The sequence below is a fragment of the Chitinophaga costaii genome (assembly GCF_900094705.1).
Classification (GTDB): domain Bacteria; phylum Bacteroidota; class Bacteroidia; order Chitinophagales; family Chitinophagaceae; genus Chitinophaga; species Chitinophaga costaii.
The window spans coordinates 403,391-461,061 of record NZ_FMAR01000002.1 but is presented as its reverse complement, the minus strand read 5'-3'; the positions used below and the strand labels follow the sequence as shown (position 1 = coordinate 461,061).

The following is a 57,671-nucleotide window of genomic DNA, read 5'->3' as shown; positions in this document are numbered from 1 at the left end:
TAATTTCTACTGGAACCTTCAAACCTGGGATAATGAAACCGCCAAAATAGGCGGCACTGGCAAAATTAACACCGACAAACTAGAAGATATACAACTGGAAGACGGCTACACCGCCTCCGCAGCCATCACCGGAAACCTGCAAAGCGACTATCTGATCACCCTTAGCAGCGGCCTGCCCGCCATAGCCGTCCAAAATACAGAACTAAATGGCAACTACACCTACAGAGCCAACAAATCAAAAGGCCTGAAAAAAGATCTCCAGGTGCCCGTAAAAATCATCACCAACGCCTCCTACAAAATAAAACAAATGAAGTAGCGCAGCCCCTCCCCACACCATTATCTAAAAAACATCATAATTCATAATTCATAATTCATAATTCATAATTCATAATTCATAATTCATAATTCATAATTCATAATTAATTTTTCTGGTACGCATTCTGCTTATTCCCTATCAACCAACTCCCAAAAACAATGAGTGCTTTATCGCCCGTATACCTTGGTGCTACGGCCACCTGGTTGAAGCAAAGCTTTGAACTGCCTCCGCCACTGGAGCTTTCCTGGGAAAACCTGGAGGCCTTGTTGGCCCGTAAACTGGAAACATTGATCAGCGAAGATTTTCACCAGTTTATATTCTTACTATATCGTATAGATGTGCCGGAGCAGGCAGTGCGAGATATTCTATCAGATGGGAGCAATAACCTAAATGTGTATACGCAGATAGCCCAGCTTATCATTCAGCGCCAGGTACAAAAGATCATTACCCGTGAGCGCTTTGCCCAGCCGCCCGCCAGCGCAGACGATGAAGAACGGTGGTAAACAAAAATGCGGGTAAATTACATAACAGGTACAAGTCATAAAAAAAAGCGAAGACCAAATGATCATCGCTTTTTTGCATAAAATATTGTAGCAGCTTACTTATCGAACATTAATTCACGCACCTTCTCTTTATCTTCTTTTTCTTTCCCCAGGTCGAAGGAAGTACCAAAGACATAATCCCATACGGAAGAGCTTACCCCAAATCCTTTATCCTCGCTTTTATAATGGTGTAGGTGGTGATTGCGCCATACTGGTTTCATGAACTTAAATGGAGGGTTCCATGCATGAATAGCATAGTGCATGCTACCGTAAATCAGGTAACCGAGAATAAAACCCGGGAAAAACATAAAAGCATAATTACGCAGAAAAAGATATTGTGCAGAAAAAATTACGGAAGCTAAAATAAGGCTGGGTACAGGCGGCATAAACAGCCGTTGCTTGTCGCGCGGATACTCATGATGATTGCCGTGCATTACGTAAATAAAACGCTGCATACGCGGGCTTTCTGCCACATAATGAAAGGCAAACCGATGCATGATATATTCAAACAAAGTCCAGCATAACATGGCACCAAAAAAGATAAGGGCCACCGTACTGGCTTCAAATCCTAAAGTATTGTGACTATAGTACAGCATGTAAGCAATGATGGGTATATATAGCCCCCAAATAACCAGCGGATGTGTTTTGGTAAGCACCTCTAGATACCGGCTTTCAAATAAGCGCGCCTGTCCTTTGTTCTTTATTTTTTCGAATTTCATATAAAGCCTATTTAATCTAAGATAAGACAAAATTAACGCAAAACTACCGCCCAATAGTCAAAAACGCATCATTTAGTATTGTGAATTAAACTAATATGTGCATATTTCTTAACAAGGAATTTAGGATTGGCACATACATTCGCACTATATTTGGCCTTGAACGCAATATTATACATAGTTCCATGAAATTAGTGACCTACCTGCGGGAAGAAACCGACCAATTGGCCTTGCTTGTAAATGACCAATTATACAATACCCAGGAGCTGCATGAGGAGTTGCCTAACAACATGCAGTTATTCCTCCTCATGTGGGACGATGTAATAGACATTGCCCGCCAGGTAGAGGCAGATCTGAAAAAGGGCCATAGGGTGGGCCGTGCACTACCCATCCCGCTGAACGGGGTGACGCTTATGGCACCCGTACCCTTCCCCACTTCCTGCCGCGACGGCTACGCCTTTCGCCAGCATGTGGCCAGCGCCCGCCGCAACCGTGGTCTGGATATGATCCCGGAATTTGATCAATACCCCATTTTTTACTTTACCAATCATAATGCCATTCAGGGTCCCGGTCCCATCAGTTGTATGCCCGACCATTTCGAAAAATTGGATTTTGAGCTGGAAGTAGCCGTGGTACTGAACCGTTTTGGCCGTAACATTCCTGCAGAAGAGGCAGACAACTACATTGCCGGCTTCATGATCATGAACGACATGAGCGCCCGTGTATTGCAAATGGAAGAAATGAAACTGAACCTGGGGCCGGCCAAGGGCAAGGACTTCAGCACCGTAATTGGACCAATGCTGGTTACACCGGACGAATTGGAAGCCTTTAAAGTGCCTGCCAAGCCCGGCCACACCGGCAATAATTACAACCTTGTCATGACCTGCCAGGTAAACGGTGTGGAAGTAAGCGCCGGCAATATGGCCGATATGGACTGGACCTTTGCCGAGATCATAGAGCGCTGCTCCTATGGGGTAAATATTATGCCAGGCGACGTAATAGGCAGCGGTACCGTTGGCACAGGCTGTTTCCTGGAACTGAATGGTACCGGCAAGCTGCACGATCCCCATTACACCGAACAATGGCTACAGCCCGGCGACGAGGTGACCATGGAAATCACTGGCCTGGGCATCCTCACCAACACCATCGAGGAAGAAGCGGCAGACATTTCACTGCTGGCCTTAAAGAAACAATTTCTTCACCGCTAAGCGCATTGCCATGCAGGTATTGGCCCTGTGCAAACCATCCGCATGATCATTGATCCTTCCGCAATAGAAACCAGTGCGCTGCATGCTTACCTGCAAGGGGCTGTGGCGCCGCGTCCCATCTGTTTTGCCAGCACGTTGAATGCAGTGGGGCGGCCTAATTTATCGCCTTTCAGCTTCTTTAATTTATTCGGCACCAACCCGCCCACGCTCATCTTTTCCCCCTCCCGCCGCGTGCGCGATAATACCGTAAAACATACGCTGGAAAACATATTGGCCACCAAAGAAGTGGTGATTAATGTAGTGACCTACGGCATGGTACAGCAAGCCTCGCTGAGCAGTTGCGATTATCCGCAGGAAGTGAATGAATTTGAGAAAGCCGGTTTTACGCCGCTGGCTTCCGAACGTGTGCAGCCCTTCCGGGTAAAGGAAAGCCCCGTACAGATGGAGTGTGTGGTGAAGGAAGTTATTGCCACCGGCACTGGCCCCGGCGCTGGCAATCTCGTGATCTGTGAACCAGTACTTATTCACCTGGACGACACCATTTTGAATCAACAGGGCCAGATAGATCCGCACAAGATAGACCTGGTGGCCCGCATGGGTGGCGACTTTTATGTACGCGCCTCCGGCGATGCGGTGTTTGAGGTGGCCAAGCCCAATATGCAATTGGGCATCGGTATAGATGCACTGCCGGCCCATATCCGCCACAGCCGCATCCTTACGGGCAATCACCTGGGGCAGTTAGGCAACGTACACACATTACCTTACATAGACGCCACCTTCGACGATCCTCACCTGAAACAAATATTCCAGTATTATAGTCTTACCCCCGATGAATTGGAAATAGAACTGCACCGCTACGCCGCTATCTTACTGGACAAAGCACAGTTGCAGGCTGCCTGGCAGGTATTGCTCTCCCAATAACACTTTCTGCTGTCTTTTCATGCTGTTACACAACATAGGGGCTGAACAAAAAGTAAAATGAAAGCTTTGTGAACCACTTAAACGATAACAGGTCTCCATCAGGTACCCGAATAAAAAGGGTCTGACCAATTCTTTTTGGTCAACCCCCATGTATTAAAAGAAATGTTTTATTCTTATTTACCCAATCCGCCAAACACTTTCTTCAGCAGGTCTGTAGTCTGGGATACGGGATTAGTGCGGATGGAGGATTCTTCCTTGGCAATTTGGTCGAACAGGGCGCCAATGGCCTTGTCTGTTACATAACCCTGAAGATCGGGATTGGCTTTATTAATAGTGGTAGGCAGTTTGTTATAGGTAGCTACGATATCACTGTAATATTTGGTGGCCAGGGTGCTATCCAGTTTGCCCTTGATTACGGGCGAGAAAGCAGACTTCAGCTTGTCGGTGGTTTTACCTTTGAAATAAGTTGTGGCAGCCGTATTGTCTCCGCTTACGATGTTCAGCGCGTCGGTAATAGTCATTTGTTTGATAGCGTCTACAAAAATAGGCGCTGCCTGGCCTACGGCCTGTTCGGCAGAGCGGTTTATTTGCAAGATAGCCTTGTCTACCTGGCTGCCCAGGCCTATTTGGCGGAGGGTACTTTCTACCTTCTGGGCATCTGGAGGTAGTAATACTTTATAAATATCACTCCCAAAAAAACCATTTTGCTTGTTCAGTAAGGCAATACCGGAAGATACGCCCTTGCTCAATGCCTGCTTGATAGCCTCGGCAGCCTGGTTTTGAGTAACGTTTCCCGTGCTGGTAGTGCTGGAGGTGCTGCTGGAAGTGGTAGCGGGCGTGCTAGTAGTGGTAGTGGTAGTTTTTGCATTCTTCGCATTCTCTACAGAATCGAGATTGTGCTTCAATTTCTTCAGGAATTGCGCCTGGGAGCCATGCAATATAATCAGGCTAATGCCTAATAACAATAAAGTGCGTTTCATCATGATATTGTTGCGGTTTCTGTAACAGATTTTAAAATGTGTGTAATATGCATCAAATATCGCATTTATTCCCTAATGACCAGGAGGGGAATATGGGAATGAAAAGCAAGCTGCCGGGTATGGCTCCGACGAAACAAGCCAGCCAGAAATCCGTGCTGGCGGGGCAAGGTAACGATGATGCCCGCTTTTTCTGCCTCGGCAAAACTGATAATGCCATCCACTACGTTTTCATTTTCCAAAAAGCGGTATTCCGGGTTAAAATCGGCCAGCAGCGTGTCCATAACCAGGGTCTCGAAAGGCGTCTGTGCTGTGAAGTGGCGTTTTTCATGATCTACATTCACGACGAAAAGACGGGCGCGGAACACCTGGAGCAATTGTTTCAAGAACCGCACCGGCATGTTTTCCGTGACTTTACGGAAATCACAGGCAAATACAACCGTGTCTATCGAGGTAAATGTAGCGCCATTGGGAACAATGATGAGTGGTGTATGAGTTTCCTTCATCACATCCAGCGCGTTGGAACCCAGCAATAGCTCTTCCAAACCACTGCCACCGGTAATGCCCATTACGATCAGGTTTGCCTGTTCCTCCCGGGCTACCTGGTCAATAAAAGCCGACAGCAATTGGTTTTCCGAGCGGCATACCAGCGTTACACCTGCTGGCAATATAGGTTGTAACTTGCTATGCATCAAGGCCAGTCCCTTATCGCTGGCTTCTTTCAGCTCTTCCGGCATTATCACCGGGATATGGTCTGGCACTTCCGGATCGGGAATTATTAACTCATAGGCATGGTACAGCACCACCCGGGTGGTTCCCGCCTGGCGGGCCAGGTCCAGGGCATAACGGGCGGCGTTATACGCTGTGTCGGAAAAATCAGTTGGTATAAGAATCGTTTTCATTTTTGTTTGATTAGATGGTTACATGGCCTCAAGTTTTCCAGTGCGATGGTTATATGGTCATAAACAACCACGGCAGTAGCCCCGGCAGGATAAATTCTTCTAATTTGATGCCAGTATTCCCATTAATCCTGCCATTCCGCTCAAAACAATTATTTTTGCATCCCATCAATTATTTATAGGCAACCTTTTACGATGACACAGTTATCTGAGCAAGAAATTATACGCAGGGAAAAATTACAGGAACTGCAAAAAGCAGGTATAGATCCTTACCCGGCACCCGCATACCCCGTGAATAACACTGCGGCCAACATTCTCACCCATTACAGCGAAGATACCAAAGAGCAATTCCAGGATCTTTGCCTGGCTGGCCGTATCATGGAGAGCCGCGACATGGGAAAGGCCGCTTTTGTGAAGATTCAGGACAACACGGGCCGCATCCAGCTCTACATCCGCCGCGATGATATCTGCCCCGGCGAGGATAAATCCGGCTACGACACCGTATTCAAAAAACTGCTCGATATCGGTGATATTATTGGCGTACGTGGTTATGGCTTCATCACCAAAACCGGTGAAACCTCCGTGCATGTAAAAGAGCTTACCCTGCTGGCCAAGGCCCTGCGCCCGCTGCCAGTTGTAAAGGAAAAAGATGGTGAAACCTTCGACGCCGTAACCGATCCGGAGTTTAAATACCGGCAGCGCTATGTAGACTTGATCATCAACCCACAGGTGAGGGAGGTATTTGCCAAACGTACCAAGATCATACAAACCATGCGGGAATTTTATAACGAACTGGGCTACCTGGAAGTGGAAACCCCTATCCTGCAAGCCATTCCCGGTGGTGCCACGGCCCGGCCCTTTGTTACCCATCACAATGCACTGGACATCCCACTGTACCTGCGCATTGCCAATGAGCTATACCTCAAAAGGCTGATCGTGGGCGGTTTTGAAGGCGTGTATGAATTTGCGAAAGACTTTCGCAATGAAGGGATGGATCGTACCCACAACCCGGAATTTACCGTGATGGAAATGTACGCAGCCTACAAAGACTACGAGTGGATGATGGATACTACCGAAACCCTGCTGGAAAAAATAGCCCTTAATCTTCACGGCACTACCCAGGTAGTAGTGGGCGATAAAACCATCGACTTCAAAGCCCCCTTCCGCCGCGTTACCATGTTTGACGCTATCCTGGAACACACTGGCATAGACATCACCGGCATGGACGAACCAGCACTGCGCGAGGTGTGCAAACAATTAGGCATCTCCGTAGCGCCAAACATTGGCAAGGGCAAGCTGATAGACGAGATCTTTGGCGAAAAGTGCGAAGGCAATTACATACAACCTACTTTTATTATCGATTACCCGGTAGAAATGAGTCCACTCACCAAGAAACACCGTAGCAAACCTGGTGTGGTGGAGCGTTTTGAACTAATGGTAAATGGTAAGGAAATTGCCAACGCCTACTCCGAGCTGAACGACCCGGTAGACCAGCGCGAACGTTTTGAAGAACAGGTAAAACTGATGGAAAGGGGCGATGATGAGGCGATGTACATCGACTACGATTTTCTGCGTGCCCTGGAATACGGCATGCCGCCAACCTCCGGCATAGGGATAGGTATAGACCGGCTTACCATGTTGATGACCAACCAGCCATCTATCCAGGATGTGCTGTTGTTTCCGCAGATGAAACCAGAAAAACAAGGGTAAGTATCCCGTAATCAATATTAAAAGGCATTTGAGTGGATACTCAAATGCCTTTTTTTGTCCTTACACAAATGAGAAAGGGCTGTGAAAACAGCCCTGACTTACTTTGACCATATCCTATGAAAACCGTAATGAATTTAAACCATAACACTGCGATTTTATAGACATAGTGCTTACGCGCAGGGAATGATTTCCTGGACGGTAGAAAATGTCTTGTTTCTGGCATTGGCCATCAGTAAGATGATAAAAAGATAATAAGTGTGTTGCGGGAAAGCGAAAGAAGAATGGAGGAGGAGGACTTACGGTAAATAAAACAGGGCTGCAAGAATACAGCCCCGAAAAATTTTAACCATATCTTTATTGAAAAACCTATAACAAATATCCCCTTAATTATAACAGCAGGTAAAGCATTTAGGTGAACGCTATGTTTTTGTTGGGGAACGTATAGAATTATTCAGTAACCGTGTGATAAAAAATAATGCTTTATACCTTTTGAATATATGTATAATCATAGTAAACTCATCCCTTATTTTTTATAACTATCTGATCTATAGCAGAATTCTACAATAAATGAATTTTATTGCCAAAATTATAGCAGATCTCTATTATAGGCATCTTCCCTGTTTAAACGCTTTTTAATTTCTATTGCTCTAGTAAAACTGGTCTATACCTGGAGAAATGTTTTTTATTATGAGGTAGCGGAAATATTAGCGGTAGGAAACTTGCGGGCATAAAAAAGGCAGTAAGAATACTGCCCTCTAATAATTTTAACCATATCCTATGAAAAACCTATTACAAAGTTAATCGCAGGCTCCGCTTTGTAAAGATACAACTCGTGAACGCAGCATTTTTGTTCGTAAAGCGGTAAATAAACCCTTTATGCAAACACATAATAGATATGATTATATAATGTATATTTTAAAGTAATTATTTATTGCATGTGTTTATGCTATTCTTTGGCCGTTTGGCACCATACGTTCCGGCTGTAATAGAACTATTTCCTTGTTCACTCCCACTGCACCCAGTACCAAGCATTCGGAAAAGAAATTGGCGATCTGTTTTACTGGAAAATTCACCACCGCAACTACCTGTTTTCCCATGAGCGTTTCCGGCTCGTATAACTGGGTAATTTGAGCGGAAGAACGTTTTATACCAGTTTCCGGGCCAAAATCTATAAGGAGCTGGTAGGCCGGATTACGGGCCTTTTCAAAGGGACGGGCTTCAATGATAGTGCCTATGCGCATTTCTATGCTTTCAAAATCGGTCCAGGAGATAGGTTCCATAGTTAAAATGATTAGCAGCATCTAAAATAAAAAAAGGCGGTGAGAACACCGCCTTCAAAATTTTAACCATATCCTATGAAAAACCTATTGCAAATATAGTTTAGTATTCCAGCCCGCCACGCTGCATTTAGCCAACACCTATTTTAAACTCGGGAACGCGCATATTCCTGGGGTGTTAACGAGCCGGTAACAAATACAAATACTAACCGCTGTAAGTAAACGTAATGTGCTTACCCCAAAGCGGAAAGTGTACCCTTAAAATGAAAGCGTTAATAATTAGTTATAGACAAGGGGCGTAAAGATGGCTAAAGGCGGCTACAACAAGACAAAAAAAAGCGGTGAGAACACCGCCTTATAAAAATTTTAACCATATCCTATGAAAAACCTTCACAAATATACATGCAGTGTTTTCCTGCATCAAGCTGCATTTGGTAAACGCATGTTTTAATCTAGGGAACGCGTTAAATGACTATCTGTTAACGAGCGCTTAACAACTATAAACCAGCAGTGACGGAGAAAGTGGCAGACTCAGCCTCATTGGCATGGTTATTGATTTTATCCCATTGAAGTTTAGGATAAAAATAATAGGTTAAAGCAATATCGGCCCTGCTGTATCTACAGTTGGGCCGCTTTATTTTATCAACCCTTTTGAAAAGAGGAAGGGAAGGATTATTGAATGAGGGCGCTGTCTTTTACAGTGAAAGGCCCTTCAGGGTTTAATATTTTATAGATGCTAAAATCCTGGTTGGCTTCCAGCCCCGTGCCCCGGATAGTGTCTGTAGGTGTACTGATGCGCACCTTGGCATTGGATATAAATTTCTGTTTTTTGGCATCCCAGTTTAGCTGCTTCGTATCCAGGCGTTCGCCTTTTTTATTTTTCACAACTACATTATCCCAAAGAAATATATCAGCGGTACCATCCATGTATTTACCATGTTTGGCGTCTACCGTACTTTCTACCGTACCGAGTGAATCGTCGTAAATATCTACGTGCAAACCATGGGTAAATTCCAGGAAGGTGGGAGCTTCGAGGTGGCGCTCCATGCTATCGGCAATTAGTTTGGCGGTAACCTTGGCTTTCTGGCTGTAAATAATGGTAATGCCTGACGCCTTTTCGACGCCAGCATTTTTTTTGTCCAGCTCCATGATGGTTTTAAGGTCGTTCTCACAACCGGTAGTCATCACGGCCAATAAAAGTAGAAGGCAGTAGAGCGTACGTTTCACGGGCGCAAATATCGTATTTATCGGTAAAGGTAAAAGGTTAAACTTAGGGGTAGCCTACCCGGCGCCGAGATTGCGGAATTGGCCGTTCAGTTGCACTCGCTCCTTGAGTTTTTCCATTTCGCTCATCATCGGCAATACTTTATACAGGTGGCGTTTCAGGTATTCCAGCCGTTGTAGTTCATGGAACAGGTGCAGCAGTTCATATTCTTCTTCCAACGAAAGGCCGGAATGGTGAGCCAGGTCGTAGGCAGAAAGCTCATTATCTGTCTTGACAAATTTCTTATTTACCTGCAACATTTCATGCAAGGCCCGTACATGTCCGATAACCTCCTGCCGGAGGCGCTCACTGGTTTTCATATCATTGACCGGGTAATTCACAATGGCTCCGCCGTACAGCTTGCCCGGCACTTGTTTAATCGTTTCCAGAATACGAAATACCTGGAGTCCACGGGTTACTACGTCCATTTCCCCGTTCTCGTATGTTTTTTCAATACGCACTACTTCTACCAGTGTTCCATATTCCAGCACATTTTTCTGCAACACGGAAGGAATGCCAAAGGGTTTTTTCTCCTGGTCGGCTTCGAGGATGAGCTGTTTGTAACGCGGCTCAAATACGTGCAGGTTTAACTGCTCCTCGGGGTATACGACAACACCAAGTGGAAATATGGGAACGAAATTGGTCATATCAAAATCCTTAAAAAATTGTCTGTAATAAATGCTTCCCTCCTGCACCAGCGGTGCAAGGCTAAGGCCGGAAGGCACTATTGGTATGTTATCATCACCGGCACCTTTGTAGTGCTATAGGAAGACAGGGTAAAAAATACAAAAAATATTCCATCTGGCAGCGCCCTGCCGCTACAGGCCATAGACAACCCGCTGAGAACCAATATTAGTAGAGGGTAAAGTGCCTGTCCACCCTGCTTGCACCCATTGCCATCGGACATTTCCTGCTGGTGTGGCCATAAAAAATGCAGCGGTCGGCTGCATTTCAAAATCAGATGATCTTATAATTTCGATAATCAAAAAGCCGTTTGCCGGTCTTCTTTTCTACCCAATAGAGTACCCATTTCTTCAGTTTTTTAAAGTTCTTTTTAGAAGTATCGAACTGGAAGTCCCAATTTTTTTTCCCAATACGTTCCTGCATTACCTGCGGGTGAGTGCCGGTAAAAGGTGCCAGTGATTCAATACGGTTGTAATCGTATAATTCTTTGGAAGCACGTGCGGCCATTACCTTTTTTTTATCGCCGTTATACAATGCAAAGGAGTTATCTAGCTTGCGGGCCTGGTGATAAGGATCTTTTACCCAGCCATAGTGATATATGCGGGCGTTAATATGTTTTACTTTCAGTTTCTGGTCGTTTTTGCGGAAGCCTTGTGCATCGCGGTAAGAGCGGATATGCTTGTCGTTACGGATCACACGGATTTCATGCTGGTACCAGGTTCGGGAGTCGCCGATGTAATCATAGCTTCCATAAAAATGCACGTAATCGAAGAGCAGGCCTTCTACGCGGGCATCATCCTTATACTGAAGCATGGCGGCTTTGATATGTTCGTGATCGGCTTCATGTAACACTTCGTCGGCCTGAATATAAATTACCCAATCGGCATCGGCGGGTACATGGGCAAAGGCTTTATCGGTTTCCACGGCCAGCACCCGGCCGCCTTCGCGCAGGGTATCGTCCCAGATCGAATATACGATGCGGATCTTGGGCGAACCGATAGAGCGGATCAGCAATTCGGTATCGTCTAAGGAGTTACCAACGCTCACCACCACCTCGTCGCAGAGCGGGAGGATGGAGCGGATGGCTTCCTTCACAGGATAATCGTATTTCACGGCGTTACGGACAAAGGTGAACCCAACTACTTTCATGTATCAACTGGTTATTTCAGGTTTGCAAAATAACATAATCCCGGCACTGCCGCAATTACTTATCTTTATGCGCATGGCATTAGCGTTCTTATCCGGATTATTGCAGGGCAATATTAAAGCCCTGGCCCGCTGCATTTCGCTGGTAGAAAATGAAGCCGGTGATTACGCCCAGTTGCTGCAGGCGTTGCCCCATGGTTCCACCACAAAAGTTGTAGGCATTACAGGCCCTCCCGGCGCCGGCAAAAGCACACTGGTAAATGCACTCATAAACCAATTATTGAAGCAACAACAAAAAGTGGCCATTATAGCGGTAGACCCTTCCTCTCCTTTTAACTATGGAGCCTTGCTGGGCGACCGTATCCGCATGAGCCGGCACTTTAATAATCCGGATGTATATATACGCTCCCTGGCCAGCCGGGGGGCTTTGGGCGGGCTCAATTACAAGATCATAGAGATCAGTGAAGTAATCAAAGCGGCAGGTTTTGATTACCTCTTCATTGAAACTGTGGGCGTGGGCCAAAGCGAAGTAGAGATAGCCGGCATTGCCGATACCACGGTGGTCGTGGTGGTGCCCGAAGCGGGCGATGAAATACAAACCATGAAGGCAGGCCTGATGGAGATTGCCGATATTTTCGTGGTAAACAAGGCCGACCGTGAGCAGGCAGACGCCTTTGCCAGAAATTTGCGCACCCTGGCACACTTACGTAGCCAGGCCTGGTCTATACCCGTGATTAAAACTATTGCTACGCAGGAAGATGGCGTGTTGGATCTGATAAAGCAAATAAAGCTTCACCAGCAAAACACCTATAACAACACAAAACGCCATGCCCAACTGCTGACAGAAAAGGTATTCCAATTGGTACAACAACAACGCATGCGCGATGTAAATAAGGGGCGTTTACAGCAGGAAATTGAACAACGCCTGCAAGCGGGAACATTTAATCTTTATCAGATGGCCAGTGAGTTTTATAACTAACGTCAACTACTACACGAAACTATACATTAAATGGATTTTACAATCTACGTATATTGCTAAACGTTAGCTATTTAAATTTCATTTTTCATTTGAAAAAATACGGTGGGATTGTTATATTTGGAAACCTTTAATTACGCGGAAAAACTTATATCTTATGAAGTCGAGGACCAGGACTATTAATCCTGTTTCACCAGTTAGTAACCCGTCTGATCCACTGCGCAACATACTTCCTCTTAAGCGTATATTTTCTTTCACGCTTGATACCGGTCGCTTCTTCCCTTTGGCGGGCTACATCGTGGCCTATCACACTAAAAGATTACTAAACCAACGGCTTGTATGGTTGCGCAAACAAGCTGATGCGACGTGGGAAGATGGCAAAACCACTTCCTTCCAGTCATCCCTATATTATTTCTCCAACAAATGGCTTCAATTGTCGCGTTTCCTGGTGAGCAGGCAGGGCTTGCTACAACTATTGCAGAACCGCCCAGCACGCTTTGCATACCAGGACTTTAGGTTTCCGTTAACGGTCGCCAATTTGCGTTTTTGGGTATTATCCAACTACCCTGATAGGCGGTGAAACGGCGTTTTATTGGCTATGGCCCATGGTTCCCTGAAATGTCCGCTCATTATAAGCTTTGGCTTGCTGAAACGCTTGCTAATAAACGGTTTGCTGTGTTCTATTACGTAAAATACCATTTATGAAGGTTGCTATCTTTGATACGTATATTCCACGTAAGAATGGTGGATTTATGCATTTCGACATTATCACACCTGCCGATACGAGTTATGAACAGGCGTTGATCTTTGCGCAGGAATATTTAAGGAGCAAATCTCAACCCATACTGGCCCTTACTTGTAAAGAATGCAAATTTTGTCACTTGGAACAGGTGGTACCATCCTGGAAAACACATATATTGCGACAAGGCTATTATGTTCATGAACTGAAAGGATGCAACTAATGTAGCATTTACTTCAAGGTTAAGATTAATTACCTTAGCCCACACATTGAAACGGAAGTATACCTATGAGAAAATTGTCCGCATTTAATCCCGAATGCCAGGCAGAAAGTGTATCCAGCAAGGCCTTAGTAGCGCTGGAAAGAGTATCGCAGGCATTTCGTGTGATGTTATGGAATGAAGGTAAGCTGTATGGGTTAAGTCCGATCCAGATTCAGTTGTTGACTTTTTTGCTCCACTTCCCGGAGGAAAAAAGAACGGTTACCTTTTTGGCTGGTTTTTTCAACATGACCAAAGCCACTATTAGCGATGCTGTTAAAGCATTGGAGAGCAAAAGCTACCTAACCCGTAAAGTGGTTGCTACAGACTCCCGTAGTTCCAGCCTTCACCTTACCCGTGAAGGTAAAGCCATTGCCCGCAAGGTAGAAAAGTTTGCAGATCCTTTGCACAACATCATTGACCAATTGCCGGGCAAAGAGCAAGGCCTTTTATTGGAGCAATTGCAGCAAGTAATCCAACAGCTAAGCAGTGAACAGATTTTGTCAGTGCAAAGCATGTGCTTAAACTGTGTCCATTACTTTAAAAAGAAAGGACACTACTGCAACGCTTTTAAGACATCGCTCACTAATGCGGAATTGCGCTTCGAATGTGAATTGTTTGAATCGGGTTTTTAGTAACTGCTTCCTACACCGGTTACCTTAATGGCAAAAGGTGAATGTTCTTGCGAACGTTCACCTTTTGCCGTTTTATGTATTGTAATTAAGTTATGCTTCTTCCCGCTGGCTTCTGTAAAAGCGGTAGCTCAGTAAACCTATGATAGCCAGGGGAGTAATGGCCAGCATAAGTATACCATTGTTCAATCCCTTGGCAGGGCCCTCACCTAATTGCTGTGCCGTTTTTGTACACAGGGAACACTGTGCCAGCGCTGGCATTACAGCCGCTACGACCATTACGCATACTAAGATTAGTTTTTTCATACCCAGTGATTTTGCAGCATAAATTTACGGTAAAATGTGGATTTTAAGCGCTGGTTTTCTTCCTCTTTTCAATCAATAAAACGGGGAGATCATGATGTATACGATTACACCGGTAATAGATACATAAAACCAGAGTGGCCAGGTTACGCGAGCCAGTCGCTTATGCTTCACAAAATTGTTTTGAAACGCATACAGCGCCGCAAAAAGCACCAATGGCACAATTACAGCCGCCAGCAGGATATGGGAAAGTAATAGCAGGTAATAAATGTAGCGTACGCTACCAGCCAGGTTTTTTTCGGTGATATCCAGCACACCATCATGGTTCAAATCGCCATACAAGGTAGAGGGGGCAATGCTATGGTAAGTGACGTATGATATAAGAAACACGGCAGACAGTACTATGGATATTATATTCGTCACTTTGTGGGCCTTTACAAATCCATTCCGGATAAAATACAGGCTGGCTAACAGCAGCACGGCAGTTGCCCCATTTAGCACCGCGTGAAAAAGGGGGAGAATATGAATATCAAAACCCAGGTGCAGGTTGGGCCTGGGTAGAAAGAACAAGGACGCTACCAATACCGGAATTGCAACAGACACGATGGTTATTGCAAGACTCAGGCTTTTACTCTTCAGTTCCATACGGCGCTTTTTAAATTGATGATGGGCGCAAAGTTACGGCAAATGCCAATCCGCGTATTCTTCCCGGGCCATTTTGTTTCGGCTGCTGCTTACTCTTTACCGGGCTGGTTGCCAGCGGAGAACAGGCGTTTTAATAAACCTGGCTGGTTACGGTCTTTCACCAGATGCAATACTGAAATATCGTTCGCCAGCCTGCGCAGATCGTTGGTATCCAGCCCATTGTAATACCCCCGGATGTGATGGTACTTATCCAATAGCACAAATTTCTCCGTATGGATGAAATCGTCGGGTCCGCCATCACCTTTTTGTACGGGTACTAAAAACTCATTACGGGCCAGGTTGTAAATGGTAGGTTTGTCTCCGGTAAGCAAGCTCCAGTTATCTGGATTAATCTGGTATTTGGCGGCATATTGCAGCAAGCGGGGAACACTATCGCGCTCAGGATCTATGCTGAAAGAAAGAATCTGAAGCAGGGTATCATTCTTTACGTATGCCTCCTGAATACGCTTAAGATGTGTTGTAAGGGTAGGGCAAATACCGGGACAGGAGGTGAAAAAGAAATCTGCCAATATTACTTTGCCTGGAAAGTCGCTAAGTCGCGTAGGATGCCCTAGCTGGTTAGTGAGGGTAAAGTCTTTCACCACATGAAAAATGGTATCGGAAACAGTTTTTCCATCTTTTTCTATTGTCTGGACAGAATCCGGTATATAATAATGCGGAATGGGTACTGCCCCCCTACCATAATGGTCTACAATTAGGTAACCTGCAAGAGGTACCAGTGTAGCCAAGGCGAATCCTAAAATACCGCGTTTGGACATGAAAAATGTATTAAGTAAGCTGTATTAAATAAGATGTACGCAAAGGTAGTACTTTTCAATACGGAGGCGATCGGAATCGATAGATATTGTTTTATGCGACAGTAATTACTGGCATTTCTCCAAACGAAAAATGGTTAAATACTAACCGGGTAATCCCGATAATATTTAACCATTCGTTATGTGTAAGTAAAGCCTATTCGTGCTGGGCAGGGGTAGCTACCTGTTCGGTTTGTGGATGCCCGGGTGCAAGGTCTTTCCGCAAGTTCTTCCAGGAAACGCCATCTGCCAGGAAAGCAATGATGAACCAAACGAAGAACAACAGTGGAACCAGTATGGACAAAATAAGGTTTTTCACTTCGTGCTTTAAGTGCATAAATTCCGCCACGATGAAAAACGCTTTCAACAGGGTAAGACCCAGGTAAACAGAGTTACGGATAATTACGGAAGGGAAATTGAAACGCAGGTGAATAAATGCGATAACCAATTCCAGGCAGGTGATGCCTAATAATATCCAGAACGTTTTCCAGATGGTCTTGGTAGAGCTATCTGAGTGGCCGTGTTGTTCTGATAGTGTTTCTTCTGTATGTGCTGACATTATCTAAAATAATTTAAGACTACTTAAAAATGCGTTATACTCGATCTGGTAAGGCTTAGAGCAGGTAGAAGCAGGTGAATACGAATACCCACACCAAGTCTACGAAGTGCCAATACAACCCTACCTTTTCCACCATTTCATAATGTCCGCGATCATCGTAAGTACCTTTCAATACGTTGAGCAGGATAATAATATTAAGGATTACACCGGAAGTAACGTGTAAGCCATGGAAACCAGTAATTGTAAAGAAAAAGTTAGTGAAATTGCTGGAGCCAGGCGAGCCATCCTGATTCATGAATGGATTGCGACCCCACCAGGCACCTTCGTGCCAGAGGTGTGTCCATTCCCAAGCTTGACAGGAAAGGAATAAAATACCGCCAACGATGGTCCAGGCCAGCCATTTGGCTACGCCAGCACGGTTACGGTTGTGCCCCTCATGCACGGCCAATACCATGGTCACAGAGCTCATGATCAGGATAAAGGTCATCAAACTCACAAATACCAATGGCAGGTTGGCCTCACCGGCACCTGGGAAGGAACGGAAAACTTCGTTCGGGTCGGGCCATGATATACTTGAGAAACGAATTGTTCCGTAGGAAATCAGTAGCGCACCGAATGTAAAGGCATCCGACAAGAGGAAAAACCACATCATCAGCTTGCCATAGCTTACATTAAATGGAGAATATCCTCCATCCCACCATTTTTTCTTCGCTGTAATCGCTGTATCCATTTTTCTAGAGATGAAATTTTATACGTTTATCGAGCAACGCTCAAAAAAATTAACAGATAAATCCAAAGTGCATCTACAAAATGCCAATAGGTAGCGGCTACTTCTATGCCCACCGGGCTGTAGACCTTCACATTTTTGCGGAATGCCCGGAAAAACATTACTAGCAGCGCTACTACTCCACCTAACACGTGCAGGATGTGCATAGCCACTATCACGTAAATGAAGGAAACAGAAACAGCTCCGTCCAATTTAAGCCCGTGAGCGGCCATATCAGAAAAACCGTATAACTGTAAGGCCGCAAAAACCACACCCAGGAAAGCGGTGAGGGTAATAAGCTGCCTGTACCGGATCATCTGGCGTTGTTTGAACTGATGTACGGCCAGTTGTATGGTTACACTACTCAGCAGGATTACTACTGTAGATAACCAAAATATTTTCGGCAATTCAAAGACTCTCCAATTTGCCTGTGCACGCTTTACGATGTAAGCACTGGTAAAACCGATGAACATCATAGTGATACTGCCCATTGCAATCCACAGGGAATACTTATGTGGGTGTATCTTATTACGTTGTGCGCTCATGGCATACATTTCCTTGCAATTTATATTTTTTACACTTTATCTGCCAGCATCGCCAATTGTGTCACGGTCAGGTACACGTAAGACCCAAACATGAGCTTTCTGGCAGTCGGCACATCACATTTTCTTAATAGTTGAATGGCGCGATACAGGAAATACAATGCCGCCGCCACGGAAATACCCGCATAATATGGACCACATAATTTCAGCAGGTAAGGTGCCAGACCAGCCGGGAAAAGCAGCAGTACCCACATGGTAGCCTGCAAAGCAGTAAGCCGGGTAGGCCCGCCGCTGGATGGCAGCAACCTGAAACCTGCTTTTTCATAATCCTTGTAGCCTAACCAAGCAATGGCCCAGAAGTGGGGAAATTGCCAGATGAACTGAATCACGAAAAGTGAGATCCCTCCTTCGGAAATAGCGTTGGCGCCTGCCGTCCACCCGATAAGGGGGGGGAGTGCTCCAGGAAAAGCTCCTACCAATACGGCGAGGGAATTCCATTTCTTCCACGGCGTGTATATAAAGCCATACATGATCAAGGAAACGGAACTTATACCAGCACTTAACCAGTTAAAGCAACAACCCATGATCAATAACCCACCAATACTCGCTACTGTAGCCAATACTGTAGCCTCCTGAACAGAAACACGACCCGTTGGCAGCGGACGAACCGACGTGCGTGCCATGAGTTTGTCCGTATCTCTTTCCAGCAGCTGGTTAATCGTGTTGGCCGCTCCTGTAACCAGGATACCTGCAGCAAATAATAAAAGAACTTTAATTACGCTGAACTCACCTTTCGGTGCCGCCAACCAATAACCCACCACGCTGGAAAATGCCACCATGAAGGTCAGGTTGAACTTCATAAGTTGAGAATAATCCTTAACGCGACTAGCAACTGCTAATGATGACGACAACTTAATGGAGTTTTCTTGCAACATGTCGATTCGGTCACTGCATGCAAACCGGGGGTTTGCCTGCGCATTCAATGATATACCATAGGAAACGCGGCAGTGTAACTACTACAGGTCGCGTTTCCGGCTTTTGCAAAACTAGTGTTCAGATTCATTCGGTCCAATAGGCACCGTTTGCGGAATGAAGTCTACCCCGTCTTTGCTGTAATCATACGGCCAACGGTGTACTTCAGGAACTTCACCAGGCCAGTTGCCGTGACCGGCATGGATAGGCGTAGTCCATTCCAGGGTAGTAGCTTTCCACGGATTGGCGATAGTAAGCTTACGACCTTTAAAGATGCTATAGAAGAAGTTGAAGACAAACAGCAACTGTGTAGCAAATACCATGATCACAACAATAGAAATGAAGTGATTGAGGCCGGCAAACTGTTTGAAAGACTCCCAGGTAGAATAATCGTAGTAACGACGGGGCATACCGGCCAAACCTTCATAGTGCATAGGCCAGAATATCAGATAAGCCCCGCAGAGGGTAATCCAGAAGTGAATATATCCAAGGGTATTGTTCAGGAAACGACCGTACATTTTGGGAAACCAGTGGTAAATGCCGGCGAACATCCCAAAGAAGGCAGATACACCCATTACAATATGGAAGTGGGCAATTACAAAGTAAGTATCATGCAGGTGAATATCAATAGAAGAGTTACCCAACCAGATACCGGTAAGACCACCAGAGATGAAAGTACTTACAAAACCGATGGAGAACAAAGCACCTGGCGTGAAGTTGATATTACCTCTCCAGATAGTGGTGAGCCAGTTAAACACCTTGATCGCAGAAGGTACGGCGATGAGCAGCGTGAGCAACACGAAGAAGGCACCCAGGAAAGGATTCAGTCCCGTAACGAACATATGGTGTGCCCAAACCAGGAAGGCCAGGATACAGATCGCAAATAGGGAACCAATCATTGCCAAATAACCAAAGATGGGTTTACGGGAATTGATAGCCAATACCTCAGACACGATACCCATGGCTGGCAATACGATAATGTATACTTCAGGGTGACCCAGGAACCAGAATAAGTGTTGATAGAGGATGGCGCTACCACCTTCATTAGATAAAGCTTTACCAGCTACAAAGATATCAGAAAGGTAGAAGCTGGTACCGGCGTGACGGTCGAATAACAGCAGGATGAACCCAGACAACAATACCGGGAAAGATAGTACACCCAATACTGCGGTGAAGAAGAACGCCCAGATAGTCAACGGCATCTTCGTCATGCTCATACCTTTGGTACGCATATTCAGGATGGTAGAAATATAGTTAAGACCACCTAATAACTGACTTACTACAAACAGGGCCATGGAAGTAATCCAGAGGTCCATACCAATCTTGGAGCCGATAGAAGCATCTCCGAGGGCACTTAGCGGGGGATATGCCGTCCAGCCACCGGATGCAGGCCCTGTCTGTACAAACAGGGAAGCCATCATTACCAGGCTCGCAATAAAGAAGAACCAGTAACTAAGCATATTCATGAAAGGGGAAGCCATATCACGGGCGCCCACCTGCAACGGTATCAGGAAGTTAGAAAAGGTACCGGAAAGACCGGCGGTTAATACAAAGAATACCAGGATAGTACCGTGCATTGTTACCAATGCATAGTAAGCCTCCGGCTTGATGTGACCGTTTTCAGCCCAGTGACCCAGGATGCTGCTTAACCAAGGGAAAGAAGTGTCCGGGAAGCCCAGTTGTAAACGGAAGAGTACGGAAAAGAATGCACCAATGATAGCCCACACAATACCCGTGATCAGGAATTGCTTCGCGATCATTTTGTGGTCCATGCTGAAGACATACTTTGATATAAAAGTGCCGTGATGCTCATGACCATCATGACCATTGCCATGCTGATCATGTTCCAACGAGCCGTGTACCTCTTGATGACTGTGCAATGTTGCTTCGTTACTCATATCAAATGCTATTTATGCAAACTGGTGACCGTGTTACCGGTATCCAGCTTTTTTAATGTTTTTATACCGACGTCTAAAGTTAAATCTCTTCACCCAATTATTTAGCAATGGCTACTGCTTTGCTGGCAGTACTGTCTGCTCCGGCGGCAGGTGCAGGTGTAGCACTTGCATTAGCCAGTTCATACTGTGACTTTTGTTTAGCAGCCCATGCATCGAACTCCTGCTGAGTTTCTACCACAATTACCGCTCTCATCGAGAAGTGACCGGCACCACACATCTGGTCGCAAGAAAGTTCAAAAACAAAATCTGGATTTTCGGTTTTCGCTCTCATGTCTGTTGTCGTATACTTAGGTGTTATCCACAGGGTGGTGGGTATACCAGGTACCGCATCCATCTTCATGCGGAACTGAGGCAAGCCTACGTCATGGATAACATCGCGGCTACCGATAATAAATTTTACCGGCTTGCCTACTACCAGATGAATTTCATTAGACATGAAATCGTCTTTATTGAGGCCGTCTTCCCAATCCTGTCCTACAGGGTTGGAATTAACATCGCTGATCAATTTAAATTTCTTACTGCCTAACTGCCCGTCTTTACCAGGGTAGCGCACCAGCCAATTAAATTGTTTGCCCGTAACTTCTACAACCATGGCGTCTTTCGGAGCATCGGAAGTGATAGCGAACCAATGTTTCAGGCCAAATGCTACCAGGATGGTCAGTGCAATAGCTGGGATAACGGTCCAGATAACTTCCAACTTACTGTTATGTGGGAAATAAAATGCGTTCCGCCCCTCTTTCTCCTGGAATTTAAATGCAAACCAGAACAGCAGTACCTGTGTCACTACACAGACAAAGCCGGTAATAGCCAGGGTTACCGCGATCAGGGTATCGATACCCTCACCTTGTACGGAGGCAGCCCCAGGACCGAGTTTGTCCTTCAGTACGTCATTACAATAGTATGCACCGAAAAGTCCCAGTACCAGGAATACGATCATCAGAAAACCGTTAATACGATTGGACTGCTGACGCGCCTTCTTTTCTCCTTTCAATATTGACACATACTCGCTTGCTTTAGCGATCTGGAAGATCACTACGAATATGAGCACAATTACTAAGACTGTTAAAAACCCTGACATTGCTATTTTCTAAATTAAGTTATCTAAATACTTTTCGCTTTGCTATCCAAGCTGCAGACGCACCTCTTATCAGGTGTGATGCAATATACTCTCTTTCAGGTAAGGATGATTTTTTACGGTCAGTGGTGCCTTGGTCAGATTAGTTGAAACCAGGTAAATGATCAGGCCAATAAATCCAGCACCTATGCCCAATTCGAAGATCGGGAAGTGCAGATGATGCACAGAACCCGGCATTACCATTTGCCAGAAATCTATCCAGTGGCCGGTGATGATAACGATACACATGAAAACTACGGTCGTGTAGTTACGTTTGCTGTCGCGTTTCATCAGGATCAGGAACGGCGTTACAAAATTGATCAGCAGGTTCAGGAAGAAAATAGGTCTCCATTCTCCGCGTACGCGGGGAACAAAATAAACCGTCTCATCCGGAATGTTAGCATACCAGATCAGCATGTATTGGGAAAACCACAGGTAAGTCCAGAAGATGCTGAATGCAAATAGGAATTTACCCAGGTCATGCAAATGTTCTTGCGTTACGAAAGGCAGATAACCTTGCTTCTTCAGATACACCACGAATAAGGTGATCAGGGCTATACCAGAAACAAAGGAACTTACAAAAGTGTACCAGGAGTACATGGTAGAGAACCAGTGAGGATCTATATTCATGAGCCATATCCAGGGAGTAGTAGAGCCTACACTCAGTACATACACCACCATGAAGCCACCGCACCAAACAGTACCTCTCCAGAGAATGCGTTTACCCGTTTCAGGTTTAAGGTCCCAACCATCTTCCTGAATAGACATTTTACGCAAGCGGATAGTGAAAAAAGACCAGAGACCCAGTATAATCACCGTAGCGGTCATTACAAAACCAGTACTCAGAAAAGCGGATTTTGATTTTAGTACCTCATCGTGTGCTACCATGTTGGCATCAGTCCAGGCATAAACACCGGTCTTGTGACCAATCACCAGAAATCCTATCACAATCACCATAATGATTGCCAGGACGGGCACTGCCATAGAGATAGCTTCCATAACACGGCGGAAGCTCATTTGCCAGCCGCCCTGCGCTAAGGTGGTAGCGGCAATAAAGAAAGTACTGGCTAATACTACCAGCGTAAAAAATGCGCTGTTTTGCAACAAGCCTGCCCAGAACAGTGTGGTGTCCGCAGCAAATAAGCCGATCACGAACGTCAGCAAGCCAATAGCCATCAACACGAAGCTAGTCGTTCTCAATCTTGCCGGTACTACAAATTGGTCTTTCATTACTGTATATTAAAATACTTTTTGAAATGCGTTTTATTAAAATTATTTGCCTGCGGCGGTACTATCCTTTTTAGCACCAGCATCAGCTGCTCCAGCTTCGGGCGCTGCTGCCTGCGCACCAGGCTGCATGCTGTGGATATAAGCAGCTACTTTCCAGCGTTGCTCACGATCCAGTTGGCTGGCGTAACTACCCATGGCGTTTTTGCCATAAGTGGCTACGTGAAACAGGCGGCCTTCTGTATAAGTGGCAATAACGCCACTCACCAGGTTAGCTGGCTTTGCAGGGTAAGGACCATCACCACCTTTGTACAGCGGGCCGTTACCGTCCAGGCCTGTACCATGGCAAATAGCGCAGTAAATATTAAACAAGCGTTTACCTTCTTTCAGATCGTCCGCAGTAATGGTCAGCGGATTTTTGTTCAGGTTTGCCTGCGCAGTATCAAATTCTCCCAGATGATAGGGCAACAATTCTCCTCTCTTCACCGTACCTTCTACTGGCTTCATCGTCGCTAACCGGGCATTGTAAAATTCATATGCGCGGGACTCATACATATCTGGCACATAGATCTTGCCTGGCTTTCTATGATCCTTGCATGCTGACAAGAATGCTCCGCTTGCCAGGGCAGCTACAATCAATATGTTGGAAATCCTTTTCATCAGAAATTTTTTGTCTTCTCTTTGGTCTGCTGTCCACCATCGTCCAGCAGGTATTTGTCATTAACTGAGTGTCTGTTATTATGCCTTTACCGGTGCGGCAGGATCAAGTTCGAGCAAGTTTTCTTCCTGATCGAAACGGCCATACCACCAACCAGCTTCCGCTACCTGGGTATTGATGTCTTCAGCCCCAACGCCGGAAAGATAACTTTTAAGTTCTTCCTCCTTAGTGCGGTTCGTTACTTCTATTACCATTACAAACTTGTCGTCGGTCTGGCGCGGATTAAAGATGTGTTTCTTTACGCCCGGCATAAGCTGGCACAGGTAGCAGAAAGTCATCACCATACCTACGGCAGCAAACAGTACCGTTAATTCGAATGTGATCGGAATAAAAGCTGGCAATGGAAAATGTGGCTTACCGCCAATGTTCAGCGGCCAGTCTACATTAAACACCCAGCTCATAAAGCTCAGTGCTGTAGTGGTACCGGTGATGCCGTATACGAAACCCGCCGTGTGCAGGCTCGTTTCCCGCAAGCCCATAGCATGGTCCAAACCATGTACCGGGAATGGTGTGTAAATGTCGTGAATCTTGTATCCGGCCGTACGTACCTTCTTTACAGCCGGGAATAATACCGCCTCATCACCAAAACTGCCTACAACAAATTTTTTAACAGCCATATGTTGATAAATTCAAAATCTTTAAATAATTGTCCCTTATTCTATGAATGCCATTAGTGGTGTGCCACGTCGTGTGCAAACTGTTCTGCAGGTTCTTCTTCGTATTTCTCCATGTCTTCCTTAAAGCTCTTACCAGTGGTTTTCAGTACGTGTTTGATTTCAGCTACCGCGATTACCGGGAAGTATTTAGCGAACAGGAAGAAGCAGGTAAAGAACAGTCCGAAAGTGCCCAGGTAGAAACCAATTTCTGGCCAGGACGGACGATAGTAGGACCAACTGGATGGCAGGTAATCACGGTACAGTGAAGTACAGATGATCACGAAACGTTCGAACCACATACCAATGTTCACAATGATAGACATGATAAAGGTTACCAGAACATTCCGTCTCAGTTTGCGGAACCAGAAAATTTGCGGGGAAATCACGTTGCAGCTCATCATGATGTAGTAAGACCATCCGAGCGGACCGGCAGCGCGGTATTTGTAGAATTCGGCGAATTCGTAAGGGTTATGCGAGTACCAGGCCATAAAGAGCTCGGTGAGGTATGCGCAACCTACTACAGAACCAGTGAGTACAATTACCTTGTTCATGGCTTCCATGTGACCAACGGTAATGTAATCTTCCAGGCCTAAAATTTTACGGGTAATGATCAATAGTGTTTGTACCATCGCGAAACCAGAGAAGATCGCACCTGCCACGAAGTAAGGTGGGAAGATCGTGGTATGCCAGCCCGGAATAACTGAGGTGGCAAAGTCGAAAGATACAATGGTGTGTACGGAAAGTACCAGGGGAGTAGATAAACCCGCCAGTACCAGCGAAAGGCTTTCATGCCGTTGCCAGTGTTTGGTAGAACCCGTCCAGCCGAAAGAGGCAATTCCGTACAATAGTTTGCGCAGTTTAGTTTTTGCGCGGTCGCGTACGGTGGCGAAATCGGGCAGCAGGCCAGAGTACCAGAACAGTAAGGAAACGGTGAAGTAAGTAGAGATCGCAAACACGTCCCAGAGGAGGGGTGAGTTAAAGTTAGGCCATAAAGGACCACGTGTGTTGGGATAAGGCAATACAAAGAAGGCCATCCATACACGTCCCATGTGGAAGATCGGGAACTGGCCAGCGCACATTACTGCGAAGATGGTCATCGCTTCCGCCGCACGGTTTACACCTGTACGCCAACCCTGGCGGAACAAGAGCAGGATGGCAGAGATCAGCGTACCAGCGTGACCGATACCTACCCACCAAACGAAGTTGGTAATGTCCCAACCCCAACCCACTGTTTTGTTCAGGTTCCACACCCCGGTACCGTAGTACACTTCCCAGGTTACAGAAAATACACCGAAGCACAGCAGGCAAATGGAGACTACCAGGCCTACGTACCAAAGTTTGCCTGGCTTGGCCTCAATTGGGCTGATGATATCTTCGGTTACCTGGTGATAATCCTTAACCCCATCAACCAGAGGCTCTCTCAGTGTGGATTCGTACTTTAAATGCATAGTTCTTTAAGCTTTTAGCCAAGGCGTTACCCCCGACTTTTTACTTTATGATTTCTTCAATTCTCGCTATTCGTTGTTAATCCAATTACGCTTCGTGCGTTGCTTTCGGTTCAGCCACCTTGTTGCGAATCTTCGCCAGGTAGTTGATGGAAGGCAGGGTATGTACTTCTTCCAACACGTAGTAGAGGCGTTCTTTCTGCTCTACATTGCGTAGTTTAAATATTTCGCTTTGCTGATCATTCACATTACCGAATACAATCGCATCTGAAGAACAGGCAGTTTGGCAAGCGGTTTTAGCTTCACCATCCAGCAGCGGGCGACCGGCTTTCTTGGCGGAAAGTTTAGCGTCTTGCAGGCGCTGTACGCAGAAAGAGCATTTTTCCATTACACCATGGCTACGCATTACCACATCAGGGTTCAGCACCATACGGGTAATATTATCGTTCATGTCTGCCACGTCGTAAAGGTTGTCTGCAAAGCTATCTGCACCATTCCAGTCGCGCCAGTTAAAGCGACGAACTTTATAAGGGCAGTTATTAGCGCAATAACGGGTACCGATGCAACGGTTGTATGCCATCTGGTTAATACCTTCTGAACTATGGTTTGTTGCGGCCACCGGACAAACGTTTTCGCAAGGAGCGTTATCGCAGTGCTGGCAAAGCATTGGTTGGAACACTACTTCCGGATTGTTCTCATCACCGCTGAAGTAGCGGTCAATGCGGATCCAGTGCATTTCGTGACCCAGTACTACCTGGTCTTTACCAACTACAGATACGTTATTTTCAGACTGGCAGGCGATGGTGCAGGCACCACAACCGAAACAGGTATTCAGGTCAATGGACATGCCCCATTTGATACCCGGATAGGTAAATTCACCCTTAGGATAAATGGTAGCATCATCGCGGAAGCTTGCACCGTAATGGGCAAATTCTTCACGATCTTCATTCACCTCTTTCGGATTCTTGATGAACTCTTCCAGGGTAGTTTCCTTGATGATAGGACGACCTTCGTAGCTATTGTGCGTCTGGGTCATACCGATCGGAAATTCTCTGCCGGTGTTTTCAACAGTAGCTTCGGTAGCGAAGTAATCGAAACTCTTACCGTTAAAAGTTACGAAAGGATAAGCGTTTGCACCGCGTTCGCCGGCTGCCTTTCCTACGTCTTCTTGTTTGCCTCGACCATAACCCACTGCAATTGCGATCACATCGGGGTGGATACCTGGCACAATCACCAACGGAAGTTCTACAGATTTACCATTGGCAGTTATTTTTAATACTTTTTTCTCGGAATGTACTTCGTAGTCGTCACCCAGTTCAGTAGAGAATTTCTTGGCCAGGGTATTGGATACGCAGGCGTAGTTGTCCCAAGTGGCGCGGGTAATGGGGTCGGGCATTTCCTGCAACCAGGGGTTATTGGCAAAGCGACCGTTACCGATGGCTACTTTTTCATACAGCACCAATTCATACTGGCCACCTTTTTTAGCAGCGGTCAGTTTACCAGCTGCATCGGCTACGTTACCGGCAAAGGTAGCGCCTCCCAAGGGAGTGGCTGCGGGTTCAATAATACCATCCTGTAAGGTCTTATCCCATGCTTCCTGGCCACCCAGGCGGGTCAGCCATTCTTGCTTCAGATAGTCGGACCAGATAGTAGTGCTACCGCTCCAGGTAAGCAATGCGTCCTGGAAAGCGCGGGTTTTGAACAGCGGGGAAATAGTAGGTTGTGTGAAACTGTAATGACCCGTCTTACCTTCTGTATCGCTCCAACTTTCCAGGAAATGATGGTCGGGAGCAGCATATTTGCAGAGGATAGTAGTTTCGTCTCTACGATCGTTGAAGGAAACGGTGGTTTTTACTTTTTTCAGCGCGTCTGTAAAGGCAGCGGCGTTGTAATAGTCATAGGCGGGGTTAGCGTTGTACACCAACAGGGTACCCACATTACCGGCAGCCATATCGCTTACCAGCGCAGCCATTTCTGCATCGTTGCCTTCGCGGTAGTTGCTGGTAATGTTCCAATCTATTGTACTGCCATTGGCTCCAATCTTATCATTGATAGCGGCTACAATGGTTTGCACATTTACGTCGTTGCTACCGCTTACTACCAGGGCTTTACCACCGGCAGCCAAGAGGGCTTTCGCCGCTTCTTTTATACCATTTGCCAGGCGGGTATCGGTAATGGCTGGAGCGCTTACCGAACCGCCTACTGCGCTATACAAAGCCAGCACCACGGCATTGGTTTCAGAAGGTTTATGCGTAAATCGCTCATCGGCATTTGCACCGGTGAGGCTCATCATGCTTTCGAACTGATAGTGTTTGCTCATTTCCGGTCTTTCCGGATTGATCTTGCGGGTCTTGGCATATTGACGGCCATATTCGGCCGGGTTTAGCCAGGTACCGATAAAGTCGGCCCCCAAGCTTACGATCACTTTGGCATTTTCAAAGTGGTAAGAAGGAATAACACGTTTACCATAAGCGACCAGGCTGGCATCCAGCAGGCCGGAATATGAAACGGCGTCATAGCTCACGTGACGAGATCCTGGATATTTAGCCAGGAATTCGCCGATCAGTTTTTTAGTGGTGGGGCTGGAGATGGTATTGCTCAGCAGTACCACCGGACCGCCTGCCAGGGCAGCGCCTACTTGTTTGTCCAGATCTGTCCAACTGGCTTCCACACCGCCAATGGTCGGAAAACGCAGGCGGGCTACATCGTAGAGGCCCAGCACAGCACCCTGCACACGTGCAGTGGTAGCGCCTTCGGTGATCTTGGAAAGTGTGTTGCCTTCGATCTTAATAGGACGACCTTCACGCGTTTTCACTACAATTGGCACATATTCTCCGTCAATGGCAAAAGTAGAAGCGTAGTAGTTGGGTACGCCCGGGGTAATCTCTTCCGGTTTGTTTACGTAAGGGATCGCTTTATTTACGGGGATTTCACAGCTGGCCGCAATGGTAGCAGCCGCAGTAGTGAAACCGAGGTATTTCAAAAAATCACGCCGGGGAGTCATTGCACTCAATAGGCCCTCACTCTCTTCAAAAGGCAGGTCGCCGGAAAATTCGTTCTCAACTGCAGCTTTATGCGAATTGGTATTGTGCAACTCTTCCAAGCCTTTCCAATACTTTTTTTGCTCCATGGTTTTATTACGAGTTACGTTATATAAAAATCGTTTCTATAACGAGGCGCCGAAGCGCCCCTTCCTTATCAGAATGATGCGATTAGTAATGGCATTTCTGGCACTCGGTACCACCTACTTGTTCAACCGTTACACTGTCTATCTTACCATTCTTCACGTCGTCATGTAATTTGGTAAAGATGGAGTAGTATTTGTTTTCGGTGAACTGCACTTTGGTAGTACGGTGACAGTTAATGCACCAGCCCATGGACAGTTCTGCGAACTGTTTTACTTCGTCCATTTCCTGAATGTTGCCGTGGCAGGTCTGGCATTGTTGCTTGCCGGCTACTACGTGCTGGGAGTGGTTAAAGTAAACATGGTCAGGCAATTTGTGGATGCGTACCCATTCGATTGGGGTACCTGGTTTCGTGTATTTGCCTTTGTCCTTATCCCAGCCTACGTGATCGTACAATTTCTGGATTTCGGCAGTACCGTTGATCTTTTTGCCTTCTACTGTAGTGAGCTCAGGGCCATGGTATTCGTTGATGGCTTTATGGCAGTTCATACAGATGTTCTCGGAAGGAATCATAGCGTGCTTACTCTTTTCCGCACCGGCGTGGCAGTACAGACAGTTAATCTGGTTAATGCCTGCATGCACTTTATGCGAATAAAAGATTGGCTGAACGGGCTGATAGTCTTTCTGACGGCCCAGGCCGATAGCACCATTGATGGTATAATAACCACCGAGGATAAAGAGCAGGAAGATAACGATGGCGATGTAAGCCTTGTTTTTGTAGAAAGGAACAGGTTCCGGAACGGCTACACCTTCTTTGTCGGCGGCCAGTTTGTTCAGGTTAGAGTTGATCTGGAGAAGGATAAGAGCTACCACCGCAAGTACCAGGGTAATGATGCCGAACAGCAGGCTGTTGCCACTTCCTTCTTCTTCACCACCGGTTGCTGGCTGGCCTGTAGCAGCAGCAGCGCCACCTACAGGTTTGCTTTGTTCGTCCTTGATATAGGCCAGGATATTGTCGATATCCTCATCCGAGATCGAAGGAAAAGCAGGCATCTGCTGACCATTAAAATCCTTGAACAGATTGTTGGCGTAAGCATCGCCACTGGCAAGTACAGAAGCAGAATTATGAACCCACTGATGCAATAATTTCTTATTGGTCCAGCGATCTTCTACTCCGGCCAGCGCAGGGCCCGTTACTTTTTTGTGAACATTGTGACAGGTAGCACAGTTTGCTTGGAATATGGCCTTACCCTTGCCAGCGTCTGCGGCATTCACATTGGAAAACGAGAACAGCAGACCCGCGCATAGGATAAGCACACTCACAAATTGCTTGCGCAAATGATTGGAAACACGACGATACACAGCCTATATAATTTAGATTTGACCTAAGTTTCTTAAAAGTGCCCACAAAAATAAGACAGAATGTTGACAATCCACAAAGAATTAAAAAAATTAATTGCTTGTAATAGTCAATTCTTTTATTACACTACATGCCCCGAAAGTTACCGCAGTAAAGGGTTGTAGCTTATTTACCTTACTAGCTTCCGTTACTTATTAGCGAAAATTCCATATAAACTCTTTCTATATGTTACCTTAGCCTTGTGGATAAGTTAACCGCTTAAAAAGTACTGTGGTTTAGGATCTTACCATATAACCCCGGATCAACCTAAAATGTTTGGGCAAGCAGTATGCCAGCAAATATGATTTTTGTCAGGTTTTCCCGCTTTCATGGATAAACTCTTTTTGTAGTTGAAAATACCTTACTATCTATATCCGTAATTGCGGCGGAAATTTTTAAATGATGGTTTTTAGTCCTTCTGGACACCGTATGCCTGCAAAAATGCGATAAAATCCGATTATATGCATTAAAAATAACCCGGAGTTACAGATTATACAATATACGTCATCCAATTTGTCTTTAGCGTGCTTATTTTTGCATCTTCTTAAAATTGTCGCGTTGAAACAAATTGCCATTTTCGCATCAGGGGCCGGCAGTAATGCCCAGCAGTTAATTGACCATTTCCGGGGTTCGTCCCTTGCCACTATAAGCCTCATCGTATGCAATAAGCCTGGGGCGGGTGTGCTGGACATTGCCGCCCGTGAAGGTATCCCCACTCTGTTGCTGAACCGGCAAACGTTTTTCGAGACCGACACTTATGTGCAAGCGCTGCAGGACCACCATATAGATCTGATCGTACTGGCAGGCTTCTTATGGAAGGTGCCGCCCAATTTGGTGCAAGCCTTTCCCCAACGCATCGTTAATATACACCCTGCATTGCTTCCCAAATACGGTGGCAAAGGCATGTATGGGCATTTTGTACATGAAGCGGTGATTGCCGCCGGGGAAACAGAAAGCGGCATTACCATCCACTTTGTGAACGAACGGTACGATGAAGGTACCCCCATCTTACAAGAGCGTTGTAACATCACTCCCACCGATACGCCGGCGTCCCTGGCCAGGAAAATACAGTCATTGGAACACCGCTGGTACCCTACGATTGTGGAACGATTATTGTCACATTCCGCGTACTGACGGCCCCATTTATTGCCGCTATAGCTCCTTTTTTAAAGCCGGTATTTACTTATGAAAAGCTTACTTGCCGCCATTTCCTTATTACTTTTCGTCTTGGAAGTTACCGCCCAGGATTCCATTCCTCCTATTCCAAAAAGTACTTTTATAAAAATAAATCCTACCACACTTATTAATGAATTAGATATTTCTTTTGAACAGGTCATCTCCAAAAAGGTAAGCCTGGAAGCCGGTATAATCGGCGTATACACCGACTACCCTGATTATGTACTTTTGGATAGGATAGACATTGGCCAGAATAAACCCGATATCAGTACCCACCAGTATGTAGACGCCGTGGGGCTGGGGGTACGTGCTGGCATTCGCTGGTATATTGTTCCGCGAAACAATACCTCTTCCGTACTGCCCTCCGCCGGCGGCACCTATTTTGAACCGATGCTGTTTTACAAACGCATTTTTTATCCCAATGAAAATACCCGCATTAACAACATTGATTACAAAAACGCTGGCGACAAGGACGTATACGGTCTGCAACTGCTGATAGGCCGCCAGGTAACCCACAACCGATTTGTGGTAGACCCTTACATTGGCCTGGGCATCCGCACCAAAATATATCATTATAATACCTATCACGATAATAACGGCGCTCCCGACCTGGATCATGGTCGACTAGTAAGTATATTGCCCAGCATACAATTTGGGATAAAGCTGGGCCTTAAACTATAAACTTGCTATTGCTACCGGCAGGTTCCTGTTAATTTTCCAATAGCTGGTTGGAAAATTGTTATAAAATTGCCGCCCGGCAAATTGTTCTTTGGAAATTGCCCCGCAGACAGGAACTTTGTAGCCTAAACTGTTATCATGCGCGTTTCCAAAAAAGCCATCTTTTATATTGCTTTCTTTGCGCTTTTGTCTATCGCATTCCTAACCTATGCAGGTTACGCGATTTACCAGGCCAATGGCACCATTAAGCACGTAGAGCACTTACCCATTTTGGGTCCCGGCCATACCGTACAGGGCTTTTCTTTCGTAAACCAGGAAGGCCGTACCATCACAAATAATGATGTGAAAGGTAAAACCTATGTAGCGGAATACTTCTTTACCACCTGTAAAGGCATTTGCCCAAAAATGAATGCAAATTTGGAAAAGGTGTACGCCCGTTACCGGAATACACCGAACTTTCTCATCCTATCCCACACGGTAGATCCCGAGACTGATAGTGTACCCGTACTCAAGGCCTATGCCCTTAAGCATGGGGCCGACAGTAAAAATTGGTGGTTTCTGACCGGCAATAAAAGACAATTATATAAACTAGCCCGAGAAAGTTACCTGGTAGATGACGGCACCGACACCGGTCCAGACGACTTTGTACACACGCAATGGTTTGCCCTGGTTGATAAGGAAGCCCGCATTCGCGGACTGTACGAAGGCACAAAAATGAGCGACATCGACAAACTGAATACTGACATTGGTCTCTTAATGGCAGAAAAATAGCCAATGAAAAATACGCTGCGCCTTCTTTTCTATGTATTAGCCCTGTATTGCGTAGAAACGCTGATCTGTACGGTTTTCCTTGAAACGGAATATTATGTGAAGGCCTTGCAGGGGCATTACGACTGGGGATATCGACAGGCGCTGCGCGATGCTCTGGAAATGAACCTGGTGCGCTTCCTGGGATATTACCTGTTCACCTTTGGCACCCTGTATTTTTTGTTGCCGAGGATAGGGAATGACCGGCGCTGGCCAGTGGCCATGATCAATTGCGGCGTGTATGTTATATTGGCCGCCCTTTGCTGGCTGCTGGCACCTGCTACGATGGTGCTGTGGTTTAAAACGTTTGCCATATATATGACGATAGCCACTTTTATAAGCCCATTTGTTTTACGTAAATTCAGACCATGAATATCCGGTACAGTGAGAAAATAAAGGAATTGCTGCGCGAGAGCAAACTGAGTGTTACCGATACGCGCACCAAAATATTAGAGTTGTTTTTCAAAACCAAGGGGGCCCTGGAGCATCACAATTTTGAAAAATTGGACGGTGCCACCTTCGACCGCGTGACAGTGTACCGCACGCTGCAAACTTTTCTCGACAAAGGCATTATCCATAAAATACCTAGCACCGATACCAGCATTCATTATGCCTTGTGTAAAGATTGCTCGGAGGACCACCACGACGACCACCACATTCATTTTAAATGCCAGCACTGCGACAATACTCTTTGCCTGGAAGGCATTGCCATCCCGGCTATACAACTTCCACAGGGATATACTGCTGACAATGTTGAAGTAATCGTAAGCGGGCTATGTCCAAATTGTAAATAATTACAGACCCGTCAGGAGAAAAAAACAAGGCCAGGATACATGATCCAGGCCTTGTTTTTTTAAAGGCAAGTCACTATTATACAATCTTATCGATCTCGGCCTGTACGAAATCTGCCAACTCTTTGACATAAGCTGGGGAGAAATCGAAGCGGATGCCGGCCGCTTTATATAATTCTGGCAAAGACCTCGTATTGCCGAGGCTTAGCGCACGCTGGTAATTTTCTAACGCTTGCGCCTTGTTTTCGCGGTACTGCTTCCACATGGCAATAGCACCTAATTGGGCAATGCCATACTCGATGTAGTAAAATGGTACTTCAAACAAATGCAACTGACGTTGCCAACTGGCAGCACGAGCTTCTTCCAGGCCGCTGAAGTCTACTTCGTGTGGCGAAAATTCTTCCAGTATCCGGAGCCAGGCGGCAGTACGCTCCGTTTCAGTATGCTGGGGGTGCTCGTATACCCAGTGTTGAAACTTATCAATGGTGGCTATCCAGGGGAAGATGGTGATAGAGCGCTCTAGTTGCTGAAGCTTGGCACGTTGCAGCTCCGCTTTATCGCTAAAGAAAATATCCCAATGGTCCATGGTGAACAGCTCCATGCTCATGCTAGCTACTTCGGCTATTTCCATCGGATATTCCTTAAATGCACTTAATGCGAGGGGATGACTCAGGAAAGAATGCACTGCGTGGCCACCTTCGTGTACCATGGTAGTGAGGTCTTTCATCTGGCCGGCGGCGTTCATAAATATAAAAGGTACACCGGTTTCCGCCAAGGGACAGTTATATCCTCCGGGCGCTTTGCCAATACGGCTTTCCAAGTCCAGGCGTCCCATGCTTTTCATCACGCGCAGGCATTCGCCAAAGAAAGGGTCCAGCGCGTCGAAGGTGGTAATGGCTTTGTTTACCAGTTCTTCGCCGGTATGGAAAGGTTCCAGCGGCTTAGTGCCAGCCGGTTCGGCTTCCGTATCCCAGGGCCGTAGTAGGTCAAGACCTAATTTGGTTTTTTGTCTTTGCAAGCTGGTTTTTACCAGTGGTACAATATGCTCGCGCACGGCAGCGTGAAACTGATAGCAGTCTTCTTTAGTATAATCAAAGCGGCCCAGTTCGCGAAATTTATAGTCGCGGTAATTCTCAAAACCAGCATTAATGGCTACCTGTTGGCGCTTTTGTACCAAATCGGTATATAATATATCCAGGGCGGCGCGGTCTTGCAAGCGCCGGTCCATGGTTTTGCGATATACTTCTTCCCGAAGCCCACGGTCGCTACTTTCCAGGAATTTGGCGGCCTGCTGTAAAGTATATTCTTTGTCCTTTATATTGACCGTCATTTTACCGGAGATCACGCCATACTGTTGGGCCATTACACTCAGATCGGCGAACAGCGGCACGTTCTCGGCCTTATACAACGACACCTGGTTACGGGTATTGCGCAGGTAAATGTCGAAACCTGGTGTTTGCAACTGGGTACTGAAAGGGCTATCCAGCAGGCGCTGGTTAAGAATGTTTACGATCGGCTGCATTTTCGGCTGTATTTCCATGCAGAAATAGGTAAAGGCAGCTTCCAGTTCAGGATCGTTGGTATCGCAGGTCATTTTAATCTGGCGCCAGCAGGCGTCTTCGCTTACCACCGCTTCCAGTTCGCTGATGTCGCGAAGCCACTGTTCCAGGGCCTCCGGTGTGTTCAGGGGACGGTCTTGCAAGTCCTGAAAATAAGGTTCCAAGGCCTCCCAGGTAGTAAGGGTAAAATTTTCCGGCAGAAAATGCCGAGGTGCTTTTTGGATATGTGCGGAGATTGTATTCATGCTACTAAAATAGAAAAATCCAAACTGCCAGCCATAGTATAGGAGACCAGGAAGTTTGGAAATTGGCTAAATAAAACGTTAAAAATACCGGGAAATGGCATGCTTTACCAAAAGCAGCGAGTAAACCTCACCCTTGGCAGGGGTTTATGTTGCACCCTTCGGCAACGTTTGCAAGAGATACCTGCAAACGTTGTGAAGGTGTGTACCGGTACAGGCAGCCATTGGCTGCGTAACCGGTTATAAAGACTATTCTTCTTCTTTCTTTTTCTTAACTGCTGCTTTCTTTGGTTTAGGAGCGGTCGCTTCCTCCCCTTCTACCGGCGCTGCGGCTGCTTTGGGCTTAGTAACTTTCTTAGGCTTTTCTACCGAGGCCTCCACTGTGCCTTCGGAAACTTCGGCTTTCTTGGCCTTTGGCTGCTTGGCTGCTTTTTCATCGGCAGAAGAGGCTTCCACGGCTGTTACAGGCGCATCTTCCTCCGTTGCTGTTTCCGGGGCCATTATTTCGTCGAACTTTAACAGGTCGTTGGCCTTCAGAATACTATACCATTTCACCATTTTCTTCATATCGCTCACGTATACTCTTTCTTCGTCGAAAGTAGGGAATACGGTTTTGAAGTATGCTTTTACGGCATTGTTGTCTGCCTTGGCGTTAGGTTGTTCGGTGGTGGCCTGTTCGTCCATGGCTTTAAACACGGATACCAGGTTCACATTATCACCAGTGGTAAATACTTCGATGCTTTCAAGCGGGGTAAAATTGTGAACGCGGGAAGATACAAAGCGGGAGCTTTTGTCTTCCAGTGATTTCACGATAGCGCCATCTTGCTTGCTAGCTATCAATTGGTACAAACCGCCGAGGCCGGTTATTGCAACAATCTCTCTATACTGCATATTCAATTTTTTTGGAAGGGCAAATATAAAAAAATTAATTATTGGCCAATGCGCTGGAACGGAAGACCTTATTTTCCGCTAAGTTGAAATGCCCCTCTAAGGAGCGTTAAGCGCTTAGGGTGCAGCGGATTAGCGGCAAACAGGCCCGCTAAAAAATGCCGCAGGGAAAGTGATTAGGGCATCCGTCCACTCCGCTTTTGTAGCATTATCCAGGCTTGCATACCCCTAGTGATCTAGGCTAACTCGATGCGAAAATGCAGCGGCAGGCCCAGTTTTTTTCCCAAAATGCACCGATTATTTCAGCCGCCGGGCTAGTACCAAAGGCTGTTTCCAATATTTCACCGACCCTTCCTGGTTAAAGATAGCCGCATAAATTATGTAAACTCCTGCCGGCAATTGTTCTCCCCGATCGTTCAATCCATCCCATACAAACCGGCCCTGTGTACCCAGCAGGCTGTTACGCACCAGCTCCCGCACTACCCGGCCATTGGCATCAAACAAAGTGATGTTTGCCATAAAGCCAGGCAGAGGCTGCAAGTAATCTATGAAAGCCTGATCGTCCATCCCATCATGGTCTGGTGAAAAAGTGGATGGGGCCACTGACCACCCAGTTACCTCCTGTCCCAATCCTGCTGCCTGCGAATTTTTACGGCCAGGTGTGCTGTAACCAGCACTTGCTGCAGCAGAATGCCAATTATTAGCCGCCAGGGTAGCCACCTCCGGATCTATACGTTCCAGTGAAATACCTTTGGCATTAGATAGTAACCCAAACTGCATATCTGGCGAATACGCAAATGCATCCAGTCCATGCCCATCATACCGCAGCAGCATGGCCGCTCCATCGTTCGACAGTTGCGGTAGGTGTACCGTTAGCAGGGGACTTTCCAATCCACACACCGCTTGCTGACAAAGCACTCCCGGATCGTTACTGATCACCGCATACGCCCCGCTTAGCAGTAAAGCCGGCTTGCCGGAAAGGGGGAGTACATTTTTATCCGCTCCGTATTTATCCTGCATCACCCAATACAAGTGGGAAAGGTCTACAGCCTGTTTACTGCGGTTATAAATTTCAATAAATTGTGGCACCCCTGGTAACGGATCATACATCACTTCATTAAATATAATATCCAGGCTATCCGGTATGCCAGTGCATGCAAAGGAAGCTTCGTTTTTAAGACCGCTTTCAAGCCCGTTGCAATCAACAATTCCACGTGTGGAGAGCGTGTATAATATACCTTGTTGTAGCGGATTTTTTAAAACCAGGTGTACCTCATCCCACAAAGGCCCTACCACATCTGCCTGTAACGCCTGCAAAGCGTTATTTTTAAACTGATAATGCTGCAAATCCATTGCCATAGCGCTATCCAGCGTAGCTGAAAATGTTAGTTGCAGGTGCAGACTATCTAAAGGAAATACTTGCAATAGGTCAGGCAACATGGGTTGTATCTCCCCATCGACTGTATTTCTTTTTCCTGGAGAGCCTCCGCTTGGGGCTGTAGATGCCGACCAGTTTTCTCCCCCACTGCAGGGCGTTGCGTCCGATATTATTTCCAGGCTATGCCCTCCTTTTGAAAAGTCTTCGTTTTTATAAGTGTTTTTATTGTAGGCTACCACGTGTAGCAGCACGCCGGTTGCATTTCGCAACAAAATGGTATCCGCTGTTTTAAATGCAGGGAAAGACCTTACGCCCACGGTAGCACCAAACTTTAAATAACTGCTCACCGCGGCTACATCGCACACAATGAGCAAACTATCCGGCGCCAAAGCGTATTGCGGCAACACGCTTTGGCGTATGCGATTGCCGATGGTACAACCCTGAAGCTGCAATGTATCCTGGCTCCGGTTGCGCAACTCCACAAACCGGTATCCAGGCAGCTGTACGACGGGCGTTGGGTCTGGGAGGATTTCGTTAATAATTAAATTGTATAAAACAGGTGCTCTTCCTACAATGTGCGTTGGCAGGGGAGTTACCGTCGTATCAGGTGGTGTTATTGGTGGTGTTACAACCGTATCCGGCGGTGTTATCACCGTCGTATCAGGTGGCGTTACCGGTGGGGTTACAACCGTATCCGGCGGTGTTATCACCGTCGTATCAGGCGGTGTTACCGGTGGGGTTACAACCGTATCCGGCGGTGTTATCACCGTCGTATCAGGTGGCGTTACCGGTGGGGCTACAACCGTATCCGGCGGTGTTATCACCGTCGTATCAGGTGGCGTTATTGGTGGTGTTACAACTGTATCCGGCGGTGTTATCACCGTCGTATCAGGTGGCGTTACCGGTGGGGTTACAACTGTATCCTGCGGTGTTATCACCGTCGTATCAGGTGGCGTTATTGGTGGTGTTACAACCGTATCTGGCGGTGTTATCACCGTCGTATCAGGTGGCGTTACCGGTGGTGTATCAACCGTATCTGGTGGCGTTATTGGTGGTGTTACAACTGTATCCGGCGGTGTTATCACCGTCGTATCAGGTGGCGTTACCGGTGGGGTTACAACTGTATCCGGCGGTGTTATCACCGTCGTATCAGGTGGCGTTACCGGTGGGGTTACAACTGTATCCGGCGGTGTTATCACCGTCGTATCAGGTGGTGTTACCGGTGGGGTTATAACCGTATCCGGCGGTGTTATCACCGTCGTATCAGGCGGTGTTACCGGTGGTGTATCAACCGTATCCGGCGGTGTTATCACCGTCGTATCAGGTGGCGTTACCGGTGGGGTTATAACCGTATCCGGCGGTGTTATCACGGTCGTATCAGGTGGTGTTATTGGTGGTATTACCACCGTATCCGGCGGTGTTATCACCGTCGTATCAGGCGGTGTTACAGGTGGTGTATCAACCGTATCCGGCGGTGTTATCACCGTCGTATCAGGTGGCGTTACCGGTGGGGTTACAACTGTATCCGGCGGTGTATTCACCGTCGTATCAGGTGGTGTTATTGGTGGTGTTACAACCGTATCCGGCGGTGTTATCACCGTATCGGGCGGTAAGGCCGTAGTGTCCTTCCACTCACCTACTACGAAATCATCAAAATAATGCTTCTCAAAAAAAGAGGCGGTGGATTGTTTTATCGCAAGTCCAAAATATCCACCAGCCCCTGCACTGCTATCCACCGCTGTATGCACAGTGTCATAATTTGCTGTATTGCCCAACGCTATCTGCATTTCCCAATGCCCGCCATGCCGCATTACCCGTACTTTTAGCGTATTAGATGCATGGTTTAGCACACCATCTGTCCCATCTATGAGCTTCACGGCAGGCTGACCAGCGGACAGGTGATAGAGGCTAACTTCATCCGCCGTATTGCCTACACGTACAAAGTAACCACTCACTGCAGACGATAATAAATTCAACGTGTCTGCCAGCAAAAAAATATCAACATAATTTTGAGAAGAGGGATTAAATCCCAACTTCATCCACCATTCCCAGCTATCCGCTTGTAAAGGATGCTGCGTGGAGAGATAAAAAGAACTTTTCACTTGCTGCCAATGACTTTGCAGCCTGCCTTCACTTATGATCCAGGCAGTGTCAGTTCCCTGCCATACCGATGACGGTACCACTGTACCCGTATCAAAATTTTGCCGAAGGCCCTGGGCATTGGCCCAGGAACAAAATAAACACAAATAAATGGTGCATAATAAACAGGACGTCGCTACCATGCGCTTCCAAACAATGGTGTTCCACATAACGGTTAGGGTTTGACAAAACAATTTGTTCCAAATATTTCACTGCAATGGTCCAAATTTATCATCACTCAAATCCTTCAAAATTGTTAACGGAAAATATCAATGGATTGCAAACGCATTTACTCCCCGTAAACTGTTAACTTCCTGAAAAAATTGCCATGAAAACAGGTAGCGGCAAATTCTCCAATCCGGCAAAGGTCAACGGTTGTTACGGTGAGGTAGTGTTGGAAAGTAACGTACATACCAATACCTCCGCTACTACTTTGCGCATCCATGATGTGTATGATGGGTGGCGAGCCGGTATTTTATTCGGCTGCCAATATTTTCTGGATCATTGCCCCAAGTGCAACGGTCTCACGGTGCATATACTTAACATTAAGTCCGATGCCGCCACAGACAATACCATGATGGCCTACCTCACGATTCAGGCCCTGGTACAGTCTACCGGCCTTCCCGTGCAAAAGGAGGTTTATTTCGATGCAGTTGTAGGTGCTTTCGTATTTCCCCGCTAGATCCTAGCCTCAGCTATACCTGCTATTCTTCCCATCCGTTGGAATTTCTCTAATACTGCCGCTGAAATGACCGTTATTCCTGCATTTCTCCTAAAATTCCCTGTTCGCAGCGAAAAAACGCTTCCCAAGTCTTAATTTTACGGTCCTAAAATAAATTTCATAAAAATGAAAGTTGCCGTTGTAGGAGCTACCGGACTGGTAGGCTCAAAAATGTTACAAGTGCTTGCGGAACGAAATTTCCCAGTTACCGAATTGATTCCAGTAGCCTCCGAAAAATCGGTGGGTAAGGAAGTAACATTTAAGGGCAAATCCTATAAGATTGTGAGCGCGACAACAGCCATTGCGCTCCAGCCTAACGTAGCGATCTTTTCCGCCGGTGGGACTACTTCTCTGGAGTGGGCGCCCAAATTTGCAGAAGCCGGTATTACGGTTATTGATAACTCTTCCGCCTGGCGTATGGATCCTACCAAAAAACTGGTAGTCCCAGAGATCAATGGAGATACCATCACTACTGCCGACAAGATCATTGCCAATCCCAACTGCTCTACCATACAAATGGTACTCGTGCTAAATCCACTGCATAAAAAATATGGTATAAAACGAGTAGTAGTATCCACCTACCAATCGGTAACCGGCACCGGCGTAAAAGCGGTGACTCAGCTTATGAACGAGCGCGCGGGCATAACAGGAGAAAAAGCTTATGCTCACCAGATAGATCTAAATGTGATCCCGCAGATCGATGTTTTTACTGACAATGGTTACACCAAGGAAGAAATGAAAATGGTGAAAGAAACTATAAAAATCATCGGCGATGATAACATTAAAGTAACGGCCACCACAGTACGCATACCCGTAATTGGAGGACACAGCGAATCGGTGAATGTGGAATTTAATAGGGAATATGACCTGGCAGATGTGCGTTCCATCCTGGAAAACACCTCCGGCGTGGTGGTGGTAGATGACCCTGCCCAAGGCAAATACCCTATGCCCATAGACGCCCACGACCGCGATGAGGTATTTGTAGGCCGCATCCGCCGCGACGAAACCCAGGATAAAACCATCAATCTCTGGATTGTATCGGACAATCTGCGCAAAGGCGCTGCTACCAATGCGGTACAGATTGCGGAATACCTGGCCGCAAAAAATTGGTTGTAATTTTTCTTCTATTATAATGAAGGCTTGGTTGAAAAAACCAGGCCTTTATTTTATCCATCGTTATAGAGGCTGCATATGTATCAACCTTAGCCATATCAATAGCAGTTACGAAAGTTTTGCTGTGAAAATCAACTGCATATTCCCGTTCTCATTCCACAACAAGTCTTGATTTGAGACTCTCTTCAACTGACATGCATGCCAAAAATGCTCTTGTAACACAAGTATCACGGTACTGTGATGCTTTTTTATTCAATAATTCTACAATTCCTTAAAATAAACGCAGAAAAGTAGTGAACTCAACCGTTGTATCTTTAATATATTCAATATTTTATTAAAGTAATACAACGAAAAACTACACAGAAGTAGTATTGAATTGTGCTGGAATTCTTACATCTTTGGAAACATAATCCTATGCACCCGGGCACTAAACCGCTTGGATCGTTTCGAAGTCGTATTGAAAACTATTAAAATCCTAAAATCCTAAGTTTAAAAATCCTAACCTATGAAAACGAACACCAATCGCGAACTCCTGTTAATGCAAAAATTTACCGAAGAATGGAGTAACAATTTTTCTTCCCAGGTTTCGAGGATTATGACGATTGTCGATCAGAAAGACACCCTGGACGGCATTATTCCCATTATCGAAGTGGCCAATGTGTACACTCAGAAATTTGCACACAACAAAACGGAAAAAGAATGCTTGCTCAAGAATCGCAAAGCACGTCCTTTTGAGTTTGTTATTCACAAAAACTAAATTGTAAGTTCTGCTAGTATCTTTCATTAAGTAGTATTAGTATATGGGTAAGCGGGCATAGCACTCGTTTCTGCACCATTCATCCTACTTACTACTTAATACATTCCATTGTCTATTCCAATGCACGGTTCAGGAATATCAGTAAGGATTGCATAGCTGCAAAACTTTTAAGTATTTCTTTGGCAATGCCTGGTTTAGTACAAGATTCATCCGTAAGATGATGATTTACTGTAAAACTTTTATACCTCAAAACCGCTATGGCCGGATTATCGGCAGTATACCCCTGGGGAACTGTTTTCAATACCTCCCCGCCTAACTTTCCGAAGTATTTTTTAAAATTCTTTTCTTCAATGATTTCCTGGAATTCGTTGAAGTTGTAATCAATTTCCTGCCTAACCTTTTTCAACTCCGGTGCTGCGGGCATCCATAGGCCACCTCCAGCGAAGCTATGCCCTCCTGGCTCATAATGAAAGTAGTATCCAGCCTTCACCGACTTCTTTCCGCCTGCCTGAAAACTGGCGCCCATGTTGGTTTTGTAAGGTGTTTTGTCCTTGGAAAAACGTACATCCTTGTAGATGCGGAATACACAGTCTTTCACCTGCAATGCTGCCATCGTGGGGTCTTGCTGTGCAAGGCCATCCAGCAGTTGTTGTACCAGTTGCTCAAAATCCAATTTGGCAGCCAAGTAATCCTTTTTGTGCGCATCAAACCATTCCTTGTTGTTATGTTTACGGAGTTGAAGCAAAAATTTTTCCGTTGCAGTAGCAGGCATTATTTATGAATTAAAGTGATAAAGTTACTTATTTAGACGCCTTCTTGTTTTTAAGAAAATGTGGGCATTCAAGGCCTTTTTATTACCTTTACATTCATCAGATGATATGATGAATAAGCATGCAACCATCATAAAGAAACGTTCCCTGGCGGATGAAGTGGCCGGTCGCCTCCAAGAGCAGATAAGCCAGGGGGTATACCCGGTGAACGGTAAATTACCGATAGAACCGGAGCTGATGAAGACTTTCGGCGTAGGGCGTTCCACCATAAGAGAAGCCATTAGATCGCTGGTAAACGCCGGCTTTTTGCGTGTGCAGCAAGGGTTAGGTACTTTCGTGGAGCCGGTATTCAGCAGTCCAACTCCAATAGACCAGCGCTTAAAGCGGGCTAACTTAAATGACTTGAACGAAGTACGCCAGCTCCTTGAAATGAAGATTGCCGAAAAAGCTGCCCAATTTCGCACCCAGGAAGATATTCAACACATGCAGGACTGCCTGAATCTGCGCCAGCATACTGCGGCCACCGGCAACGTAGCTGCTACCATTGAAGCCGACATTGCCTTTCACACAGCCGTAGCCAATGCCGCACAAAATGAAATACTTTCTGATTTATATAAAGTCGTGTCTGTATACCTGAAAAAAGGTTTTGAGAAAATATATAACGATACCTCCGTTTTTCTGGATACTCATCAATTGCATGAACAGTTACTGGCCGCCATTGTGGCTGGCAACCGGAAGCAGGCTTGGGATATGGTAACAAAGATTATTGATAATGTTGACAAATAGAGCTGGTAGTGATGCAGCATCCTATTCTTCTTTTTTATTTCCTTGCTTAAGTCATGGAAGGGGTCAATCAACAACAAATTAACTAAATAATTTATATCAATTTGAATATTATTAGTTTATATATTTTAATGAAGTTGTAATATTTTTCGTAGTAGTCATCAGATGATCTGATCTTAAATATGCTTATGGAAAAATTAATTCCGGCCCAACGCCCGGCCCCCGCATTACAACAGGCTGCACAGCAAACAATTTTCGCCATCCTATTCACGATCAGCTTATCACACCTGATCAACGACATGTTGCAATCCATTATCCCATCCACCTATCCTATTCTTAAAAGTGAGTTTCATCTTACCTTCACCCAGGTAGGGCTAATTACCTTGGTGTACCAGCTAACTGCTTCTATCTTACAACCCTTCGTGGGTTGGTTTACGGATAAGCACCCCACGCCGTATTCCCTGGCGGGAGGGATGGGCTTTACCCTTACCGGCCTGGTGCTACTGGCGTATGCAGATAGCTTTGAACATATCTTGCGGGCTGTAAGCCTCATCGGTGTGGGTTCTTCCGTATTTCACCCGGAAGCATCGCGGGTGGCACACCTGGCATCCGGTGGCAGGAAGGGACTGGCACAATCTATTTTCCAACTAGGCGGCAATACAGGCAGCGCACTAGGCCCCTTGCTGGCCGGACTAATCATCGTACACCATGGACAGCGCAGCATCACCTGGTTTTCTTTAGCGGCGGTAGCAGGTATTGGCATTTTACTCATCGTGGCCCAATGGTACCGTAAGAAACTGACGGAGCAAGCGGCGAATAAACACAAACGCACGATTGAGCATTTCCATAACTTCTCCACCAAAAGGGTCATTGCTTATCTCGGCATACTGCTAATACTTATATTCTCCAAGTATTTTTACATGGCCAGCATGACCAGTTACTATACCTTTTTCCTCATCAATAAATTTCATCTTACGGGCGATCAGCCTCAAATGTACCTCTTTGCTTTCATGGGTGCAGTAGCTACCGGCACCCTGCTTGGAGGGCCACTGGGCGACCGGTTTGGCAGGAAATACATTATATGGTTTTCTATCCTGGGCGTGGCACCATTTACCCTGTTACTTCCCTATGCATCATTGTTCTGGACCTGTGTATTGTCTGTGTGCATAGGACTTATTCTGGCTTCAGCCTTCTCCGCCATCCTGGTGTATGCTACAGAATTGGTGCCTGGTAAAGTAGGACTCATCGCAGGTCTTTTCTTTGGACTGGCCTTTGGCATGGGCGGCCTGGGTTCCGCCGTTTTGGGCAAGCTGGCAGACAAGACCAGCATTGACTTTGTATTTCGTGTCTGTGCCTTCCTGCCGCTGATAGGCATTATCACCGCTTGCCTGCCTAACCTGGATAGACGGGCAGCGCGTTAGTTAACTAGTGCGTTTCTTCCCTGCCGCAAATGCGCAGGGCAATGAGCGTGTTTGTGTGGGGTGTTTATATGACAACATATACCACCCGTATGTGGACAAGCTAATGCTGTATTATCCTATTGGTAACAGGTAAGCAATAAAAAAGCCCGTGGCGCAGTAACCACGGACTAGTTAAATGTAAAGCAGCATAGATCTGATCTGGTTGATAAAATGAAAAAAGTTAGGCAAGGTACAATGGTCGCACGCGAAAGTGGTTTATAGTTTTGTCTCTGAGATTTTGGTTGATTGTGGGGGAGCGTGTAACCTTGCCAAATATAGTAACCGGCATCCGGTAGGCCAGTGTCCATCGCCTGAAGTAAGCCAGTTTTGAATTGGCATTACCTGCCTGTGGTGAAAAGGCGACGGACAGTTAGGCTACCAGTGCCGGGAAGTAGTTATTTGTCAACAAACTCCTTGTACTCAGTAGGCGCCGCACCTTCTTTGAGCGCACCCAGGCCATTCACGGCTAAATTGGCAGGGTGGTATTGCTCTCCATGCTGGGTAGCATCCAGGCCCAATTCTTCTTCTTCTTCTGATACCCGCAGCGGGTGGATCAAGTCAATCAGCTTGAAGATACCGAAAGACACCACAAAGCTGTAAGCCACTACGATAGACAGGCCAATGACTTGTTTTACAAAGAGGTCGAAGTTACCATAGAACCAACCGTCGTTGCCGGCAGGATTTACAATCTTTGTAGCGAAGATACCCGTAAGCAGCATACCCACCATACCACCTACACCGTGGCAGGGAAATACGTCGAGCGTATCGTCAATGCTAGATTTGCTTTTATAATGCACGGCCAAGTTTGAAATTATGGCTGCAATGAAACCAATAAATAAACTTTGCGGGATGCCTACAAAACCGGCAGCTGGCGTGATGGCCACCAGGCCTACAACAGCGCCGATGCAGAATCCAAGGGCGGACGCCTTGCGACCACGAATCACATCAAAGAATACCCAGCTAAGACCGGCAGCCGCAGCAGCTGTATTAGTAGTAGCGAAAGCAGTCACCGAAAGCGAGTTAGCACCCAGGGCAGAACCGGCGTTGAAACCAAACCATCCGAACCAAAGCAATCCGGTACCAATGAGCACAAAAGGAATATTGGCAGGTTCTAATTCTTTCTTTTCAATATGATCTTTACGGCGTTTCAGCACCAGGGCACCCGCCAGCGCAGCGCAGCCGGCAGAAATATGTACCACGGTACCACCTGCAAAATCCAGTACCCCCATTTTATAGAGGAAACCGTTTGGATGCCAAGTCCAGTGGGCTATTGGCGCATACACCAAGAGGCTGAATAACACCATGAACAATACATAGGAAGTAAAACGGATACGCTCTGCTACTGCGCCTACTACCAAAGCAGGCGTGATCACTGCAAATTTCATTTGGAAGATGGCAAACAATAGCAAGGGAATGGTACCTGCGTTTACAAAAGGCTGAGAGGAAGATACATTTTTGAAAAAGAAATACGTACCAGGGTTACCAACCACACCGCCAATAGAATCGCCAAAGGCCATGCTAAAACCTACGGTTACCCAGATAACGCTCACTAATCCAGCAGCTATAAAACTCTGCACCATGGTAGAGATCACATTCTTGCGATTTACCATGCCTCCGTAAAAGAAAGATAAACCAGGCGTCATCAGGAATACCAAGGCTGTGGCTACGATAATCCAGGCAATATCGGCGTTGTTATACTTACCGTCTCCATTGTAAGCAACCTGATTTTGTATAAACAGCCCTATAACGGCCAATGCGGCCAGTATCATAAAAGGCAAATAGTCTTTAAAAGGTACTTTTTTCGACATCATAGCTGCTTTTTAAAAATTCTTGAATAAAAATACATTTTTGTTCATGAAAATGCCGACTATATTGAAAAATTAGAAATAATTAAATAAAAAAGCGCATTTATTTCATCAAAAACATCATATTATAATTAAATAATATATAAATAGCCCTTTCCAGGTGTTTTGATTACGTAAGTATGCTATGAGAGAGTTGATTCACAATAATTTAGGCTCGGTTGAGGCTGGTATTGAAAATTTCAAATTGGGATAGGTCTTAAACATTCTATTGAATGATTAAAAAAATAATCTATTTTAAATCAGTTAAATAAGAAAAATCAAAATTACTAATATGATTTAATTAGCCTAAATAGTGGATGATATATGTCCGGATATTTCATGTGTTTAGATATGGGCTTAGCCCAAATTCAGTATTTTTTATGATGGGCATCATAAAATGCCGCCAGTTACAGGAAAATGTAGTACTACACCATATAAAAGTATTGGATACTTAGATAAGGTTGTGGTAATGAAAGGGATAATGGGGAAAGTTTTCAGATACAATTATATTTTAATATAATTGCTTGAGATCATATTAATTTTCCTACAAAGGGCAGATAGGTTCTAAACAATTGTGGCTGGCTGGTTCCGGTTTCAGCCAAGGCAATACTTATTTTTTCATGAATTCCAGGTCTTTCTGCATCTGGAACATCTGGTCGCGGAGGCGGGCTGCTTCCATAAAATCCAGGTCACGGGCTGCTTTCTCCATTTCTTTTTTCACGCGGGCAATGGCTTTTTCCATTTGAGGGATGGTTTTTTGTGCACTGATATCTTTATTATACACCATTTTGTCGTCCGCCACGAGCGACATATCATCGTGCATTGCGTAGGGCGAGGTCTCGTCGAATTGTTTGATCTCCAGTACGGAAGTTTGACCCATAATTTCCTGAATAGATTTTTTTACGGTACGGGGTGTTATACCGTTGGCAATATTATAAGCTAGCTGACGTTCGCGGCGGCGGGTGGTTTCATCGATCGTGCGCTGCATACTTTCCGTAATAACGTCGGCATAAAAGATAACCAGGCCGTCTACATTACGGGCGGCACGGCCAGCCGTTTGGGTCAGCGAGCGCTGGTCGCGCAGGAAACCTTCCTTGTCGGCATCTAGGATGGCCACCAGGGAAACTTCTGGCAGATCGAGACCCTCGCGCAGCAGGTTCACTCCCACTAGCACATCAATCTTACCAAGGCGCAGATCGCGCAGTATTTCCACCCGCTCCAGGGTATCTACCTCGGAGTGTATATAGCGAGACTTGATGTTAATGCGGGCCAGGTATTTATCCATTTCCTCGGCCATGCGTTTGGTAAGTGTGGTCACCAGGGTACGATCTCCTTTCTGTATACGTTTGTCAATCTCGTCCAGCAGATCATCTACCTGGTTAATGCTGGGCCGGATTTCAATGGGCGGGTCCAGCAAACCAGTAGGCCTCACCACCTGTTCTACCACCACTCCTTCCGTTTGTTTTAACTCATAGTCGCCCGGAGTGGCGCTCACGAAGATCACCTGATTCATCATTTCCTCGAATTCGTAAAAGTTCAGGGGCCGGTTGTCCATTGCCGATGGGAGGCGGAAGCCGTAGTCCACCAACGTAAGTTTACGTGAGCGGTCGCCTCCGTACATACCACTGATCTGGGGGATCGTCACATGGCTTTCGTCAATGATCATCAGAAAATCCTTGGGAAAATAGTCGATTAGACAGAAAGGCCGGGCACCGGGTTTGCGCCGGTCCAGAAAACGGGAGTAGTTCTCAATGCCGGAGCAATAGCCCAATTCCCGGATCATTTCCAGGTCGTAGTTTACCCGCTCCGTGAGGCGTTGGGCTTCTATATGTTTGCCATTGGACCGGAAATATTCTGCCTGGGCCATCAGTTCATCTTGGATTTCAAAGATGATCTGCTGCATTTGATCTTTGGGAGCGAGGTACATGTTTGCCGGGAAAATGGCTGCATCTTCCATCGTCATAATACGCTTGCCATTGGTTACATCAAAGGTTTCAATTTCCTCAATCTCATCGCCGAAGAAGGTAATGCGATAGCCATAATCCACATAAGGCAGGTTTACATCCACCGTATCGCCCTGAACCCGGAAATTAGAGCGGTTAAAATCGCCAGTGGTGCGGGAGTACAGTGAATTTACAAGGGCGTGTAGCAAGGCATTGCGGCCCATTTGCTGGCCTTTTACGAGGCGAATGATCCCGTTTTCATATTCCGTAGGATTACCCATACCGTAAATGCAGGATACACTGGCCACTACAATAATGTCACGGCGTCCAGACAGCAGGTTGGACGAGGCCCGCAGGCGCAGTTTGTCCAGCTCTTCGTTAATGGCCAGGTCTTTTTCTATGTAAGTATCGCTTACTGGCATGTAAGCCTCGGGTTGGTAGTAGTCGTAGTAAGACACGAAATATTCTACCGCGTTTTCCGGGAAAAATTGCCTCAGCTCCCCGTATAACTGGGCTACCAGGGTTTTGTTATGGGTAAGCACCAATGTTGGGCGCTGGGTGTTCTGGATCACATTAGCAACGGTGAAGGTCTTGCCTGAACCGGTTACGCCCAGCAGGGTCTGGTAGGGCTCCCCTTCATTTACCCCTTCAGTAAGCCGGCGGATAGCCTCCGGCTGGTCGCCGGCTGGCTGGTAAGGTGCATGTAATTTGAATGGCATTTAGCAAATTTAAGGTATTCACTATTAGGGACAATGTAAGGGTAAAACCTACCGTCCCTAGCGGACAGGATCACCTTCAGTTAGCCACTTGTACATTTCGTCCATTTTTACCATTTACTTTCTGCATTTTTGTGGCCAAACTTTACAACAGGACATATGGGTAAAAAGATAATTGCCGCACTATTAGCCGGCATCTTATTGTTACAGGTGCCATTGCAGAGCTTTGCCTGGGGGAAAAACGGGCATCGCATTGTAGGGGAGATCGCTTACCGCCATTTGACAAAGAAAGCCCAAAAGGCGGTGGATAAGCTGCTGGGCAGGCAAAAACTGGCACTGGTAGCCAATTGGCCGGATTTTATAAAATCCGACACCACGGGCCAGTACAAGCATATAGATACCTGGCACTACATCGATGCGCCGTCAGAAGGCGATGAAGCCAGCTTCCTGCAATTCCTGCAAAACAAAAAAGAAGACAATGCTTATAATAAGGGGGCAGACTTCATTAAAACCCTGAAAGATCCCAGCGCCAGCCAGGAAGACAAGTTGTTCGCACTTATTTTGCTGACCCATGTAGTGGGCGACATCCATCAACCGCTGCACGTAGGCACCTCTGAAGAAGGTAGTGGCGGCAATAAGATCAGCGTTACCTGGAATGGGCTGACCACCAATCTGCACAGTGTTTGGGACGATAAGCTGATCGAATTCCAGGGACTGAGTTACACTGAATACAGCAATGCGCTGGATACCGCTTCAGCGGCCGAAGTAAAGGCTATTCAACAAGGCAGCTACGTGGATTGGATGTACGAGTCCCACCTGTTGGCAAATGGTCTCCTCAACGAAGTGAAATCTGGGGATAAGCTAAATACTTTCCGTTACACTTATTATCACATAGGTATGCTAGACCGGCAACTGCTGAAAGGCGGGTTGCGACTAGCCGCAGTGTTGAATGAGATTTACAAATAATACTGCCAAAACAGGATGGTAAACGCAAAACGCCGGAACGATGATCGCTCCGGCGTTTTTTATAATTCGGCAGTGAAGTTACACCAGGTCAATATCAAAATTTACCAGGTCTACAAACTGCTCCAGTCGGGTGCTGATGTCTTCATGGTTTACTTCGCGGATACGCTTAGTTCCGAACTGCTCTACGCAGAAAGAGGCCATCACAGATCCCACGATGATGGCAGTTTTCATGTTTTCAAAAGAAATGTCGCGGGTTTTAGCGAGGTGGCCAATGAAGCCTCCAGCAAAGGTATCGCCGGCGCCGGTAGGGTCAAATACGTCTTCCAGCGGCAGGGCGGGAGCAAAGAACACGTGATTTTCATGAAAGAGCAGTGCGCCGTGTTCTCCTTTTTTGATGATCAGGTATTTGGGGCCCATGGTCAGCAGTTTTTTGGCTGCTTTTACCAGGGAGAACTCGCCGGTAAGCTGGCGGGCTTCACCATCATTTACCAGCAGTACATCTACCTTTTTGATCGTATCCAGCAAGGCGTCCAGGGCCACGTCCATCCAGAAGTTCATAGTATCCATGACAATCAGTTTGGGGCGTGTTTTCATCTGGGCAATAACGCCAGACTGTACCTGGGGCGACAGGTTACCCAGGATCAGGAATTCCGCTTTGCAGGCTGCTTCCGGCAGGACTGGATTAAAATCTGCCAGTACATTTAGCTCAGTAACCAGGGAATCGCGGGTGTTCATGTCCATGTGATACTTACCCTTCCAGTAGAATGATTTTTCATTTTCCTTCACCTCTACGCCGTCCAGTACTACGCCCCTGTCTGCAAGTGCGGCCAGTTCCTTCTTTGGAAAATCGCCACCAATCACGCTGATCTGGTGTATGGGTTTTACAAAATTAGCAGCAGCCAATGCAATAAAAGTGGCTGAACCACCAATGATTTTACCGGATTGACCAAAGGGCGTTTCGATCTCATCGAAAGCCATTGTACCTACGACAGTGAGCGACATTTCAGGAGTTTATGTTGTAAAAAATTAGAAAACCGGGGCAAATGTACATTATTCGTAGTTCTTTGTGTACGCAGCACCCATTCGCTATCTCCCAAAACTGAGAATGACCGGAAGATTCCGGCCATTCTCATGATGGTCCTCTTCATTAGGATATGGCCCCCGGGGAAGTAACTTCCTGATGGGGATTTTTAGGAAATTCTAGTGTATGGTTTTCTAAGGAATCGTTCTTATTATTTTAAGAGCACCGTAGTACTCAACACCTTGAACTCAGTACGCCGGTTCAACTGGCGGCCTTCGGGGTTGTCTTTCCCGTTGGGCAGGGTGTTTGGCGCAATGGGCCTGGTTTTGCCATAACCTCTAGCTATCAGCCGAGATACGGGTACGCCTTTACTTTCCAGGTAACTCACACAAGCCTGGGCCCTGGCCTGACTCAATTTCATATTATAAGCATCCTTGCCCTTGCTATCGGTGTGTGCGCTTAATTCTACATTGATGTCTGGATTGTCCTGCATGATGATTACGATGCTATCCAATGTGGGCTTGGATTCGGGTCGTAAGGTAGCCTTATTAAAATCATAATAAATATCTTTCAGCACTACAGGCTTGCCGATCTCGAATCGTTTCAGGCAGATACTGGGATTGAACATAGAATCTATTTTCTCCAAAGTATCTGTATTGCTGTATACTGCCTTCGTGAAGTAGTCCTTTCTTTCAAACAACACCTTATAGTGTTTTTTCATTTCTACTGTAAACAGGTATAAACCGCTTTCATCCACCGTTTGGGTTTGCAGTACATTGTTAGTCGAGGTGTCTACGAGACTTACGCGCACGCCAGACAAAGGCTGATGGGTATCGCAATCGAAAATAGCACCGCCGAGCATATTTGCTTTAGGCTTTTTAGTACTAAGGAAAGAAAACAGTTCCAGGCAGCATACCGACTCGCGGTCTGAGGCGATAAAACCATTTTTAAGTGGGTTTTGCTGATCGCTGGCAGCAAAATAAATATCGTCCTTAACAGAATTGAAAGGCGTACCCAGATTTAGGGGTTCTGTCCAACTACCAAAGGTGCCATTGCTGGTGAAAAAATCTAACCCACCCAGGCCTACGCGGCCACTGGTGCTGAATACGAGCAACTTGGCCTCGCTATTATAATAAGGGGCCTGGTCTTCTTCCCGGGTATTGATGGTAGTACCCATGTTCCGCGCAGTACCCAGGGTACCATCGGTATGGATCTCACAATACCAGATATCGTTCTTGCCCATGCCGCCGGGGCGGTTAGAAGCAAAGGAAAGATATTTGCCATCGGTACTCACATTCGGTTGCATGGAGTTATAACCTGCCACGTTGATATTGGCATCCAAGTCTATCGGTTCTGTCCATCCATTGTTGCTCCGTTTGGCAGCACAGATACGGGTTGCTTTAATACCGTTTATGATGCTCCACCGGGTCAGGTATATCAGCTTACCATCGGGGGAGATGGAAGCGGCCCCCTGGTCGATGCCATAAGAGGTGGGCAGTTCCACTTTTGCGGCACCCGTGTATAAGCTATCCTTGCCCTGGGCTTTCCAAAGATTATTGATATAGGGATATTTTTTTTTCTGTATGCTTTGGGAGTCTGGCCGGCTAGAGGTAAAGACGATGGTATGATCGTCTATGACCAATGGGGCATAATTGGCTCCGCCGGTATTGATATTACCACCCAACCGGGACACGACAAATTCAGGTTTACGGTTAGCATCTTCCACGGCAAATTTGCAATTAGCAATTTCCAAGTCTGCCCTTGCGCCGTAGTCGTCATTTTCTTTATATTCTTTGCGGAACTGGGTGAATTGCTGTTCGGCCAGTTCAAATTTCCGGTTGGACCGTAGCGTCACCCCATAATAAAAACGGGCCAGCGGGAAAGGATTATTTTTAAACCCTGCTGCCTGGGCATACCATTTTTCCGCGCTGGAGAAGTCGTTATACTTCCGGTAAGACTCTGCCAACTTATAGACGGCCTCTTCGTAGTCTTTGTCTTTCTTATTGCCGGAACTTCTGGAAGCCCTTTCCACATTGTAAGGCATCACTTCCTTGTTTTTAACATTTTTTTCCGTGAGGGCCTTATTATAGTACAATGCAGCGGAATAATAATCGCTCTTATTGTAATACACATCGGCAGTATGTTTGTAATCATACACATATTGCGCTTGCGCGCCGGCAATGACCGCTTGCAGTGCAAGCAGGCACAATACAGTCTTGAGGGTAGGAACAATACGTTTTGCAAAAGGCTGCATATCGTAAAAATTTTATGTTAAAGGCAATGTTAACTGAAACGGATATACGTTACAGGCGAGGGCAGAAGAAATGTTCTTCCGGCATCACTTTTTTCTTGCGGCAGATGTAGGACAGCGACACCTCGAAGGTATTCACGCCGTTCGTAAGCCGGTTCAGGCGGGAGGTGGTAACATCGTAACTAAGGCCCAGTACTGCATTTTTAAAGTGGAAACCGGCAAATGGAATTACCGCATCCTGGAAACGCACGCTGCAACCGGCCAGCATGTAAAACTCAGGATTCACTTTATACTGACCATACAACCCTACAAGTTTCTCTTCCGCCGTGCCTTGTTTCAGGTACATGAAATGCGGTGTAAGGCTAAAGCGGTCATCTACTTTTATACGCAGGCCCCCATGTCCGAGATAACGGGCGGGCAGGCTTTTATTTTTACCCTCGCTGGAGGTCAGGAAATGATCGTCGGGTTGTGTAACGTGGTTAACGCTAAAGCCAGCGAAGGGATTTAAAGTATGATCCGGATTCCCATCATAATAGAGTATGCCTACGGCAGCGTCGAAATTCAGGGAATGGGTATTGGTTAATGATTCTCCGCTATACAGGGAGGGGTCAAAACCCAATCCGGGCGAGTATTGCATACCTGTCTGGAACTTAGTGGGATCTACTTTGCGGCTGGTAAGGCCACCTTGCAAACCAAATACGATGTGTTGGTGCAGATTAGTCCCGAATTTTACACCAGAGTAGGAAAAGCTGGCCATGGCATTAAAATAATTAAATCCTGCCTCACCTGCCGACATATTTAACACCTTCACGCCTACACCGATATTTTTACCAGTGGCTGCATCCAGGGAAAATCCTGCGGTAGAATAAGGCTGACCAACGGAGGCCCATTGATTGCGATAATTCACCGTAGCGCGGTAATCTCCGTCGATAACACCAGTCAACGCTGGGTTTAGCCACAAGGGGTAGGCATAGTATTGAGAAAAATGTGGGTCTACCTGTGCATGCACCAACCGGGGCGCGATAAGACCCACAGCCAATAACATCACAACGAACAAGTTTTTCATAGCACTTTATTTTCACGTGTTTGATTGATGGGAGATGCGCAATTGAGCACATCTCTCCATCGTTTTTTATACTATCCAGGAGATCACTTTATCTAATAAGCGTGATGGTGCCGTACCGGGTAGCCTGCGATCCATCGGTAAGGGTGGCTTGCAGTGCATACACGTATACACCTGCGGGCTGTTTCTGTCCACTGTGCGTACCGTCCCATCCATTGCTTTGGTCTTTGCTTTCGAAGATCACCTGTCCGTACTGGTTGTAAATGATCAGGTGAAGGCTGGCGATAGATTGCCCGTAAACCATCAATTTATCATTGGCCCCATCGCCATTTGGCGAGAACACATTCGGCACATAGATCACGTTGCCTTTGGGTGCCGCAGAATGTCCGGAGATCGCAGCAATTCCGCTGGTTGCGCATCCCAGTTGGCCAATGGCTCTAACTTCAAATGCTACCCGCTGGTTGGGTTGAAGGCCGGTTACAGTGTGTGTAGTGCCAGTAGCACCCGAACTTGGCACAACGAAGTTGGTACCATCTGTACTCACCTCATATCCTTGCGCACCTTGTACTGCGGTCCAGCAGAAGGTTACCTGAGTGGCCTGTGAGCTGTCACAAACACTTACTACCGGTGCGTCTAACTGCTGCTCTACGTTTACGTCTGTACTAATTTTTTCTGCCGTGCCGCAATAGCTGCCAGGCGCAGTTTGCACATAGTATGTCGTAGAAGTGGTGAGGGCTGGCGTAGTGAAACTGTTGCCCGTGAACACTGGTGTAGTGGACGTGGCAGATGTATACCATGCGAAGACAACACCCGCTGTAGTACTGCTGGCCGTAAGCGTAGTAGCCGTACCCGGACAGATGATCTGGTCGCCGGTGATAGTGGGCGTAACACTAGCTGGCAACAGGCTCACGGTAACAATACCCCGTGTATTGCTGGTGCAACCACCACTCACATTTTCAGCTTCCACATAATAGTTGGTGGTACCAGTGATGACTGGTGTTTTAAAGGTAGCACCGGTGGCAATGGCTGTTCCGCCACTGGCGGTAGTGTACCAGTTGTATTGAATGCCAGCCGGCGGGTTGCTAATCGTAAGGGTGGCCTGCTGGCCGGTACATACACCTACCTGGTCGTTGGTAACGGTGGGGGTTGCCGGTGGAGTGCTAACGGTAATAGTAGCCGTAGCGCGGCCTGTGCTTACACAACCTGCGGTGGTGGCTGCTTCTACGTAATAGGTGCTGGCGGAAGTAATACCGGTAATGGTATAATCCGGACCGGTGAATACGGCCGTTCCGCCAGTGGAGGTAGTATACCAGCGATAGAGTATACCACCTTGAGGGTTCTGCACGCTGAGTGTTACGGACTGGCCACCGCAGCTAACGGAAGCAGGGTTGGCGACCGTTGGTATTGCGAGGTTATTTACCACCACCGCATGCGCTGCGGCGCGGGCCACGCTGGTACATCCACCATTCGGGTAGGCTGCCTCTACGAAATAGGTTTTATTCATTGTAAGCGCCGTGCTAGTGAAACTGCTGCCGCTGCCTACTTGTGTGCCGCCGCTGGCTGCATCGAACCAGGTGTACACCAGGCTTGCATCCGGGTTTTGAACCGTAAAGGTTACCGTACTTCCCAGGCAGGTTACCAGGTTGTCTGTGCCGAGAACTGGTGTCGTCGGGGTTTCCGATACGGTAGCTGTTGCTTTGGCACGGCTTACACTGGTGCAACTATTGGCATTGAGTGCCTGTACATAGTAGCTGGTAGTGGTGGTAATATTATTGACAGTATAACTGTTTCCGCTGGTGAGAAGGGTACCGTCGGTGGCTGCATTGAACCACTGGTAGGTAATGCCTGGTTGCGGATTGGTTATGTTAAAAGTAATGCTGCCGCTACCACAGGTCTGCACATCGGCGGCTGCCAGCGTGGGTATATCTGGAGATGACATCACCGTAGCAGTAACCGTTACGCGACCGGAAGTACCACCGCAATCTCCTGTTGCGCTGCCTGCATCCACATAAAATATGGCGGTGGCAGACAGGTTATCTGTTGTGAAAGTAGTACC

53 protein-coding genes (2 of these 53 running past the window's edge) are annotated in these 57,671 nt (G+C 46.5%); 21 read left to right on the top strand and 32 right to left on the bottom strand.

Annotated features, from left to right (window positions below; translation table 11 throughout):
* Both GA0116948_RS05035 and GA0116948_RS05030 read left to right on the top strand, forming a co-directional pair.
* A protein-coding gene (locus GA0116948_RS05035; protein ID WP_089709508.1) for a DUF6263 family protein crosses the window boundary here: on the top strand, nucleotides 1-316 show its 3' end. 629 nt of this gene lie to the left of the window's left edge; 316 of the gene's 945 nt are visible here — the last part of the coding sequence; its start codon lies off the left edge, out of view; the stop codon is at nucleotides 314-316.
* A gap of 158 nt (nucleotides 317-474) precedes the next feature.
* Complete coding sequence (locus GA0116948_RS05030; protein WP_089709507.1) at nucleotides 475-819, top strand: hypothetical protein; 345 nt, start codon at nucleotides 475-477, stop codon at nucleotides 817-819.
* A gap of 95 nt (nucleotides 820-914) precedes the next feature.
* Here GA0116948_RS05030 and GA0116948_RS05025 read toward each other — a convergent pair whose 3' ends face one another.
* Nucleotides 915-1,577, bottom strand: a complete 663-nt coding sequence (locus GA0116948_RS05025) for a sterol desaturase family protein (protein WP_089709506.1) — start codon at nucleotides 1,575-1,577, stop codon at nucleotides 915-917.
* A 182-nt stretch (nucleotides 1,578-1,759) separates the two neighbouring features.
* Between GA0116948_RS05025 and GA0116948_RS05020 the strand changes: the two genes are divergently transcribed.
* Nucleotides 1,760-2,782, top strand: coding sequence for a fumarylacetoacetate hydrolase family protein (locus GA0116948_RS05020; protein ID WP_089709592.1), 1,023 nt, complete (start codon nucleotides 1,760-1,762; stop codon nucleotides 2,780-2,782).
* A gap of 42 nt (nucleotides 2,783-2,824) precedes the next feature.
* Entirely contained in the window at nucleotides 2,825-3,703 is an 879-nt protein-coding gene (locus GA0116948_RS05015; protein WP_089709505.1) for a flavin reductase family protein, read from the top strand.
* Nucleotides 3,704-3,876: 173 nt separating this feature from the next.
* Here the strand turns inward: GA0116948_RS05015 and GA0116948_RS05010 are convergent, their stop codons facing one another.
* Both GA0116948_RS05010 and GA0116948_RS05005 read right to left on the bottom strand, forming a co-directional pair.
* Entirely contained in the window at nucleotides 3,877-4,686 is an 810-nt protein-coding gene (locus tag GA0116948_RS05010) for a DUF4197 domain-containing protein (protein WP_240619180.1), read from the bottom strand.
* A gap of 62 nt (nucleotides 4,687-4,748) precedes the next feature.
* A complete protein-coding gene (locus GA0116948_RS05005) occupies nucleotides 4,749-5,582 on the bottom strand; it encodes a universal stress protein (RefSeq protein WP_089709504.1) in 834 nt (277 codons plus the stop codon).
* A 192-nt stretch (nucleotides 5,583-5,774) separates the two neighbouring features.
* Here GA0116948_RS05005 and lysS point away from each other — a divergent pair, with 192 nt between their 5' ends.
* Nucleotides 5,775-7,289, top strand: a complete 1,515-nt coding sequence (gene lysS, locus GA0116948_RS05000) for a lysine--tRNA ligase (protein WP_089709503.1) — start codon at nucleotides 5,775-5,777, stop codon at nucleotides 7,287-7,289.
* Nucleotides 7,290-8,230: 941 nt separating this feature from the next.
* On the opposite strand, the gene GA0116948_RS04995 is transcribed toward lysS, so the two are convergent.
* The 4 genes from GA0116948_RS04995 to GA0116948_RS04980 all read right to left on the bottom strand — a co-directional run bounded on the left by GA0116948_RS04995 (nucleotide 8,231) and on the right by GA0116948_RS04980 (nucleotide 11,663).
* On the bottom strand, nucleotides 8,231-8,569 hold the full coding sequence (locus tag GA0116948_RS04995; protein WP_089709588.1) for a tRNA-binding protein: 339 nt from the start codon (nucleotides 8,567-8,569) through the stop codon (nucleotides 8,231-8,233).
* Nucleotides 8,570-9,238: 669 nt separating this feature from the next.
* Nucleotides 9,239-9,793, bottom strand: a complete 555-nt coding sequence (lptC, locus tag GA0116948_RS04990; protein WP_123891755.1) for an LPS export ABC transporter periplasmic protein LptC — start codon at nucleotides 9,791-9,793, stop codon at nucleotides 9,239-9,241.
* A gap of 54 nt (nucleotides 9,794-9,847) precedes the next feature.
* Nucleotides 9,848-10,477 (bottom strand): LON peptidase substrate-binding domain-containing protein, encoded by a 630-nt coding sequence (locus GA0116948_RS04985; RefSeq protein WP_089709586.1) that lies wholly within the window; start codon nucleotides 10,475-10,477, stop codon nucleotides 9,848-9,850.
* A 310-nt stretch (nucleotides 10,478-10,787) separates the two neighbouring features.
* Entirely contained in the window at nucleotides 10,788-11,663 is an 876-nt protein-coding gene (locus GA0116948_RS04980) for a glycosyltransferase family protein (RefSeq protein ID WP_089709501.1), read from the bottom strand.
* Nucleotides 11,664-11,736: 73 nt separating this feature from the next.
* Between GA0116948_RS04980 and meaB the strand changes: the two genes are divergently transcribed.
* From meaB to GA0116948_RS04965, 4 genes are all read left to right on the top strand, one after another.
* Entirely contained in the window at nucleotides 11,737-12,639 is a 903-nt protein-coding gene (meaB, locus tag GA0116948_RS04975; RefSeq protein ID WP_089709584.1) for a methylmalonyl Co-A mutase-associated GTPase MeaB, read from the top strand.
* Nucleotides 12,640-12,793: 154 nt separating this feature from the next.
* A complete protein-coding gene (locus tag GA0116948_RS20985) occupies nucleotides 12,794-13,216 on the top strand; it encodes a hypothetical protein (protein ID WP_123891754.1) in 423 nt (140 codons plus the stop codon).
* Nucleotides 13,217-13,337: 121 nt separating this feature from the next.
* Nucleotides 13,338-13,598, top strand: coding sequence for a DUF2024 family protein (locus GA0116948_RS04970; RefSeq protein ID WP_089709500.1), 261 nt, complete (start codon nucleotides 13,338-13,340; stop codon nucleotides 13,596-13,598).
* 65 nt (nucleotides 13,599-13,663) lie between these two features.
* Nucleotides 13,664-14,269 carry a MarR family winged helix-turn-helix transcriptional regulator gene (locus tag GA0116948_RS04965; protein ID WP_089709499.1) on the top strand — a complete coding sequence of 202 codons (606 nt, stop codon included), beginning with the start codon at nucleotides 13,664-13,666 and terminating at the stop codon, nucleotides 14,267-14,269.
* Nucleotides 14,270-14,359: 90 nt separating this feature from the next.
* Here the strand turns inward: GA0116948_RS04965 and GA0116948_RS04960 are convergent, their stop codons facing one another.
* The 15 genes from GA0116948_RS04960 to GA0116948_RS04890 all read right to left on the bottom strand — a co-directional run bounded on the left by GA0116948_RS04960 (nucleotide 14,360) and on the right by GA0116948_RS04890 (nucleotide 30,512).
* Nucleotides 14,360-14,572, bottom strand: a complete 213-nt coding sequence (locus GA0116948_RS04960; protein WP_089709498.1) for a hypothetical protein — start codon at nucleotides 14,570-14,572, stop codon at nucleotides 14,360-14,362.
* Nucleotides 14,573-14,644: 72 nt separating this feature from the next.
* On the bottom strand, nucleotides 14,645-15,214 hold the full coding sequence (locus tag GA0116948_RS04955; RefSeq protein ID WP_089709497.1) for a DUF420 domain-containing protein: 570 nt from the start codon (nucleotides 15,212-15,214) through the stop codon (nucleotides 14,645-14,647).
* Nucleotides 15,215-15,303: 89 nt separating this feature from the next.
* Nucleotides 15,304-16,032, bottom strand: a complete 729-nt coding sequence (locus GA0116948_RS04950) for an SCO family protein (RefSeq protein ID WP_089709496.1) — start codon at nucleotides 16,030-16,032, stop codon at nucleotides 15,304-15,306.
* Between the two features lie 193 nt (nucleotides 16,033-16,225).
* Nucleotides 16,226-16,627, bottom strand: a complete 402-nt coding sequence (locus GA0116948_RS04945; RefSeq protein ID WP_089709495.1) for a cytochrome C oxidase subunit IV family protein — start codon at nucleotides 16,625-16,627, stop codon at nucleotides 16,226-16,228.
* 55 nt (nucleotides 16,628-16,682) lie between these two features.
* Nucleotides 16,683-17,357 (bottom strand): cytochrome c oxidase subunit 3, encoded by a 675-nt coding sequence (locus GA0116948_RS04940; RefSeq protein ID WP_089709494.1) that lies wholly within the window; start codon nucleotides 17,355-17,357, stop codon nucleotides 16,683-16,685.
* Between the two features lie 26 nt (nucleotides 17,358-17,383).
* The gene (locus GA0116948_RS04935) at nucleotides 17,384-17,938 is read right to left on the bottom strand and encodes a cytochrome c oxidase subunit 3 (protein ID WP_240619179.1); all 555 of its coding nucleotides are present in this window, start codon (nucleotides 17,936-17,938) and stop codon (nucleotides 17,384-17,386) included.
* Nucleotides 17,939-17,967: 29 nt separating this feature from the next.
* The gene (cyoE, locus tag GA0116948_RS04930) at nucleotides 17,968-18,846 is read right to left on the bottom strand and encodes a heme o synthase (RefSeq protein ID WP_249260563.1); all 879 of its coding nucleotides are present in this window, start codon (nucleotides 18,844-18,846) and stop codon (nucleotides 17,968-17,970) included.
* Nucleotides 18,847-18,981: 135 nt separating this feature from the next.
* Entirely contained in the window at nucleotides 18,982-20,805 is a 1,824-nt protein-coding gene (locus tag GA0116948_RS04925) for a cytochrome c oxidase subunit I (protein ID WP_089709491.1), read from the bottom strand.
* Between the two features lie 97 nt (nucleotides 20,806-20,902).
* Entirely contained in the window at nucleotides 20,903-21,913 is a 1,011-nt protein-coding gene (locus tag GA0116948_RS04920) for a cytochrome c oxidase subunit II (protein WP_240619178.1), read from the bottom strand.
* Between the two features lie 99 nt (nucleotides 21,914-22,012).
* The gene (locus GA0116948_RS04915) at nucleotides 22,013-23,209 is read right to left on the bottom strand and encodes a quinol:cytochrome C oxidoreductase (RefSeq protein WP_089709489.1); all 1,197 of its coding nucleotides are present in this window, start codon (nucleotides 23,207-23,209) and stop codon (nucleotides 22,013-22,015) included.
* A 42-nt stretch (nucleotides 23,210-23,251) separates the two neighbouring features.
* On the bottom strand, nucleotides 23,252-23,866 hold the full coding sequence (locus tag GA0116948_RS04910; RefSeq protein ID WP_089709488.1) for a c-type cytochrome: 615 nt from the start codon (nucleotides 23,864-23,866) through the stop codon (nucleotides 23,252-23,254).
* A gap of 78 nt (nucleotides 23,867-23,944) precedes the next feature.
* A complete protein-coding gene (locus GA0116948_RS04905; RefSeq protein WP_089709487.1) occupies nucleotides 23,945-24,541 on the bottom strand; it encodes a DUF3341 domain-containing protein in 597 nt (198 codons plus the stop codon).
* Nucleotides 24,542-24,594: 53 nt separating this feature from the next.
* Entirely contained in the window at nucleotides 24,595-26,028 is a 1,434-nt protein-coding gene (nrfD, locus tag GA0116948_RS04900) for an NrfD/PsrC family molybdoenzyme membrane anchor subunit (protein ID WP_089709486.1), read from the bottom strand.
* Nucleotides 26,029-26,113: 85 nt separating this feature from the next.
* Entirely contained in the window at nucleotides 26,114-29,155 is a 3,042-nt protein-coding gene (locus tag GA0116948_RS04895) for a TAT-variant-translocated molybdopterin oxidoreductase (protein ID WP_089709485.1), read from the bottom strand.
* A gap of 82 nt (nucleotides 29,156-29,237) precedes the next feature.
* Nucleotides 29,238-30,512, bottom strand: coding sequence for a c-type cytochrome (locus GA0116948_RS04890; RefSeq protein WP_240619177.1), 1,275 nt, complete (start codon nucleotides 30,510-30,512; stop codon nucleotides 29,238-29,240).
* A 595-nt stretch (nucleotides 30,513-31,107) separates the two neighbouring features.
* Here GA0116948_RS04890 and purN point away from each other — a divergent pair.
* The 5 genes from purN (at nucleotide 31,108) to GA0116948_RS04865 (ending at nucleotide 34,004) form a co-directional block, all read left to right on the top strand.
* Entirely contained in the window at nucleotides 31,108-31,683 is a 576-nt protein-coding gene (purN, locus tag GA0116948_RS04885; RefSeq protein WP_089709484.1) for a phosphoribosylglycinamide formyltransferase, read from the top strand.
* A 51-nt stretch (nucleotides 31,684-31,734) separates the two neighbouring features.
* Entirely contained in the window at nucleotides 31,735-32,406 is a 672-nt protein-coding gene (locus GA0116948_RS04880; protein ID WP_089709483.1) for a hypothetical protein, read from the top strand.
* 135 nt (nucleotides 32,407-32,541) lie between these two features.
* Nucleotides 32,542-33,174, top strand: a complete 633-nt coding sequence (locus GA0116948_RS04875) for an SCO family protein (protein WP_089709482.1) — start codon at nucleotides 32,542-32,544, stop codon at nucleotides 33,172-33,174.
* Between the two features lie 3 nt (nucleotides 33,175-33,177).
* Nucleotides 33,178-33,582 (top strand): hypothetical protein, encoded by a 405-nt coding sequence (locus GA0116948_RS04870; protein WP_089709481.1) that lies wholly within the window; start codon nucleotides 33,178-33,180, stop codon nucleotides 33,580-33,582.
* Nucleotides 33,579-34,004 (top strand): Fur family transcriptional regulator, encoded by a 426-nt coding sequence (locus GA0116948_RS04865; protein ID WP_089709480.1) that lies wholly within the window; start codon nucleotides 33,579-33,581, stop codon nucleotides 34,002-34,004. The genes GA0116948_RS04870 and GA0116948_RS04865 overlap by 4 nt, the downstream gene beginning before the upstream one ends.
* A 76-nt stretch (nucleotides 34,005-34,080) precedes the next feature.
* Here the strand turns inward: GA0116948_RS04865 and GA0116948_RS04860 are convergent, their stop codons facing one another.
* The 3 genes from GA0116948_RS04860 to GA0116948_RS04850 form a co-directional block, all read right to left on the bottom strand.
* Nucleotides 34,081-35,805 (bottom strand): M3 family oligoendopeptidase, encoded by a 1,725-nt coding sequence (locus GA0116948_RS04860; protein WP_089709479.1) that lies wholly within the window; start codon nucleotides 35,803-35,805, stop codon nucleotides 34,081-34,083.
* 246 nt (nucleotides 35,806-36,051) lie between these two features.
* Nucleotides 36,052-36,693, bottom strand: coding sequence for a DUF5606 family protein (locus GA0116948_RS04855; protein WP_089709478.1), 642 nt, complete (start codon nucleotides 36,691-36,693; stop codon nucleotides 36,052-36,054).
* A gap of 294 nt (nucleotides 36,694-36,987) precedes the next feature.
* Nucleotides 36,988-38,544, bottom strand: coding sequence for a lamin tail domain-containing protein (locus GA0116948_RS04850; RefSeq protein WP_089709477.1), 1,557 nt, complete (start codon nucleotides 38,542-38,544; stop codon nucleotides 36,988-36,990).
* A gap of 97 nt (nucleotides 38,545-38,641) precedes the next feature.
* Here GA0116948_RS04850 and GA0116948_RS04845 point away from each other — a divergent pair, with 97 nt between their 5' ends.
* From GA0116948_RS04845 to GA0116948_RS04830, 4 genes are all read left to right on the top strand, one after another.
* Nucleotides 38,642-39,727, top strand: coding sequence for a hypothetical protein (locus tag GA0116948_RS04845; RefSeq protein ID WP_089709476.1), 1,086 nt, complete (start codon nucleotides 38,642-38,644; stop codon nucleotides 39,725-39,727).
* An 808-nt stretch (nucleotides 39,728-40,535) separates the two neighbouring features.
* Nucleotides 40,536-40,889: a hypothetical protein gene (locus GA0116948_RS04840; RefSeq protein ID WP_089709475.1), complete on the top strand. Its 354-nt coding sequence runs from the start codon at nucleotides 40,536-40,538 to the stop codon at nucleotides 40,887-40,889.
* A 165-nt stretch (nucleotides 40,890-41,054) separates the two neighbouring features.
* Complete coding sequence (locus GA0116948_RS04835) at nucleotides 41,055-42,044, top strand: aspartate-semialdehyde dehydrogenase (protein ID WP_089709474.1); 990 nt, start codon at nucleotides 41,055-41,057, stop codon at nucleotides 42,042-42,044.
* Between the two features lie 502 nt (nucleotides 42,045-42,546).
* Nucleotides 42,547-42,798 (top strand): hypothetical protein, encoded by a 252-nt coding sequence (locus GA0116948_RS04830; protein ID WP_089709473.1) that lies wholly within the window; start codon nucleotides 42,547-42,549, stop codon nucleotides 42,796-42,798.
* 112 nt (nucleotides 42,799-42,910) lie between these two features.
* Here the strand turns inward: GA0116948_RS04830 and GA0116948_RS04825 are convergent, their stop codons facing one another.
* Complete coding sequence (locus GA0116948_RS04825) at nucleotides 42,911-43,570, bottom strand: DUF2461 domain-containing protein (RefSeq protein WP_089709472.1); 660 nt, start codon at nucleotides 43,568-43,570, stop codon at nucleotides 42,911-42,913.
* Nucleotides 43,571-43,676: 106 nt separating this feature from the next.
* On the opposite strand from GA0116948_RS04825, the gene GA0116948_RS04820 reads away from it, so the two are divergent.
* Nucleotides 43,677-44,354, top strand: a complete 678-nt coding sequence (locus tag GA0116948_RS04820; protein ID WP_089709471.1) for a FadR/GntR family transcriptional regulator — start codon at nucleotides 43,677-43,679, stop codon at nucleotides 44,352-44,354.
* Nucleotides 44,355-44,539: 185 nt separating this feature from the next.
* The gene (locus GA0116948_RS04815; protein ID WP_089709580.1) at nucleotides 44,540-45,772 is read left to right on the top strand and encodes an MFS transporter; all 1,233 of its coding nucleotides are present in this window, start codon (nucleotides 44,540-44,542) and stop codon (nucleotides 45,770-45,772) included.
* Nucleotides 45,773-46,206: 434 nt separating this feature from the next.
* Here the strand turns inward: GA0116948_RS04815 and GA0116948_RS04810 are convergent, their stop codons facing one another.
* Both GA0116948_RS04810 and uvrB read right to left on the bottom strand, forming a co-directional pair.
* Nucleotides 46,207-47,622 carry an ammonium transporter gene (locus tag GA0116948_RS04810; protein WP_317041898.1) on the bottom strand — a complete coding sequence of 472 codons (1,416 nt, stop codon included), beginning with the start codon at nucleotides 47,620-47,622 and terminating at the stop codon, nucleotides 46,207-46,209.
* A gap of 643 nt (nucleotides 47,623-48,265) precedes the next feature.
* Complete coding sequence (gene uvrB, locus GA0116948_RS04805) at nucleotides 48,266-50,317, bottom strand: excinuclease ABC subunit UvrB (protein WP_089709469.1); 2,052 nt, start codon at nucleotides 50,315-50,317, stop codon at nucleotides 48,266-48,268.
* A gap of 156 nt (nucleotides 50,318-50,473) precedes the next feature.
* Between uvrB and GA0116948_RS04800 the strand changes: the two genes are divergently transcribed.
* Nucleotides 50,474-51,280: a S1/P1 nuclease gene (locus GA0116948_RS04800; RefSeq protein WP_089709468.1), complete on the top strand. Its 807-nt coding sequence runs from the start codon at nucleotides 50,474-50,476 to the stop codon at nucleotides 51,278-51,280.
* Nucleotides 51,281-51,358: 78 nt separating this feature from the next.
* Here GA0116948_RS04800 and GA0116948_RS04795 read toward each other — a convergent pair whose 3' ends face one another.
* From GA0116948_RS04795 to GA0116948_RS04780, 4 genes are all read right to left on the bottom strand, one after another.
* Nucleotides 51,359-52,282, bottom strand: coding sequence for a PfkB family carbohydrate kinase (locus GA0116948_RS04795; protein WP_089709467.1), 924 nt, complete (start codon nucleotides 52,280-52,282; stop codon nucleotides 51,359-51,361).
* 230 nt (nucleotides 52,283-52,512) lie between these two features.
* The gene (locus GA0116948_RS04790; RefSeq protein ID WP_089709466.1) at nucleotides 52,513-54,555 is read right to left on the bottom strand and encodes an OmpA family protein; all 2,043 of its coding nucleotides are present in this window, start codon (nucleotides 54,553-54,555) and stop codon (nucleotides 52,513-52,515) included.
* A 49-nt stretch (nucleotides 54,556-54,604) separates the two neighbouring features.
* On the bottom strand, nucleotides 54,605-55,618 hold the full coding sequence (locus GA0116948_RS04785; RefSeq protein ID WP_089709465.1) for a PorP/SprF family type IX secretion system membrane protein: 1,014 nt from the start codon (nucleotides 55,616-55,618) through the stop codon (nucleotides 54,605-54,607).
* A gap of 88 nt (nucleotides 55,619-55,706) precedes the next feature.
* On the bottom strand, nucleotides 55,707-57,671 hold the final stretch of the coding sequence (locus tag GA0116948_RS04780; protein WP_089709464.1) for a gliding motility-associated C-terminal domain-containing protein. 8,169 nt of this gene lie beyond the right edge of the window; the window shows 1,965 of its 10,134 coding nt (coding positions 8,170-10,134); its start codon lies beyond the right edge, outside the window; the stop codon is at nucleotides 55,707-55,709.

Bases quoted from the DNA above. Each gene is read 5' to 3' on its own strand.
- GA0116948_RS05030 (WP_089709507.1), top strand. From the start codon at position 475: ATGAGTGCTTTATCGCCCGTATACCTTGGTGCTACGGCCACCTGGTTG.
- GA0116948_RS05025 (WP_089709506.1), bottom strand. From the start codon at position 1,577: ATGAAATTCGAAAAAATAAAGAACAAAGGACAGGCGCGCTTATTTGAA.
- GA0116948_RS05020 (WP_089709592.1), top strand. From the start codon at position 1,760: ATGAAATTAGTGACCTACCTGCGGGAAGAAACCGACCAATTGGCCTTG.
- GA0116948_RS05015 (WP_089709505.1), top strand. From the start codon at position 2,825: ATGATCATTGATCCTTCCGCAATAGAAACCAGTGCGCTGCATGCTTAC.
- GA0116948_RS05010 (WP_240619180.1), bottom strand. From the start codon at position 4,686: ATGATGAAACGCACTTTATTGTTATTAGGCATTAGCCTGATTATATTG.
- GA0116948_RS05005 (WP_089709504.1), bottom strand. From the start codon at position 5,582: ATGAAAACGATTCTTATACCAACTGATTTTTCCGACACAGCGTATAAC.
- lysS (WP_089709503.1), top strand. From the start codon at position 5,775: ATGACACAGTTATCTGAGCAAGAAATTATACGCAGGGAAAAATTACAG.
- GA0116948_RS04995 (WP_089709588.1), bottom strand. From the start codon at position 8,569: ATGGAACCTATCTCCTGGACCGATTTTGAAAGCATAGAAATGCGCATA.
- GA0116948_RS04985 (WP_089709586.1), bottom strand. From the start codon at position 10,477: ATGACCAATTTCGTTCCCATATTTCCACTTGGTGTTGTCGTATACCCC.
- GA0116948_RS04980 (WP_089709501.1), bottom strand. From the start codon at position 11,663: ATGAAAGTAGTTGGGTTCACCTTTGTCCGTAACGCCGTGAAATACGAT.
- meaB (WP_089709584.1), top strand. From the start codon at position 11,737: ATGGCATTAGCGTTCTTATCCGGATTATTGCAGGGCAATATTAAAGCC.
- GA0116948_RS20985 (WP_123891754.1), top strand. From the start codon at position 12,794: ATGAAGTCGAGGACCAGGACTATTAATCCTGTTTCACCAGTTAGTAAC.
- GA0116948_RS04970 (WP_089709500.1), top strand. From the start codon at position 13,338: ATGAAGGTTGCTATCTTTGATACGTATATTCCACGTAAGAATGGTGGA.
- GA0116948_RS04965 (WP_089709499.1), top strand. From the start codon at position 13,664: ATGAGAAAATTGTCCGCATTTAATCCCGAATGCCAGGCAGAAAGTGTA.
- GA0116948_RS04960 (WP_089709498.1), bottom strand. From the start codon at position 14,572: ATGAAAAAACTAATCTTAGTATGCGTAATGGTCGTAGCGGCTGTAATG.
- GA0116948_RS04955 (WP_089709497.1), bottom strand. From the start codon at position 15,214: ATGGAACTGAAGAGTAAAAGCCTGAGTCTTGCAATAACCATCGTGTCT.
- GA0116948_RS04950 (WP_089709496.1), bottom strand. From the start codon at position 16,032: ATGTCCAAACGCGGTATTTTAGGATTCGCCTTGGCTACACTGGTACCT.
- GA0116948_RS04945 (WP_089709495.1), bottom strand. From the start codon at position 16,627: ATGTCAGCACATACAGAAGAAACACTATCAGAACAACACGGCCACTCA.
- GA0116948_RS04940 (WP_089709494.1), bottom strand. From the start codon at position 17,357: ATGGATACAGCGATTACAGCGAAGAAAAAATGGTGGGATGGAGGATAT.
- GA0116948_RS04935 (WP_240619179.1), bottom strand. From the start codon at position 17,938: ATGAGCGCACAACGTAATAAGATACACCCACATAAGTATTCCCTGTGG.
- GA0116948_RS04925 (WP_089709491.1), bottom strand. From the start codon at position 20,805: ATGAGTAACGAAGCAACATTGCACAGTCATCAAGAGGTACACGGCTCG.
- GA0116948_RS04915 (WP_089709489.1), bottom strand. From the start codon at position 23,209: ATGAAAGACCAATTTGTAGTACCGGCAAGATTGAGAACGACTAGCTTC.
- GA0116948_RS04910 (WP_089709488.1), bottom strand. From the start codon at position 23,866: ATGAAAAGGATTTCCAACATATTGATTGTAGCTGCCCTGGCAAGCGGA.
- GA0116948_RS04905 (WP_089709487.1), bottom strand. From the start codon at position 24,541: ATGGCTGTTAAAAAATTTGTTGTAGGCAGTTTTGGTGATGAGGCGGTA.
- nrfD (WP_089709486.1), bottom strand. From the start codon at position 26,028: ATGCATTTAAAGTACGAATCCACACTGAGAGAGCCTCTGGTTGATGGG.
- GA0116948_RS04895 (WP_089709485.1), bottom strand. From the start codon at position 29,155: ATGGAGCAAAAAAAGTATTGGAAAGGCTTGGAAGAGTTGCACAATACC.
- GA0116948_RS04880 (WP_089709483.1), top strand. From the start codon at position 31,735: ATGAAAAGCTTACTTGCCGCCATTTCCTTATTACTTTTCGTCTTGGAA.
- GA0116948_RS04875 (WP_089709482.1), top strand. From the start codon at position 32,542: ATGCGCGTTTCCAAAAAAGCCATCTTTTATATTGCTTTCTTTGCGCTT.
- GA0116948_RS04870 (WP_089709481.1), top strand. From the start codon at position 33,178: ATGAAAAATACGCTGCGCCTTCTTTTCTATGTATTAGCCCTGTATTGC.
- GA0116948_RS04865 (WP_089709480.1), top strand. From the start codon at position 33,579: ATGAATATCCGGTACAGTGAGAAAATAAAGGAATTGCTGCGCGAGAGC.
- GA0116948_RS04860 (WP_089709479.1), bottom strand. From the start codon at position 35,805: ATGAATACAATCTCCGCACATATCCAAAAAGCACCTCGGCATTTTCTG.
- GA0116948_RS04855 (WP_089709478.1), bottom strand. From the start codon at position 36,693: ATGCAGTATAGAGAGATTGTTGCAATAACCGGCCTCGGCGGTTTGTAC.
- GA0116948_RS04845 (WP_089709476.1), top strand. From the start codon at position 38,642: ATGTGCGTTGGCAGGGGAGTTACCGTCGTATCAGGTGGTGTTATTGGT.
- GA0116948_RS04840 (WP_089709475.1), top strand. From the start codon at position 40,536: ATGAAAACAGGTAGCGGCAAATTCTCCAATCCGGCAAAGGTCAACGGT.
- GA0116948_RS04835 (WP_089709474.1), top strand. From the start codon at position 41,055: ATGAAAGTTGCCGTTGTAGGAGCTACCGGACTGGTAGGCTCAAAAATG.
- GA0116948_RS04830 (WP_089709473.1), top strand. From the start codon at position 42,547: ATGAAAACGAACACCAATCGCGAACTCCTGTTAATGCAAAAATTTACC.
- GA0116948_RS04825 (WP_089709472.1), bottom strand. From the start codon at position 43,570: ATGCCTGCTACTGCAACGGAAAAATTTTTGCTTCAACTCCGTAAACAT.
- GA0116948_RS04820 (WP_089709471.1), top strand. From the start codon at position 43,677: ATGATGAATAAGCATGCAACCATCATAAAGAAACGTTCCCTGGCGGAT.
- GA0116948_RS04815 (WP_089709580.1), top strand. From the start codon at position 44,540: ATGGAAAAATTAATTCCGGCCCAACGCCCGGCCCCCGCATTACAACAG.
- GA0116948_RS04810 (WP_317041898.1), bottom strand. From the start codon at position 47,622: ATGATGTCGAAAAAAGTACCTTTTAAAGACTATTTGCCTTTTATGATA.
- uvrB (WP_089709469.1), bottom strand. From the start codon at position 50,317: ATGCCATTCAAATTACATGCACCTTACCAGCCAGCCGGCGACCAGCCG.
- GA0116948_RS04800 (WP_089709468.1), top strand. From the start codon at position 50,474: ATGGGTAAAAAGATAATTGCCGCACTATTAGCCGGCATCTTATTGTTA.
- GA0116948_RS04795 (WP_089709467.1), bottom strand. From the start codon at position 52,282: ATGTCGCTCACTGTCGTAGGTACAATGGCTTTCGATGAGATCGAAACG.
- GA0116948_RS04790 (WP_089709466.1), bottom strand. From the start codon at position 54,555: ATGCAGCCTTTTGCAAAACGTATTGTTCCTACCCTCAAGACTGTATTG.
- GA0116948_RS04785 (WP_089709465.1), bottom strand. From the start codon at position 55,618: ATGAAAAACTTGTTCGTTGTGATGTTATTGGCTGTGGGTCTTATCGCG.